Origin of the sequence: Pseudomonas anguilliseptica (assembly GCF_900105355.1) — a bacterium.
Lineage (GTDB): Bacteria > Pseudomonadota > Gammaproteobacteria > Pseudomonadales > Pseudomonadaceae > Aquipseudomonas > Aquipseudomonas anguilliseptica.
Map to the genome: position 1 here is coordinate 4,928,442 of NZ_FNSC01000001.1, position 57,671 is coordinate 4,986,112.

General features: G+C 59.1%; 52 protein-coding genes and 3 pseudogenes (2 of these 55 cut by a window edge). 14 read left to right on the forward strand and 41 right to left on the reverse strand.

Annotated elements, in window-relative coordinates:
* A protein-coding gene (locus BLW24_RS24025; protein ID WP_090387516.1) for a TrkH family potassium uptake protein crosses the window boundary here: on the forward strand, positions 1–1,133 show its 3' portion. 331 nt of this gene lie to the left of the window's left edge; only the last 1,133 of its 1,464 coding nucleotides appear in the window; its start codon lies off the left edge, out of view; the stop codon is at positions 1,131–1,133.
* A gap of 8 nt (positions 1,134–1,141) precedes the next feature.
* Here BLW24_RS24025 and BLW24_RS24030 read toward each other — a convergent pair whose 3' ends face one another.
* On the reverse strand, positions 1,142–2,143 hold the full coding sequence (locus tag BLW24_RS24030) for an AraC family transcriptional regulator (protein ID WP_090387517.1): 1,002 nt from the start codon (positions 2,141–2,143) through the stop codon (positions 1,142–1,144).
* Positions 2,144–2,300: 157 nt separating this feature from the next.
* Here BLW24_RS24030 and BLW24_RS24035 point away from each other — a divergent pair, with 157 nt between their 5' ends.
* The gene (locus tag BLW24_RS24035; RefSeq protein WP_090387518.1) at positions 2,301–2,618 is read left to right on the forward strand and encodes an Mpo1-like protein; all 318 of its coding nucleotides are present in this window, start codon (positions 2,301–2,303) and stop codon (positions 2,616–2,618) included.
* A 169-nt stretch (positions 2,619–2,787) separates the two neighbouring features.
* A complete protein-coding gene (locus BLW24_RS24040) occupies positions 2,788–4,176 on the forward strand; it encodes an adenylate/guanylate cyclase domain-containing protein (protein WP_090387519.1) in 1,389 nt (462 codons plus the stop codon).
* On the opposite strand, the gene BLW24_RS24045 is transcribed toward BLW24_RS24040, so the two are convergent.
* Together BLW24_RS24045 and BLW24_RS24050 are read right to left on the reverse strand one after the other, a co-directional pair.
* The gene (locus tag BLW24_RS24045; RefSeq protein WP_090387520.1) at positions 4,169–5,227 is read right to left on the reverse strand and encodes a glycosyltransferase family 4 protein; all 1,059 of its coding nucleotides are present in this window, start codon (positions 5,225–5,227) and stop codon (positions 4,169–4,171) included. The two genes, BLW24_RS24040 and BLW24_RS24045, sit on opposite strands and share 8 nt — an antisense overlap.
* The gene (locus BLW24_RS24050) at positions 5,224–6,042 is read right to left on the reverse strand and encodes a UDP-2,3-diacylglucosamine diphosphatase (RefSeq protein WP_090387521.1); all 819 of its coding nucleotides are present in this window, start codon (positions 6,040–6,042) and stop codon (positions 5,224–5,226) included. Before BLW24_RS24050 ends, BLW24_RS24045 begins: the two co-directional genes overlap by 4 nt.
* Before the next feature lie 125 nt (positions 6,043–6,167).
* Here BLW24_RS24050 and BLW24_RS24055 point away from each other — a divergent pair, with 125 nt between their 5' ends.
* The 3 genes from BLW24_RS24055 (at position 6,168) to BLW24_RS24065 (ending at position 8,209) form a co-directional block, all read left to right on the forward strand.
* Positions 6,168–6,917 (forward strand): AraC family transcriptional regulator, encoded by a 750-nt coding sequence (locus BLW24_RS24055; RefSeq protein ID WP_090387522.1) that lies wholly within the window; start codon positions 6,168–6,170, stop codon positions 6,915–6,917.
* A gap of 108 nt (positions 6,918–7,025) precedes the next feature.
* Positions 7,026–7,361: a tRNA-binding protein gene (locus tag BLW24_RS24060; protein ID WP_090387523.1), complete on the forward strand. Its 336-nt coding sequence runs from the start codon at positions 7,026–7,028 to the stop codon at positions 7,359–7,361.
* A complete protein-coding gene (locus BLW24_RS24065) occupies positions 7,358–8,209 on the forward strand; it encodes a DMT family transporter (protein ID WP_090387524.1) in 852 nt (283 codons plus the stop codon). Before BLW24_RS24060 ends, BLW24_RS24065 begins: the two co-directional genes overlap by 4 nt.
* Here the strand turns inward: BLW24_RS24065 and BLW24_RS24070 are convergent, their stop codons facing one another.
* From BLW24_RS24070 to recQ, 7 genes are all read right to left on the reverse strand, one after another.
* Positions 8,210–8,497 (reverse strand): Rdx family protein, encoded by a 288-nt coding sequence (locus BLW24_RS24070; protein WP_090387525.1) that lies wholly within the window; start codon positions 8,495–8,497, stop codon positions 8,210–8,212.
* A 113-nt stretch (positions 8,498–8,610) separates the two neighbouring features.
* On the reverse strand, positions 8,611–10,656 hold the full coding sequence (locus BLW24_RS24075; protein ID WP_090387526.1) for a motility hub landmark protein FimV: 2,046 nt from the start codon (positions 10,654–10,656) through the stop codon (positions 8,611–8,613).
* A gap of 261 nt (positions 10,657–10,917) precedes the next feature.
* Positions 10,918–12,321, reverse strand: coding sequence for a DHA2 family efflux MFS transporter permease subunit (locus tag BLW24_RS24080; protein ID WP_090387527.1), 1,404 nt, complete (start codon positions 12,319–12,321; stop codon positions 10,918–10,920).
* Complete coding sequence (locus BLW24_RS24085) at positions 12,321–12,755, reverse strand: MarR family transcriptional regulator (RefSeq protein ID WP_090248226.1); 435 nt, start codon at positions 12,753–12,755, stop codon at positions 12,321–12,323. Before BLW24_RS24085 ends, BLW24_RS24080 begins: the two co-directional genes overlap by 1 nt.
* Positions 12,756–12,847: 92 nt before the next feature.
* Positions 12,848–13,864 carry a DUF2804 domain-containing protein gene (locus tag BLW24_RS24090; RefSeq protein ID WP_090387528.1) on the reverse strand — a complete coding sequence of 339 codons (1,017 nt, stop codon included), beginning with the start codon at positions 13,862–13,864 and terminating at the stop codon, positions 12,848–12,850.
* A gap of 211 nt (positions 13,865–14,075) precedes the next feature.
* On the reverse strand, positions 14,076–15,239 hold the full coding sequence (locus tag BLW24_RS24095) for a GGDEF domain-containing protein (protein WP_090387529.1): 1,164 nt from the start codon (positions 15,237–15,239) through the stop codon (positions 14,076–14,078).
* Positions 15,240–15,326: 87 nt separating this feature from the next.
* On the reverse strand, positions 15,327–17,453 hold the full coding sequence (gene recQ / locus BLW24_RS24100; protein ID WP_090387530.1) for a DNA helicase RecQ: 2,127 nt from the start codon (positions 17,451–17,453) through the stop codon (positions 15,327–15,329).
* Between the two features lie 166 nt (positions 17,454–17,619).
* On the opposite strand from recQ, the gene BLW24_RS24105 reads away from it, so the two are divergent.
* The 4 genes from BLW24_RS24105 to lapD all read left to right on the forward strand — a co-directional run bounded on the left by BLW24_RS24105 (position 17,620) and on the right by lapD (position 21,358).
* On the forward strand, positions 17,620–18,207 hold the full coding sequence (locus BLW24_RS24105) for a UPF0149 family protein (protein WP_090387531.1): 588 nt from the start codon (positions 17,620–17,622) through the stop codon (positions 18,205–18,207).
* A gap of 9 nt (positions 18,208–18,216) precedes the next feature.
* Positions 18,217–18,615, forward strand: a complete 399-nt coding sequence (locus BLW24_RS24110) for a YbaN family protein (protein ID WP_090387532.1) — start codon at positions 18,217–18,219, stop codon at positions 18,613–18,615.
* 91 nt (positions 18,616–18,706) lie between these two features.
* Positions 18,707–19,399 (forward strand): cysteine protease LapG, encoded by a 693-nt coding sequence (gene lapG, locus BLW24_RS24115; protein ID WP_090387533.1) that lies wholly within the window; start codon positions 18,707–18,709, stop codon positions 19,397–19,399.
* 9 nt (positions 19,400–19,408) lie between these two features.
* Positions 19,409–21,358: a cyclic di-GMP receptor LapD gene (gene lapD / locus BLW24_RS24120; protein ID WP_090387534.1), complete on the forward strand. Its 1,950-nt coding sequence runs from the start codon at positions 19,409–19,411 to the stop codon at positions 21,356–21,358.
* A gap of 79 nt (positions 21,359–21,437) precedes the next feature.
* Here the strand turns inward: lapD and BLW24_RS24125 are convergent, their stop codons facing one another.
* From BLW24_RS24125 to flgB, 28 genes and pseudogenes are all read right to left on the reverse strand, one after another.
* Positions 21,438–22,844: a sigma-54-dependent transcriptional regulator gene (locus tag BLW24_RS24125; protein WP_090387535.1), complete on the reverse strand. Its 1,407-nt coding sequence runs from the start codon at positions 22,842–22,844 to the stop codon at positions 21,438–21,440.
* A gap of 6 nt (positions 22,845–22,850) precedes the next feature.
* Complete coding sequence (locus tag BLW24_RS24130; RefSeq protein ID WP_090387536.1) at positions 22,851–24,059, reverse strand: sensor histidine kinase; 1,209 nt, start codon at positions 24,057–24,059, stop codon at positions 22,851–22,853.
* A gap of 185 nt (positions 24,060–24,244) precedes the next feature.
* A complete protein-coding gene (locus BLW24_RS24135; protein ID WP_090387537.1) occupies positions 24,245–25,717 on the reverse strand; it encodes a sigma-54 dependent transcriptional regulator in 1,473 nt (490 codons plus the stop codon).
* Between the two features lie 239 nt (positions 25,718–25,956).
* The gene (locus BLW24_RS24140) at positions 25,957–26,253 is read right to left on the reverse strand and encodes a flagellar protein FliT (RefSeq protein WP_090387538.1); all 297 of its coding nucleotides are present in this window, start codon (positions 26,251–26,253) and stop codon (positions 25,957–25,959) included.
* Positions 26,254–26,280: 27 nt separating this feature from the next.
* Positions 26,281–26,661 carry a flagellar export chaperone FliS gene (gene fliS / locus BLW24_RS24145; protein WP_090387539.1) on the reverse strand — a complete coding sequence of 127 codons (381 nt, stop codon included), beginning with the start codon at positions 26,659–26,661 and terminating at the stop codon, positions 26,281–26,283.
* Between the two features lie 71 nt (positions 26,662–26,732).
* A pseudogene (fliS, locus tag BLW24_RS24150) lies at positions 26,733–27,125 on the reverse strand (flagellar export chaperone FliS).
* A complete protein-coding gene (gene fliD, locus BLW24_RS24155; RefSeq protein WP_090387540.1) occupies positions 27,125–28,588 on the reverse strand; it encodes a flagellar filament capping protein FliD in 1,464 nt (487 codons plus the stop codon). Before fliD ends, fliS (BLW24_RS24150) begins: the two are co-directional and overlap by 1 nt.
* Positions 28,589–28,662: 74 nt before the next feature.
* A complete protein-coding gene (locus tag BLW24_RS24160; RefSeq protein WP_090387541.1) occupies positions 28,663–29,043 on the reverse strand; it encodes a flagellar protein FlaG in 381 nt (126 codons plus the stop codon).
* A gap of 72 nt (positions 29,044–29,115) precedes the next feature.
* On the reverse strand, positions 29,116–30,720 hold the full coding sequence (locus BLW24_RS24165) for a flagellin N-terminal helical domain-containing protein (protein WP_090387542.1): 1,605 nt from the start codon (positions 30,718–30,720) through the stop codon (positions 29,116–29,118).
* 273 nt (positions 30,721–30,993) lie between these two features.
* Positions 30,994–31,773, reverse strand: a complete 780-nt coding sequence (locus tag BLW24_RS24170; RefSeq protein WP_090387543.1) for a cephalosporin hydroxylase family protein — start codon at positions 31,771–31,773, stop codon at positions 30,994–30,996.
* Positions 31,766–32,422: an acetyltransferase gene (locus tag BLW24_RS24175; RefSeq protein ID WP_244161249.1), complete on the reverse strand. Its 657-nt coding sequence runs from the start codon at positions 32,420–32,422 to the stop codon at positions 31,766–31,768. Before BLW24_RS24175 ends, BLW24_RS24170 begins: the two co-directional genes overlap by 8 nt.
* On the reverse strand, positions 32,419–33,534 hold the full coding sequence (locus BLW24_RS24180) for a DegT/DnrJ/EryC1/StrS family aminotransferase (protein WP_090387544.1): 1,116 nt from the start codon (positions 33,532–33,534) through the stop codon (positions 32,419–32,421). Before BLW24_RS24180 ends, BLW24_RS24175 begins: the two co-directional genes overlap by 4 nt.
* Complete coding sequence (locus BLW24_RS24185; RefSeq protein ID WP_090387545.1) at positions 33,531–34,754, reverse strand: class I SAM-dependent methyltransferase; 1,224 nt, start codon at positions 34,752–34,754, stop codon at positions 33,531–33,533. Before BLW24_RS24185 ends, BLW24_RS24180 begins: the two co-directional genes overlap by 4 nt.
* Complete coding sequence (locus BLW24_RS24190; protein WP_090387546.1) at positions 34,751–35,311, reverse strand: dTDP-4-dehydrorhamnose 3,5-epimerase family protein; 561 nt, start codon at positions 35,309–35,311, stop codon at positions 34,751–34,753. The genes BLW24_RS24185 and BLW24_RS24190 overlap by 4 nt, the downstream gene beginning before the upstream one ends.
* Positions 35,308–36,390 (reverse strand): CDP-glucose 4,6-dehydratase, encoded by a 1,083-nt coding sequence (gene rfbG, locus BLW24_RS24195; protein ID WP_090387547.1) that lies wholly within the window; start codon positions 36,388–36,390, stop codon positions 35,308–35,310. The genes BLW24_RS24190 and rfbG overlap by 4 nt, the downstream gene beginning before the upstream one ends.
* Positions 36,372–37,145 carry a glucose-1-phosphate cytidylyltransferase gene (gene rfbF, locus BLW24_RS24200; RefSeq protein ID WP_090387548.1) on the reverse strand — a complete coding sequence of 258 codons (774 nt, stop codon included), beginning with the start codon at positions 37,143–37,145 and terminating at the stop codon, positions 36,372–36,374. The genes rfbG and rfbF overlap by 19 nt, the downstream gene beginning before the upstream one ends.
* A complete protein-coding gene (locus BLW24_RS24205; RefSeq protein WP_090387549.1) occupies positions 37,145–39,967 on the reverse strand; it encodes an O-linked N-acetylglucosamine transferase family protein in 2,823 nt (940 codons plus the stop codon). Before BLW24_RS24205 ends, rfbF begins: the two co-directional genes overlap by 1 nt.
* An 80-nt stretch (positions 39,968–40,047) precedes the next feature.
* Positions 40,048–41,727: a flagellar hook-associated protein 3 gene (locus tag BLW24_RS24210; protein WP_090387550.1), complete on the reverse strand. Its 1,680-nt coding sequence runs from the start codon at positions 41,725–41,727 to the stop codon at positions 40,048–40,050.
* Between the two features lie 42 nt (positions 41,728–41,769).
* Positions 41,770–43,809 (reverse strand): flagellar hook-associated protein FlgK, encoded by a 2,040-nt coding sequence (gene flgK, locus BLW24_RS24215; RefSeq protein ID WP_090387551.1) that lies wholly within the window; start codon positions 43,807–43,809, stop codon positions 41,770–41,772.
* 6 nt (positions 43,810–43,815) lie between these two features.
* A complete protein-coding gene (gene flgJ, locus BLW24_RS24220) occupies positions 43,816–44,988 on the reverse strand; it encodes a flagellar assembly peptidoglycan hydrolase FlgJ (RefSeq protein WP_090387552.1) in 1,173 nt (390 codons plus the stop codon).
* Between the two features lie 13 nt (positions 44,989–45,001).
* Entirely contained in the window at positions 45,002–46,105 is a 1,104-nt protein-coding gene (locus tag BLW24_RS24225) for a flagellar basal body P-ring protein FlgI (protein WP_090387553.1), read from the reverse strand.
* Between the two features lie 11 nt (positions 46,106–46,116).
* On the reverse strand, positions 46,117–46,836 hold the full coding sequence (gene flgH / locus BLW24_RS24230; protein ID WP_090387554.1) for a flagellar basal body L-ring protein FlgH: 720 nt from the start codon (positions 46,834–46,836) through the stop codon (positions 46,117–46,119).
* Between the two features lie 121 nt (positions 46,837–46,957).
* Positions 46,958–47,743, reverse strand: coding sequence for a flagellar basal-body rod protein FlgG (flgG, locus tag BLW24_RS24235; protein ID WP_090387555.1), 786 nt, complete (start codon positions 47,741–47,743; stop codon positions 46,958–46,960).
* Between the two features lie 46 nt (positions 47,744–47,789).
* Positions 47,790–48,530 carry a flagellar basal body rod protein FlgF gene (locus BLW24_RS24240; RefSeq protein WP_090387556.1) on the reverse strand — a complete coding sequence of 247 codons (741 nt, stop codon included), beginning with the start codon at positions 48,528–48,530 and terminating at the stop codon, positions 47,790–47,792.
* Positions 48,531–48,738: 208 nt separating this feature from the next.
* Entirely contained in the window at positions 48,739–50,115 is a 1,377-nt protein-coding gene (gene flgE / locus BLW24_RS24245) for a flagellar hook protein FlgE (protein WP_090387557.1), read from the reverse strand.
* A 44-nt stretch (positions 50,116–50,159) separates the two neighbouring features.
* Positions 50,160–50,828 (reverse strand): flagellar hook assembly protein FlgD, encoded by a 669-nt coding sequence (flgD, locus tag BLW24_RS24250; protein ID WP_090387558.1) that lies wholly within the window; start codon positions 50,826–50,828, stop codon positions 50,160–50,162.
* 25 nt (positions 50,829–50,853) lie between these two features.
* Complete coding sequence (flgC, locus tag BLW24_RS24255) at positions 50,854–51,297, reverse strand: flagellar basal body rod protein FlgC (protein ID WP_090387559.1); 444 nt, start codon at positions 51,295–51,297, stop codon at positions 50,854–50,856.
* A 15-nt stretch (positions 51,298–51,312) separates the two neighbouring features.
* Positions 51,313–51,720, reverse strand: a complete 408-nt coding sequence (gene flgB, locus BLW24_RS24260) for a flagellar basal body rod protein FlgB (RefSeq protein WP_090387560.1) — start codon at positions 51,718–51,720, stop codon at positions 51,313–51,315.
* 353 nt (positions 51,721–52,073) lie between these two features.
* On the opposite strand from flgB, the gene BLW24_RS24270 reads away from it, so the two are divergent.
* On the forward strand, positions 52,074–52,292 hold the full coding sequence (locus BLW24_RS24270) for a bacterioferritin-associated ferredoxin (RefSeq protein ID WP_090387562.1): 219 nt from the start codon (positions 52,074–52,076) through the stop codon (positions 52,290–52,292).
* 197 nt (positions 52,293–52,489) lie between these two features.
* Positions 52,490–52,960 (forward strand): bacterioferritin, encoded by a 471-nt coding sequence (gene bfr, locus BLW24_RS24275; protein WP_090248283.1) that lies wholly within the window; start codon positions 52,490–52,492, stop codon positions 52,958–52,960.
* A gap of 71 nt (positions 52,961–53,031) precedes the next feature.
* Here bfr and grxD read toward each other — a convergent pair whose 3' ends face one another.
* Positions 53,032–53,358: a Grx4 family monothiol glutaredoxin gene (grxD, locus tag BLW24_RS24280; protein WP_090387563.1), complete on the reverse strand. Its 327-nt coding sequence runs from the start codon at positions 53,356–53,358 to the stop codon at positions 53,032–53,034.
* 120 nt (positions 53,359–53,478) lie between these two features.
* Positions 53,479–53,796 (reverse strand): annotated as a pseudogene (locus BLW24_RS24285) (molybdopterin dinucleotide binding domain-containing protein); the annotation flags it as partial.
* Between the two features lie 64 nt (positions 53,797–53,860).
* Here BLW24_RS24285 and BLW24_RS24290 point away from each other — a divergent pair.
* Positions 53,861–54,841 carry an IS5 family transposase gene (locus BLW24_RS24290; protein WP_090375326.1) on the forward strand — a complete coding sequence of 327 codons (981 nt, stop codon included), beginning with the start codon at positions 53,861–53,863 and terminating at the stop codon, positions 54,839–54,841.
* Between the two features lie 145 nt (positions 54,842–54,986).
* Here BLW24_RS24290 and BLW24_RS24295 read toward each other — a convergent pair.
* Positions 54,987–56,783: pseudogene (locus BLW24_RS24295) on the reverse strand (molybdopterin-dependent oxidoreductase); the annotation flags it as partial.
* A 309-nt stretch (positions 56,784–57,092) separates the two neighbouring features.
* Between BLW24_RS24295 and argF the strand changes: the two are divergent.
* Positions 57,093–57,671, forward strand: partial view of an ornithine carbamoyltransferase gene (gene argF, locus BLW24_RS24300; protein WP_090387564.1) — the 5' portion only. 342 nt of this gene lie beyond the right edge of the window; the window shows 579 of its 921 coding nt (coding positions 1–579); it begins with the start codon at positions 57,093–57,095; its stop codon lies beyond the right edge, outside the window.

Below are 57,671 nucleotides of genomic sequence, written 5' to 3' on the forward strand. Positions count from 1 at the left end.
TGTCAGGCATCACCGCCACCGGCGCCACGGTACTGACCGGGCTGGACAGCATGTCGCCGGGCATTCTGATCTGGCGTTCGCTGCTGCACTGGCTCGGCGGGATCGGTTTTATCGCCATGGCCGTGGCGATTCTGCCGATGCTGCGAATCGGTGGTATGCGCCTGTTCCAGACCGAATCCTCGGACCGCTCCGAAAAGATCATGCCGCGCTCGCACATGGTCGCCAAGTACATGATCGCGGCCTACTTGGGGATCAGCCTGCTCGGCTGCCTGGCCCTGTGGACGGCGGGCATGGGGGTATTCGACGCGATCAACCACACCATGTCGGCCATCGCCACTGGCGGGTTTTCCACCTCGGACCAATCGGTGGGCAAATGGACCGAGCCGGCGGTGCACTGGGTCACCATCGTGCTGATGATTCTCGGCAGCGTACCGTTCGTGCTGTATGCCTCAATGCTGCGTGGCAACTACAAGGCATTGATCAGAGACCAGCAGGTACGTGGCTTTCTCGGCATTTTGTTGAGCACCTGGCTGCTGCTCGGCACCTGGTATTACCTGAGTACCGAGCTGCATTGGCTCGAAGCTATTCGCCACGTGGCGTTCAACACCACCTCGATCATGACCACCACCGGCTTTGCCCTTGGTGATTACACGCTGTGGGGCGGCTTTGCCGGCATGCTGTTCTTCTACCTGGGGTTTATCGGCGGTTGCTCGGGCTCAACCGCAGGGGGGCTGAAGATTTTCCGTTTCCAGGTCGCCTACGTGCTGCTCAGGGCCAACCTGATGCAACTGATCCACCCGCGCGCGGTGATCAAGCAGCAGTACAACCGCCATCACCTGGATGAAGACATCGTCCGCTCGATCCTGACCTTCTCGTTCTTCTTCACCATCACCATCGCTGTGCTGGCCCTGGGTCTGACCCTATGCGGCCTGGACTGGATCACCGCACTCAGCGGCGCGGCCAGCACCGTTTCCGGCGTAGGCCCCGGCATGGGCCCGATCATCGGGCCGGCGGGCAACTTTTCCAGCCTGCCGGACACCGCCAAATGGCTGCTGACCTTCGGCATGCTGCTCGGCCGCCTGGAAATCCTCACCGTGCTGGTGCTGATGTTGCCGGCCTTCTGGCGACATTAAGTACGTTTTTACATCCGCGCCCGGTACTCGCCCGGCGTGGTGTCAAACCAGCGACGAAAGGCGCGAAAGAAGTTGCTCGGGTCGGAAAACCCCAGCAGATAGGAAATTTCCAGCAAAGTCAGATTGGCCTGCCCCAGATATTGGCCAGCCAGCTCACGGCGCGTGTCATCCAGCAGGTGCTGGTAGCTGGTGCCTTCATCCTGCAAACGCCGTTGCAAAGTACGCTCGGACAGCAGCAGTGCCTGCGCCACGGTTTCACGCTTGGGCTCGCCCTGGGGCAGCAACCGGCACAACACCTGGCGCACCTGATGAGTCACCCGCGTACCGGAAAAGCGGGCCAGGTAATCGCCGGCAAAACGGTCATGCAGCTGCGCCAATGCCTCATTGGCCGACGGTAATGGCGCATCCAGATCAGCCCGCTCGAACAGCAAGGCATAGTGCTCGGCGTTGAATTTCAGCGGGCACTGGAATACTTCGTCATAAGGCGCAAGGTCCTCCGGAGCCGGTCCCATCAGACTGACCAGCCGCGGGCGCAGCGGTTTGCCGGTCAGCCAGCGGCAGAAGGCCAGGGAGTGCGCCAGCGAGGCCTCGGCGCTTTGCCGCGCCGAGGGCAGCCGATCACCGTGGATCGCCAGAAGCATTTCATAGCCTTCCGGGGTGGGGTGAAAACTGAGATCGGCACCCTCGCCGATGATCCGCTGATAACGCACCAGCCGGGCAAAGCCTTCCTGCAGGTTACGACTGCTCATCACCGCATAGCCCACCACGTTGAACGATGATGGCCGCAGGATCTTCGCCATGTTCAGGCCAATGGCCGGATTGCCCGAGGCCTCCACGGCCAGATGCCAGAGCCGGGTCATGGCGTCCTGAGCAAAGCGCGCATCAGAGTCGTTCAAGGCGGCATAGTCGAGCCCCAGCTGGGCAAACAGGCTGCGGCAATCAACACCGCCCAGTTCCAGGGCCGCGACAATGCCCGAGGCCCAACTGGATGAAGTGGTACGTTCGCTCATGACGTGTTCTGTTCTTATTAGGGAGTCTGAAGGGCGACAGAAGGATACTAAACTGGCACCTAATGTCAGTGGCCCAGCGCGTCACTCGACCTAGACTGCAAGTAAGCCGCCATAGCCGCAAGTCTGGTGGTGGTCAAAAGAATAAGAGGAGGCCCCGATGAGCACTGAAACCCGCGAACGCTACAGCAGCTTCGCCGAGTTCTACCCCTATTACCTGCAGGAGCACAGCAACGCCACCTGCCGCCGCCTGCATTATGTCGGCAGTTTGCTGGTGCTTTGTGTACTGGGCTATGTCCTGGCCACTCAGCAGTGGCTGTGGCTGCTGGCGATACCGCTGATTGGTTATGGCTTTGCCTGGGTCGGCCACTTTGTTTTCGAGAAAAACCGTCCCGCCACCTTTGACTACCCGCTTTATTCGCTAATGGGCGACTGGGTGATGCTCAAGGATGCCTTTACCGGACGCATCAAGTTTTAAAGCCCTCCTCGAGCGACCGCTGGCTCAGGTGGCGCTGCCGTTCGGCTGCCGCGCTTGGCGGTTGTGGTGGGCTTGGTTATGATCCCTCGCTTATTTTGCGCAGCCAGTACGGTGCGCTCCCAGGCGCCCAGCAGAGGTGCCAGACGAGCAGCAGGGATAGTCCCATCGGATGAATGTCAAAAGCGCCCCCCGAATTCCCGCACTGCCGGCACCGCCGCTGCGTGAGTACTACTCCCGCGTCCTGGCCTATATCGCTATCGCTGCCAGTATTGCCGCCGGTACTTACACCCAGCATTTCGGTTACGACATTCTCTGGATGGTGCCCTACGCACTGCTCTACCCGCACCTGGCACACCATCTGAGCCTGCGTTTCAAACGCGAGCATCCGCAACGCACCACCCTCAGCCTGCTGTTTATTGACGCTCTGCATGCCGGGGGAGCACTGGCCCTGCTTGGTTTCTCGGTGGTTCCCAGCCTGATGTCATTGCTGATTCTGCTGTTCAGCTCCTTGGTCATCGGTGGCCTACGTCACCTCGCCCTTGCATCGTTGATTGCGCTGAGTGGCACGGTATTCTGTGCAGCGCTGCTCCAGGTCAAGCTGAACATCAACACCCCACCATTGGTGGCATTGGTCAGCATCTTTTTTACCACCCTGTACATCTGTATCACCGCTTACTTTGTGCACCAGCAGGGCCTGCGCCTGAGTCAGGTACGCAACGAGATCACCCGCGAGCAGGAAAAAGCCGCACGTCTGGCGCGCAATCTGGCCAAGTACCTGTCACCACAGGTGTGGGAATCGATCTTCACCGGCAAGAAAAGCGTGCGCCTGGAAACCCAGCGCAAGAAGCTCACGGTGTTTTTCTCAGACATCAAGGGCTTTACCGAGCTGGCCGAAGAACTAGAAGCCGAAGCCCTGACCGACCTGCTCAACACCTACCTCAATGAAATGTCGAAGATCTGCCTGAAATACGGCGGCACCATCGACAAATTTGTCGGTGACTGCGTGATGGTGTTCTTCGGCGACCCCAGCAGCAAGGGCGCCAAGAAGGATGCGGTCAATGCAGTGTCCATGGCCATCGCCATGCGCAAGCATATGAAGGTACTGCGCCAGCAATGGCGTGCCCAGGGCATCACCAAGCCGCTGGAAATCCGCATGGGGCTGAACACCGGTTATTGCACCGTGGGCAACTTCGGCGCCGATACGCGCATGGACTACACCATCATCGGCCGCGACGTGAACCTCGCCAGCCGCCTGGAAAGCGCTGCTGAATCCGGTGAGATCCTGATCTCTCACGAGACCTATTCGCTGATCAAGGACGTGATCATGTGCCGCGACAAGGGTCAGATCAACGTCAAGGGCTTTACCCGCCCCGTGCAGATCTACCAGGTGGTGGACTTCCGCCGCGATCTGGGCGCCACATCCAGTTACGTCGAACACGAACTACCCGGCTTCTCCATGTACCTGGACACCAACGGTATCCAGAACTTCGACAAGGAAAAGGTTATTCAGGCCCTCAGTCAGGCAGCCGATAAGCTGCGTGACAAGGTGATCATGTAAGCGCTTGATCACGCCCTACTGCGCGTAAGTCCGGCACAACCGGCATGCACAACTCACCATCGAGCAACGGCTGCTGCGCCAGAAATTCCAGCGCCGACGCTCGCCAGGATTGCCGCGCGGCCAACTCGGCGCAACGCCCGCGATCCAGGCTCAAGGCCGCCACACAGGCCGCACGCAAGTCCTCATGCATGACCCCGCTGATACCCCCCTGCAACACATCTAGCGGCCCGGCCACTGGAAATGCCGCCACTGGCGTACCGCAAGCCAGGGCCTCGAGCATCACCAAACCATAGGTATCGGTGCGCGAGGGGAAGACCAGCACACTGGCGTTCTGAAACGCCTTGGCCAGCGCCTGACCATGCTGATAGCCAAGAAAACCCACCTGCGGATAAGCCGCCTGCAGTACCTCGCGCTGCGGGCCATCGCCGACCACCAGTTTCTGCCCCGGCAAATCGAGGGCAAGAAACGCCTCGATATTCTTCTCCGGCGCAATCCGCCCGACATACAGAAACACCGGCTCAGCCAGGTTTGTCGGCGCCAGCGGCGGACAGAACAGCCGCGTATCGACCCCCTTACGCCACAGCACCAGGCGCTTGAAGTCCCAGCCGGCAAACTCCTCACGCATGCGCTCGGTGGTCACCAGCACCGCCTGGCTCGGTCGGTGAAATGCGCGCAGAAAGGCATAGCCCCAACGCAGTGGAATCCAGGGCCAGCGGGTGTACACATATTCGGGGAAACGCGTATGGATCGCGCTGGAAAACGCCAGGCCGCGCTTGCTCAGCCAGCGCCGTGCTGCCCAGCCCAATGGCCCTTCAGTAGCCAGGTGCACGCAATCCGGCTGAAATGCACGGATCGCCGGACCAACCCGCCAGAGGTTCCATACCAGGGGAATTTCCGGATAACTGGGGCATGGCCGCGCGCGAAAGTCCGCCGGCGACAACAACTTGACCTGATGGCCGAGGCCGCGCAGTTCGCTGATCAGCGCCTGGAGGCTGGTGACCACACCATTGACCTGCGGCGACCAGGCGTCGGAGACGATCAGAATCCTCACAGGGCCGGCTCGGCAGCCACAACGGGAGCTGCTTGCAGCTGGCGCGCCTGATCATCAGCCAGGCGATACAGTTCGATACTGCCATCCAGATGTTCGATCAAGGCGGTGCAAGACTCAACCCAGTCGCCGCAGTTCATGTACTCGACATCCCCCATCGGGCGAATCTCGGCGTGATGGATATGCCCGCAGACCACGCCGTTGAAGCCGCGCTTGGCACACTCGTGGACGATGGCTTCTTCAAAGTCGCTGATAAAGTTCACCGCCGTCTTGACCTTGTGCTTGAGGTACGCCGACAGCGACCAATAGCCATAGCCATAGCGGCTACGCCAGTAATTCAGCCAGCGATTGAGGGTCAGGGTGAACTCGTAGGCCGAATCGCCGAGAAAGGCCAGCCAGCGGTGATAGCGGGTAATCACGTCGAACTGGTCACCGTGAATTACCAGCAGCCGGCGACCATCGGCAGTGAAGTGCTCGGCCTCGTCGACCAACTGGATATTGCCGAGCATCAGACTGGAGTAGCGGCGCAGAAATTCATCATGGTTGCCGGTGACATAGATCACCTCGGTGCCGCGCTTGCTCATGGTCAGCAGGCGGCGGATCACGTTGCTGTGCGACTGCGGCCAGTACACCCCGCTGCGCAGCTTCCAGCCATCGATGATGTCACCGACCAGGTAAATCTTGTCGGTCTGGTAGCGCTTGAGAAACGCTGCCAGGTGTTCGGCCTGACAATCCCGGGTGCCCAGGTGCACATCGGAAATCCACAGGGTACGGACACGTTGCTTGCGGCTGGGCTTGGCGAGCTGAGCGCTGGTCATGGACGACCTCCGGCGGGGTTTGCTCGAGTCTGCGCAGACGGGATGAAAGGTGCATGACAGCGCCATGGCAATTCGGTGACAGCCTCTAAAGGGTATAAACTGGCTGACCGAACAAGGAGCCCACCATGTCCTCGCTGCTCTCGCTGCGCCACTACAGCCATGAACTGCTCAGCCACAGCCATGACCATGCGCAGCTGGTGTTTGGCCTGAGCGGCCTGCTGGAGTTCGAAGTGGCCGGCCAAGGCAGCCAGGTAAAACGTCAGACCCTGGCCGTGGTGCCTAGCGATGCGCAGCACGCCTGTGGCAGTAAGAACGGCAGTCACTGCCTGGTGCTCGACGTACCCTGTGAAGGCTGGCTGCAACAACAGCTGGGCCGGCATCTGGATGCCACCCGCCGTCTGCTGGAAAAACCTGCCGCGGTCAGCCTGAATCCCGCGCAGAGCCAGTTGGTCAGCTGGCTGGCCGCCAGCCCAATCAACGACCCGGTAATTGCCCAGCAAGGCGCCGCTCTGCTGTTGGCCAGCCTGGCCAATGGCGAACTGCCCGCTCATGTAACCAGTCGCCTGCCGCTAACGGCGCTGGATGCATACATTGATCAACATGCCGCACACCCGCTGCAGGTGGCCGACCTGGCACGCCTGGCCGGCCTCTCGGCTGCGCGTTTTCATGCACGCTTTCTCGCTGAAACCGGGCAAACGCCAATGGATTACGTACGCAGCCGCCGTCTGCAGTTGGCGCGCCAGCTGCTGCAAGGCAGCAACCTGGCGATTGGCGAGATCGCCGCACGGGTTGGCTACAGCTCACAAAGTGCCTTTAGCGCCGCCCTGTTGCGGCATCTCGGCGTTACACCCCGACAACTGCGCCGCACTGATTGATTCACCGACGCTTACCGACGAGAGCCTGGCGACAAAACCCGCGACGCCTAAGACAGACAAGGACGCAGATAGGCACCTAGACTGCCCGGCAGAATCGAGGAGTCGCCTATGCAAAGCATCGAATGGCAGGATTTCGAAAAAGTGGAGCTACGCGTAGGCACCATTCGTGCAGCCCGCCCCAATGAACAAGCCATAAAACCCGCCTACGTGCTGGAAGTGGATCTCGGCAAGCTGGGCATCAAGACCTCCAGCGCCCAGCTCACCGCCCACTACAGCTGCGAGCAGCTCGTCGGCCGCCAAGTGCTGTGCGTGTGCAATTTCGCCGCCAAGCGCATCGCCGGCGTGCGCTCAGAAATACTGGTGACCGGCGTGTATGACGCTGATAACAACGTAGTGCTGGCCGGCTTCGACAAAACGCTACCAAACGGTGCACGCCTGGCATGAATCAACGTAATGCACTGTGGGCGATCCATCTTGGCGCCCTGCTGTTTGGACTATCGGGCATCTTCGGCAAACTGGCGAATACCACGCCGCAGATGATCTCCGCCGGCCGCGCCATCTTCGCCGTGGCGGCCTTGTTGCTGTTCGCCAAGCTGATCAGCAACGCGCGTCTGGTCCGCCTTGGCCTGCGCCAGACCGGCCTGCTGGTCCTCGGCGGCTTGCTGCTTGGCGGTCACTGGTGGAGTTTTTTCGAGTCTGTGCATATCTCTGGCGTGGCCATCGCCACCCTCGGCTTTGCCAGCTTCCCGGCCTTTACCGTGCTGCTGGAGGGACTGCTGTTCAAAGAACGCACGCGGCCGGTCGAATACGCCATGGTGGCGCTCGTATGCCTGGGCCTGGTACTGGTCACCCCGGATTTCGACCTGAGCAGCCAAGCCACCAGCGGCCTGCTCTGGGCTGTGCTGTCCGGCCTGCTATTCGCCCTGTTGTCGCTGCTCAACCGCGCCAGCACCCGTGGTATTGAGCCCGTCCAGGCGGCGCTGTACCAGAATCTCACCGTGCTGCTGGTATTCCTGCCGCTGGCCTGGCCGACGCTGCCCAGCGTACAGGCTCAGGACTGGTTGTGGATGGCCATGCTTGGGATCTTCTGCACGGGCCTGGCACACAGCCTGTTCGTCGCCAGCCTGCGGGTACTCAAGGCACGCACTACGGCGGTAATTTTCGCCCTGGAGCCGATCTACGGAATTGCCTTCGCCTGGCTGCTGTTCAGCGAAGTGCCAACCCTGCGTATGCTCGCCGGCGGGCTGCTGATTATCAGCGCGATCTTTCTATCGGCGCGGATGGCCAAGTGATCAATAGCTGCGGTCGTTGTGACCCATATCCCGCGCCGGATCGATCTGATCACGCACGCGCTGCTTGAGCACCTTGGCCTCGGGAAAACCGCCATCGGCCTTGCGCTCCCAGATCTGCACACCATCACAGGTGATGCAAAACACCCCGCCCGTACCGGGTTCCAGACAAACCCTGGACAAATCATCGGTAAACGTCGACAGCAGCTCTTGCGCTAGCCAGGCAGCACGCAGCAGCCACTGGCACTGAGTGCAATAGGTGATGACTACTTCGGCTTTGGGGCTGGACATTGGCAGGCTCGCGCAAATGAAAGGTCGATGATAACGCGCAGCAGCCTAGCCTCAGTACAAGAAAAACGCCCGCGTACCAGAGGCAGGCGGGCGTTGAGTGACAGCATCTTGCATCAGGCGATTTTTGCCAGCAGCTGACGCGCTTCCTGCTTCTGCTGTTCATCGCCTTCGTTGATCACTTCATTGAGGATTTGGCAGGCACTGTCCAGACTGCCCTGTTCGATATAGGCCAGGGCCATATTCAGCTTGGACAGGTTTTCGCTGTTGCTGGCCAGTTCATCAAAATCGTCCAGCAGTTCCACATCGAGCACGTCACCGCCCCAGCCATCGCTGGAGGTTTCTTCCACCAGCATCGACTCGGCAAACGGACTGCGGGCATCACGGCTGCCGGACAGTTCGAAGATATCCGAAGTCTTGCGCTTGGCCGCAATACTGCTCTCGGCCTTGTCCGCCTCCTTTTTCGGCGCAGCTGGGGCAAAGGGGCTGACCAGATCCCAGTCGGCATCCAGCGACATGTCGTCCAGATTGAGCTGGCCATCATTGGCAGCATCCACCAACGGCTGCGCCTCAACCTCATCCAGCTCCAGCACCACATCGTCCAGCAGACTGGCCGGCGGCGCGCTGAACAGCTCGGCATGCCGCGCCTTCAACTCGTCGATCCGTGCCGGAGTAAAGCCGGATGCCCGTACCAAGGCCTCGTGGGCGATAAAGCCCTGGGTATCACCCAACAACGCCAGCACTTCCAGCAGACGAAAACCAATATCACTGCGCTGCGGCTGCGCCTCCCAGGCCTTGCGCAACGTACTGGCGGCTTCATTCAGGCGGCCATAGGCTATATACACGTTGGCACTTTGCAGGGCATCGTCACCCGCTGCCGGCCATACCGGCCCACCACGCGGCACCTCGCGCACATTGAGGGCCACTGCCGCTGCCGGTGCGACCGCTACAGCTGGCGCAACACTTGGTGCCTTGGGCATGACTGGCTTCAGTGCAGCTGCAACCGCAACAGGTGCTGGCTCAACGGGTTTTCTGCTACGCCAGAACAGGCCAGCCACACCGGCCAGTAACAGCGCCAGCATACCGGCAATAATCGCCAGCCAGTTGCTACCTGACTCCGCCGCAACCGGTGCGGTTACCGCAATCGGAGCAGGCACAGCCGCGGCACTTGCTGCGGCGCTCGCACGGCGCGCGGCCAACTCGGCCTGCAGGCCAGCAATCTGTTGATCCCGCGCCGCCATCTGCTCCTGCAACTGCTGCACCTGCAGGCCCAGCTGCGCCAGGCTCTGTTGCAATTGCAGCGTCTCACTGATTTGACTGGCCAGCTCCTGCTCGACGCGGGCCTGTTCCTGAAGCAGTTGCTCTGCCGGCAGCTGAGCACTAGGCACAGCCACAGTCTCGGGCGCAGCAGTTGCCGCGACTGCAGGCTCGACCACGGCAGACGGCACACTCACAACACTATCGGGCAACAGCAATTGCGCACCTGCACGCAGGCGATTGATATCGCCATTGATAAAGGCCTGCGGATTAAGCGCATGGATGTCATTCATCAGCGCCTGGGCCGCCACCTGTCCAGTATCGTCGGCCAGACGCGTGGCTATCTTCCACAGGCTGTCACCGCTGACCACGCTGTAGCGATTACCCTGCTGCGCAACCGGCATTACTACCGGGCGCACAGGCGCAGCAGTGGTTACACGGGGCGCGGGTGTGACAACAGCTGGCGCGCTGGATGCTGCAGGCGCAGCCAGGCTGCGGTAGGCGGCAGAGCTGGGCGGGTCGAGCAGCACGGTGTACTCGCGGTACAACTGGCCATTGGGGCGCACCACTTCGACGATAAAGTTCAGGTAGGGCTCGCGCACCGGCTGCGTCGACACCACGCGAATCACACTCTTGCCGCCCCGCAGCAACGGGGTAAAGCGCAGGTCATTGAAGAAATACAGGCGATCAACGCCGGAGCGGCTAAACACTTCGGCAGGCGCCAGGCGCACGCGCATGTCTTCAGCGGTCAGGTCGCCCACATCAAACAATTCGATTTCGGCATCCAACGGCTGACTGAGCGCCGAATGCAAAGTGATTTCGCCCAGGCCAAGTGCTGGAACAAGCCCAGAATACAGGGCCGAGCTGGATGCCAAGCCGATCAGTAACTGACGAACCTTTGCCATAAAAACGCTCCCGTTGAATCCGCTCCTGCACCCTCGCCACTTCACGTCCAAGGCGTGCGCTTCCAGCGCTTGCGAAAGTATAGAAGACGGCAAATACGGCCTTGGGACTACGTTCCGTGTTTAACCCGGCTGGTGCATGGCAATAATTACGGCGCACTGAATAGACAAATGCCAATCGCCGCTTGGCAAAAAGCCACCACAGGTGCAAGCATAGGCCCGCAGTCAATAAAATGACAACTCCGTCACACTACCGTTTAGCTGTCAGCGCCTTGTCGATTTGACGCCCCAGGCCGCCAGAACAGTGATAGCGAACACCCCGGCCACCAGCCAGAAACTTTGCTTGAAGGCGAGCATCTCCGCGAAGTGATCGCCGCCTTCAGCGCTGTGTCGCCACTCCAGAAAGAAGGTCAGCAGATTGACCCCAAATGCGCCGCCTAGCTGACGGACGAAGGTAATAGCCCCCGCGTCCTGAGCCAATTCTTCGGGGCTGAGGATATCCAGTGAACCGGTACTCAAGGCCGGCAGCAATACGCCCAGGCCAATGCGCCCAACGCAGGCCCAGAAACACAGCTGGACAAACGAGGCACCCTGCTCGACCCAGGCCAGCCCCGCTGCCGACAGCGCAAAGATCAACAGACCGGCACTCAGCAGCACGGCGGCAGACAGCCGATCACTGAGCCAGCCGCCGAGAAAGGACGCCATGCCCATCAAGATCCCCGCCGGTAACAGCAGCAACCCCGAACGTCCGGCGCTGAAGCCTTCAACGGTCTGCAGATACAGCGGAATCAGGTAGGTCGAACCATAGAGCCCCAGACCTAGCGTCAACGCGACCCAACTGGCGCTGCGAAACCCGGCATGCCGCCACAGTGCCAAGGGCAGCAGTGGCTGAGCAGCGCGCCGGCTGCGCAGGATAAAGGTCACGCCTGCCAACAGCGCCACGCAGCCTGGCAACCAGACCCGAGGCGCCGTCCAGGCAAAACGCTGCGCCTCGGCCAGAAAACCCAGCGCGGCAAATATCGCCACACACAGCCAGGCAAAGGCCTGAATATCCAGACGCGGCGTATTGCGCTCACGCTCGCTGGGCAGCAACCACTGCCCAGCGAGCATGGCCAGCAGACACATAGGTAGCGGCATCCAGAAGATCGACGGCCAGCCGAAATGGTCGACCAGATACCCGCCAATCCCCGGCCCCAGCGACGGCGCCAGCATCACCCCCAGGCCGTATATGCCCAACGCCACTCCGCGGCCACCATCGGCGAATACACGAAAGATCAGCACCATGGCCAGCGGCTGTACGGTTCCCGCACACAGCCCCTGCACGATGCGCAGGGCAATCAACTGCCAGGCGGCGTGCGCCACCAGCGCCACCAATGAACTGAGGATAAACAGCAGCAGGCCGAGTTGCGCCGTACGCCGCGCGCCGAAACGCGCCTGGGGCCAAGCGGCCAAGAGAAGACCGGCAGTCATGGCGGCGAGAAAGCCGGTGGACAGCCACTGCGCCAGCGGCCGGCCGATGGCGAAATCCGCCATGATTGCCGGCAAGGCGACATTGATACTGGTGGAGGCCAAGACCATGGCCATGCTGCCGACCATCAGCAGTGCCAGCAGCCACTGCGGGTAACGCGGACCGAAGTGTTGCTGCAGGCTCTGCAGGTCGTCACGCATCAGCGTTTTTCCAGGTTACTCAACACCTGGGCGTGGACCTTCTGGCAGCGACGCAATTCGTCTTCATCAATACCGGCAAAGACTTCCTGGCGCAGTTGTGCGGAGATCGCTTCGATCTTTTCAATCAGCGGACGGGCCTGTGGGCTGAGGGCAATCTTCTTCGCGCGGCGGTCTTCCGGTACCGCCTGACGGCTGACCAGCCCCTGGGCTTCCAGACTGTCGAGCAGACGCGCCAGAGTCGGCCCTTCAACGCCGACGCTCTGCGCCAATTCACGCTGGGTCGGTAATTCGGCAAAGCGCCCCAGGTGCAGCAGCACCAGCCAGCGGGCTTGCGACAGCCCCAGGCCAACTAGGCGGCGATCCAGTTCGGCGCGCCAGGCACGGGAAAGTTGGGCAACTTGCATGGCAAAGCGGTGTTGATCGGTATGCGACATGGACAACGGCTCTTAACTATAAAAAACTAATTATTAGCCAGCTAACCATAACCCTTTTAACGAGGCAAGCCTGTAGAAGGTCTACAACCGTTTCACCACTTTACATACTGGTCTTCGACAAAGCCCCAGAGGTTGTCGATCCGCACTTCGGGTCTACCAGTCGGGCGCAGCACGCCAGTGAACTGGCCGAATATCTGTTTGAAGTTACTCGCCAGCAGCCCCACATTCAGCCGTTCCTTATGCAGGCCACGCCCCTCGAAGCGCAGCTCCACCTGACCGTCATAGGAGTTGATCAACCAGGGCTGCAGTGGCTGATCGCGATCAAAGGCAAAGCGCACCGTATCGACCTTGAGCAACTTGCCATCCAGCCAGAAGCAGTTTTCGGTAAAACTGCTTTCATTGACCCCGCAGGACAGGTTCAGCCCGACCCGCTGCTCGCCCGCCTGACCGGATAGACATGCCCAGTTCCAGTGAGTTTCCGGGCGCATATAACCGGCCGACCAGTCGTGGTGAGCAAATGCGCCGATCTGCGCCAGGTCGAAATCCCCCAGCGCACTGCGCACCTGCCCCGTGCAACGCACCCCCGCTACCTTCTGCGCATAGACCCAGCCATTGACCGCTGTAGGCGTGTTGATGCACATCGGCTGAAAAGCCGGCTGCTCCTCAGAAAAGCAGGCGTCGATACGGGTGCCGTCATCCAGCTCCACCAGCAGGCGTTTTTCCCGAGGCGAGGCGTTGTTCTCTAGGCGCAGCAGATTGCCGCCACTGCGCACCTCGCACACGCCCTGATCCGGGGTCTGCGAGAACTGGCTGCCAAAGCCCAGCGGCAGCTTGAACTGGCGCTCGATCATGCGCCCGCTGGCCGGGTGGAACAGATAGACAAAACCTACGCCCAGCAGGCTGAGGTTGGCCAGCGCGCAGCCACCAATCAGCTCATCACTGATCAGACCGAAATACTGGAATTGGTGAAAGCGCCGCCACTTGGCCAGGGCACCCAACTTGCGCCCCATGGGCGAGCGGAAATCAAAATCGCGGTAATTGATCAGCCCCGGCGCGGCGGGAAAGATGCCGTAATGCGGCTGGCCGTTGGCCTGAATCAGTCGGTCCATGGGGCAATTCACTCAAGGAAACTGCCGGGGATGCTAGCACCGGGGTTCATCTGCCGACATTCACCACACGCGCCAAGCGCAGCGGCAAAATCGGCCACAACGGTGTAGGTTGGGTTGAGCTGCGCGAAGCCCAGCAGCGCTGTCCGGCCTGGCCTCGGCGTAACGCCCAGCATTGCCCGTTGGGCTTCGTCGCTGCACGCCTCAACCCAACCTACGCCACAACCTGATTGCGGCCAAACGCCTTGGCCTCATATAGCGCGCGATCCGCATGCTCGTAGAACTGCGCCAACGCCCCACCTGCAGCTGGCTGGATGCAGGAAATGCCAATCGACATGGTCAGCATACTCGCCGTATCCGAGCCGGCATGTTCGATATTCAGAGTTTGCAGGGTCTGGCGCAGTGCTTCGGCGTGGTGCCGTGCTTCGACTTCGCCGATGTCATAGAGCAGCACGGCAAACTCTTCGCCGCCCAGGCGCACAGCCATGTCCAGCGGGCGTCGCGCGGCGTCCTGCAGCAGACTACCAATGCGTTGCAACACGTTATCGCCGGCCTGGTGGCCGTAGTGATCGTTGTAAGCCTTGAAGTGATCAACATCGCAGAGCAGCAGCGCCAGGCTGCGATGCTCACGCTGCGCCTGACGCCACAGGCGCTCGAATTGGCGGTTGAAGCTGCGCCGATTGTGCAAGCCGGTCAGGCTGTCGTGATCAGCCAATACACGCATCAGCCGGCTGATCAGAAAATGCTCGCGCGACTTGAACTCCAGTAGGTAACAACCCACCGCGCCCATCAGATTACCGAACAGCAGAAACAGGGTGTTATTGATCAACCGAGGCACCGGCAAGCTGGCAACCAGCAGCTCGACGCAGACGTAGACCAACAGCACCAGCAAAGAGCAACACAACGCTTCAATCAGCCGTAGCCCCGCGAGAAAGTATGCGGCCATGCAGACCAGCAACAGCCCCTCATAGGGGTAGCTAGGATCAACCCGATGGGCAATGCCCACCACAAAAGACGCAGCTGCTCCCAGCGCCAACAGGCAGACCAGACTCAACGGTTGCAGTAGATAAATATGCTTGCGCTGAATCAGCAGCCCGCCGAATAGGCACAGCAACAATAAAACAGCGAGACGGATGGCCAACATCCACCACACCTCGGGCGCCTTGAACAGGACGAAATCGAACGCGGCAAAGGCCAGCCACACCAGAATGCCCACGACCAAGGCAATGCGTTTGAGGTCGAAAGTGTCGTCACGCACATAGTTGCGATACTCCTGCTCCAACGGCCGGGAGAAACGCAATAGACGAAAGCCCAAGGCGAGCTGATCCGCGTAGGGGCTGGGGCGAACATCGTCTAGCCAGGCATGGGAAAGCGGCACCGGAACCTCTGCAGCTGGGTGGCTGAAAACACCTTAGTCGCTCGTACTCAGTGCCACAAGATGAACCGGCAGACAGAGGCAAGCCACTCAGGCCTCGAATTCCGCCTGCAAGGCCGCTCGCACGCAGTGCAGGATGCCCAGCTCAACCCGTCCGGCAAACTGCTCGCTGACCGCCGCTACCGGCGGCAGCTCACCCTCACCATCGAGGAAGGCATCCTGAATCTCACCCAGCAATGCCTCGGGCACATCCAGCGCCTGCTCCAGGGACAACTGCTGACGACCAATGGCTTCGGCCAGCAGGCCATAGACATTCTTTTCACTGCAGCTGAACTGGCTGGCGATCTGTGCTGGGGTCATGCCGGCGCGGGCCAGGCTGACCAGCTCATGGCGCAAATCGACCACCGCACGCGGCGCTTCATCATCCGCCCCAAGCACGGCCAGGAAGGCCTCGCCATACCGCTCCAGCTTGCGCGCACCAACGCCACTGACCCGTGCCATCTCGGCCAGGGTGCTGGGCTTGCTGCGCAGCATCTCCAGCAAGGTGGCATCCGGAAAAATCACATACGGCGGCACGCCATGTTCTTCTGCCAGTTTGCGCCGCAATGCACGTAGGGCTTCCCACTGGCCACGCTCTTCGCCACGCACCAGCTGGCTGGCGGCGCTGCTGAAGGCCTTGGCACTTTGCTGCGGTTTCAGATCTCGGCGCAGCTGTAGGCTGACCTCGCCCTTGAGCAAGGGCCGGCAACTGTCAGAAAGGCGCAGACCACCAAAGCCTTCGAGATCGACATCAGCCAGCCCCCGCGCCACCAACTGGCGGAACAACGAACGCCACTCACCTTCAGCCAGCGCCTTGCCGATACCGAACACCGCCAGATGCTGATGCCCTACACCGCGGATCTTGTCGTTGTCGCGACCAAGCAGCACGTCTACCAGATGGCCGACGCCATAACGCTGGCCGGTCCGATAGATCGCCGACAGTGCCTGGCGCGCCGGCTCGGTGGCATCCCAGGTCTGCACACCATCGATGCAGTTGTCGCAATGGCCGCAGGGCTGCGGCAGGTCTTCGTCGAAGTAGGCCAGCAACGCCTGGCGTCGGCAGCGGGTTTCCTCACACAGCGCCAGCATGGCATCGAGCTTGTGCTGCTCGACGCGCTTGTGCCGCTCATCACCCTCGGAGTTGTTGAGCATCTGCTTGAGGAAAATCACATCCTGCAGGCCGTAGGCCATCCAGGCATCCGCCGGCAGGCCATCACGGCCGGCGCGACCGGTCTCCTGGTAGTAGGCTTCTAGGGATTTCGGCAGGTCGAGATGGGCGACAAAGCGTACGTTGGGCTTGTCGATGCCCATACCAAAGGCAATGGTCGCCACCATGATCAACCCTTCCTCGTTGAGAAAGCGCTTCTGGTGGTAGGCGCGTAGCTCATTGGTCAGGCCAGCGTGATAGGGCAACGCGGGGAAGCCTTGCTCGGACAGGAAGGCGGCCACCTCCTCGACCTTCTTGCGCGACAGGCAGTAGACGATGCCGGCATCACCCTTGCGCGCCGCGAGGAAATTCAGCAACTGCTTGCGCGGCTGCTCCTTGGGCACGATGCGGTAGAAGATGTTCGGCCGATCGAAGCTCGACAGAAAGCGCTCGGCATTTTGCAGATGCAGACGCTGGACGATTTCCTCACGGGTGCGCATGTCTGCCGTGGCAGTCAGGGCGATGCGCGGCACATTGGGGAACAACTCGGCCAACTGCCCCAGCTGCAGATACTCAGGGCGGAAATCATGCCCCCACTGCGACACGCAATGCGCTTCGTCGATGGCAAACAGGGCAATCTCGAGGCTCTGCAGAAAGCTCAACATGCGCGGCTGCACCAGCCGCTCGGGGGCCAAGTAGAGCATCTTGATTTCGCCGCGTTTGATCCGCTCGGCGATCTCGCGTTGCTCATCGGCGCTCAAGGTGGAATTCAGTGCCACCGCAGCCACACCCAGCTCATCCAGGGTGGCGACCTGATCGTCCATCAGCGCGATCAACGGCGACACCACCACCGCCAGGCCTTCACGCAGCAGGGCCGGCACCTGAAAGCACAACGATTTGCCGCCACCAGTGGGCATCAATACCAGGGCATCACCGCCACTGGCCACGCGCTCAATAATTGCACCCTGACGGCCACGAAAGCTGTCGTAGCCGAATACGTCTTTGAGGATGCGCTGCGCGTGTTCGAGCATGAAAGGTCTCCGAAACAAGCCGCGCATTATACGCAAGTGCCGCGTGGGCACGCGCCGGCATGCTGGAGTTTGATCCGAATTTCACCGGCCATGGCCTGCGGCTATGGCCGCTGTGACCGCTCTAGACTAGAATTCAGCCTCGTTTACTCCCTCAAGGTAGCCCCCGATGTCCTTCGCCGAGCAACTCTCCCGCCTGCAAGCCTTCCTCGATGCCGATGAGCTGCATGAGGATGCACTGGACTACATCGCCGCCCACGGCTACCTGACCGCCCTGTCGATCTGCCCGGAAAAGGTGCCAGAACGCGAGTGGATCGACGCGCTGTTCTCCGAAGCGCCGCATTACCGCAGTGATGCCGAGCGTGAAGAGATCGAAGCGACCCTGATCCAGCTGCAAAGTCATATCGCCCGCCAACTGGCCAGCGATGATGATCCGGAAGTGCCGTGCGAGCTCGACCTGAGCGAAGAGCCGGACGATTCCGACCTGCGCGGCTGGTGCATCGGCTTTATGGAAGGGGTGTTCCTGCGTGAAGCCGTGTGGTTCGACGACGCTGAAGATGAAGTCAGCGAACTGCTGCTGCCGATCATGGTCGGTTCCGGCCTGTTCGACGAACAGCCTGAGTTTGCCGAGATCGCCCGTGATCGCGACCTGGTTGACAGCATGGTCGAGCAGATCCCCGAGTTGCTGACTGCACTTTTCCTGCTGTGCAATGCGCCGGAAGAAAAGCCGGCCCTTCTGAAGCCTCGCCACCACTAAGCACGCGCCATGGCGCGTGAGATTCAGGAGCAGCGCAACCCTGCCCTTCGCTATGTTCTGCTGGCCATCGGCTGGCTGAGCGTGGCGCTGGGAGTGGTTGGCATTTTTCTCCCAGTCCTGCCTACCACGCCTTTTCTGCTGCTGGCGGCTGCCTGTTTTATGCGCAGCTCGAAGCGTTTCTACCTGTGGCTGGTCAATCACCGCCAGCTTGGCCCGTGGATCGTCGACTACCTCGAAGGTCAGGGTATTCCGCTCAAGGGCAAGGTCTACGCCATCGGCCTGATGTGGCTGAGCATCGGCCTGTCGTGCTACCTGGTGCCACTGTTCTGGGCCAGGGCCTTTATGCTGACCAGCGCGGTACTGGTCAGCCTGTATATCCTCAGCCAGAAAACTCGGAACAAAGTCTAAGCACCACGCCAGCCGACATTCGGTATATTCAGCGCGGCAAAAATCAACAGCAACACCTAGACTTTCCCAATCTTCGGTCGAGGCGCGGTACATGCCACCCCGTAAGCTCACTCATGGATGGTTCAAGCGCCTCAACCGAGCGTTGCTGGGCGGCTGCATCCTGCTGATCGGCCTGGCCAGCGCCCTGGCCAACTGGGACTTCGGCGTGATCCTGAAAAATGCCGAAAACCGCTACGGCAACCTCGGCGCCGCCAAACAGCGCATCCAGGCCTGGGAAGCACAAATCAAGGCCAGTGGCAGCAGCAGCGAAAGAGACAAGCTCACCGAGGTCAATCGCTTCTTCAACCGGCAGATCCGCTTCACCGATGATATCCGCCTGTGGAAACAGAACGATTACTGGGCCACGCCCATCGAGATGCTGGTCAAGGGCTCTGGCGACTGTGAAGACTATTCCATCGCCAAATACTTCACCCTGCGCCGCCTCGGCATTCCCAGCGACAAGCTGCGCATCACTTACGTCAAGGCACTCAACTACAACCAGGCGCACATGGTGCTGACCTACTACGCCAGCCCCGGCGCCGAGCCATTGGTGCTGGACAACCTGATCAATGAAATAAAACCCGCCTCGCAGCGCAAAGACCTGCTGCCAGTCTACGCATTCAACGCCGAAGGGCTCTATCTCGCAGGTTCCAATAGCAAAAAGAGCGATTCCAAGAAGCTCTCGCGCTGGCAGGACATCTTGAAAAAAATGCGCACGGAGGGCTTCGCCATCGGCGAAGGCTAGGAGGAACCTATGTCTCTACTCAAGCAGCTATTTCTCGCCATCTGCCTGTTCCTGGTCGTGGCCTTTACTGGGAGTTTTATCGCCGGAGTGGAAAGCTCCCGCGAGCAACTGCTCAGCCAGCTGCGCTCCCACGCCCAGGACGCCGCAACCGCACTGGGCCTGTCGATGACGCCACACGTGGATGATCCGGCAATGATCGAACTGATGGTCAGCTCGATTTTCGACAGCGGCTACTTCACCAGCATCCGTGTGGTGCGCATCCCCAATGACGAAGTGATAGTCGAACGGCGCAGCGACGATGCCAGCGCCGAAACCGTCCCGGTCTGGTTCAGCGAGCTGGTCGACCTGCAGCCCCAGGGCGGCGATGCGCTGATCATGCGCGGCTGGGAACAGGCCGCGCGGGTCGAGGTACTCAGCCACCCGCAATTCGCCCTGGCCAAACTCTGGGACAGCGCCATTGGCAGCCTGATCTGGCTACTGCTCTGCGGCCTGGTCAGCGCCATACTCGGCGGCTGGCTGCTGCGCACCCAACTGCGCCCATTGGACAACATGGTGCAACAGGCCCAGGCCATCACCCGCCGCGAATTCCTCACCCTGCCCAAGGTGCCGCGCACCCCGGAGCTTAAACGCGTCGTAACCGCCATGAACCAGATGGTGGAAAAGCTGAAAACCCTGTTCGCCGAAGAAGCCGCGCGCAGCGAAAAACTGCGTGAAGAGGCCTATCAGGACAGCATCACCGGCCTGGCCAACCGCCGCCTGTTCGATATCCGTCTGGCCCACCAACTGGTGGTCAGTGAGCAGAATGCCGAAGGTTATCTGCTGCTGTTGCGGGTCAACGACCTCGGCGGGCTCAACCAGCGCCTCGGCGGCCAGCAGACCGACGCCCTGATTGCCGCCATCGGCGAACTGCTCAAACGCCTGCTCAACCAGACCAACCGCTCGGACTGGCTGGCCTCACGCAGCCGCGGCGGCGAATTCAGCCTGCTGGCCCCGGGAATCGGCAGTGAAGAAGCCGATCTGCTCGCCGGCGAGCTGCACACTGGCCTGGAAAGCCTACGCCAGACCGGCGCCAGCGACTGCACGCCGGTGGCCCATATGGGCATTGCCGCCTTCCGGCCAGGCGAGGAACCCGGCCAGGTCATTGGCCGCGCCGACCAGGCCCTGGCGCAAGCGCAGAACGACCCGAGTCGCGACTGGGTACGTTTGGATGATTACAACGCACAACCGACTCAGGGCTTGCACGAATGGCGCACCTGGATCGACGACGCGCTGAACAAGCGCAAGCTGCAGCTGTATTTCCAACCCGTCACGCAGTGTGCTGATCGCAATCGGCTGCTGCACCACAAGGTACTGGCGCGTCTGCTTGACCCACAAGGCGAAGCGATTGCCGCCGGCCGCTTCCTGCCCTGGATCGAACGCCTGGGCTGGACCGCGCGCTTTGACCTAGCCATGCTCGAACACAGCCTGGCGCACCTCAGCCAGCATGCGGCGCCACTGGCCCTCAGCCTCTCGGCCGCGACCCTGCGCGATAGCGAAACCCTCAATCGCATGTTCGACATCCTCCGCCAGCACCCACAGCAGGCCAGCCTGCTGACTCTGGAAGTGGACGAACGCCATCTGCCGCCGGCGGCCGAGCTGGAAGCGCTTAGCCAGGGCGTCCGTGAAACCGGCTTCAGCCTGGGTCTGCAGCACTTCGGCGGGCGTTTCAGCCTGATCGGCAACCTGACCCACCTGGGTCTCGCCTACCTGAAACTCGACGGCACCTATATCCGCGCTATCGACCAGGAAAGCGACAAACGCATGTTTATCGAGGCGGTGTTCCGCGCCACCAACAGCATCGACCTGCCATTGATTGCCGAGATGGTGGAAACCGAGGGCGAGCTGGCAGTGCTCAAGGAGCTGGGGCTGTACGGCGCAATGGGCCGCCTACTGGGGGCGCCGGAACCGTGGAAAGACTGATCCACTAATGCAAACGGGGTAGTCCGATTTACGGCCTACCCCGATCAAGTACAGCGCTTAGAGCCCGGCAAACAGCGGCTCAGCTGGCAAACAGATAACCTTCCACATCCATGCCTGCATCACGCATCTGCGCCAGTTTGTAGCGCAAGGTGCGTGGGCTGATGCCCAGGCGCTCGGCGGCTTCCTTGCGACGGCCACGCTCGGCACGCAGGGTATCGATAATCATCTGAAACTCATGCCGACGCAGATCATCGCCCAAGGCGCCAGCTTCTGCCTGTGAGGCGTCCTGCTGTGCAGGTGCACTATTGACCACCACTGCCAACAAGGGTTGTGCGGGCGGCGTAACGGCCGCACCAATAGGTGCCAACAGACAGAGATCCTGCGGCTGAATCAGGCCGCCCTGCTGCAGAATCAGCGCACGCTGAATGGCGTTATCCAGTTCGCGCACATTGCCTGGCCAGCTATGGCTCATCAGGCTCATCTGCGCCGGCGGGGAAAGCCGAATCGGCGCGTGGTTCATTTTCTTCACGTACTTAGCCAGTAAGCGCTCGGCCAGCGGCACGATGTCCGCCGGACGCTCACGCAGTGGCCGCCAAGCCAGCGGAAAAACCGACAGGCGATAGTAGAGGTCCTCCCGGAAACGCCCCTCCGCCACTTCAGCGGCCAGATCGCGGTTACTGGTGGCCAGCACACGGATATCCAGGGTAATTGGCTTGCGCGCGCCCACCCGCTCCACCTCACGCTCCTGCAGCACGCGCAACAGCTTGGCCTGCAAGCCCAGTGGCATTTCAGAAATTTCGTCGAGCAGAATGGTGCCACCTTCGGCCAGTTCGAACTTGCCCGGCGCGCTGGCGATTGCCCCGGTAAATGCACCTTTCTCGTGGCCAAACAGTGTGGCTTCGAGCATGTTGTCCGGAATCGCCGCGCAGTTGATCGCAATGAAGGGTTTGCTGCCACGTGGCGACTGCTGATGGATAAAACGCGCCAGCACCTCTTTACCGGTGCCGGACTCGCCGGTGATCAATACCGTAGAATCACTCTGCGCCACCCTTGTGGCCAGGGCCAGCAGCTGCACGCTGGCCGGTTCCTCAGCAACCGGACCGTCCTGCTCGCTGACAGAAACCCGGCCCAGCGCATGCCGATCAACCAGCGTCAGTAAAGCTTTCGGCTCGAATGGCTTGACCAGGTAATCCGCTGCCCCCTGACGCATGGCATCCACTGCCCGCTCCACCGCGCCGAAAGCCGTCATCAGCAGCACCGGCAATTGTGGCTGGCTCTGGCGAATCTGCGCCAACAACTGGTGACCATCCATGCCGGGCATATTTACATCACTGACCACCAGGCCAAACGGCTCTTCGGCAATCGCCAGCAGCGCCGATTCGGCACAATCCACCGCTCGGTAGTCATGCCCACCCAACGCCAGGGTATCGGCCAGTGCCTCGCGCAATGCACGGTCATCTTCGACCAATAGAATTTTGCTCGCCATGGATGGTTACTCCTGAATCAAGGGGTGCGTAGCACCAAGCAGCGGCAAGGTGAGAATGGCGCACGTGCCACGTCCCGGCCGCGAACGCAGCTGCACATCGCCCTGATGGGCGCGCGCCACTGCCTTGACCACGGCCAGGCCAAGCCCGGTACCGGTGGTTTTGGTGGTAAAGAAGGGTTCGCCAAGCCGTGCCAGCGTCGCGCTATCGATGCCAGGGCCGTTGTCGCTGATGCACAGACGCAGCGTTTCACCGCGCTGATAGAGATGAATCTTCAAGCGCGCCTCACGGCCGCCGGCCTGAATCGCGTTTTCGATCAGATTGAGCACGGTGCCCACCAGGGTGTCGCGGTTGCACAGCAACTCGCCCGCGCGGCTGTCGCATTGCCAGCGCACCTGCATATCCAGCACATGGGGCTCGGCGGCGCAGCGTAGCGCGTCAAACAGCGCCTTGGGTGCCAGACGATCCGGCAGCGGCAGCTCACCCCGGGCGAAGATCAGCATGTCGCGCACCTGATGCTCCAGCTCGTGCAGACGCTCTTTCAAGCGACCGGCAAAGCGCTGCTGCTGCTCAACCGGCAGCACCTGTTCAGTCAGATGACTGGCGTAGAGCAAAGCGGCAGAGAGCGGCGTACGAATCTGGTGAGCCAGAGAAGCGACCATACGACCGAGGGCAGACAAACGCTCGTGGCGAGACAATTGATCCTGCAAGCGTCGGGTTTCTGTCAGATCAGTCAGCAGCACCAGCTGGCCAGGTTCGGCGTGCAGTGAACGGGTGGCAATCGACAAGCGCCGGCCATCTTTCAGCGAGATTTCGTGGCCGTCATCCTCACGCGGGGAAAAGTTGCGCGCGATCACCTGGCGCCAGAGCATGCCCACCAGCGGCTGGCCAAGCAGATTACGCGCCACCGGATTGGCCTCACGCACCACACCCTGCCCGTCGATCACGATCACCCCACCGGGCAGCAGATCCAGCAGACTCTGCAGGCGGTGAGCCAGACGCTCTTTCTCGGCCAGCTCCTGCATGCGCTGAGCACTGACCAGCGCCAACTGGCCCTTGAGCTCAGTTACCCGCGCCTCCAGCATGCTGTAGCTGGTGCTGAGCTGAGTCGACATCTGGTTGAACAAGGCAAAAGCCTGTTCGAGCCCGGCACGGCTGGCCTGCTCCACAAGAGCGGGCGTTTCGGATTCTTCAGGGCGTTGGGCGTTAGCGTTCATGGTTCTCTCTCGCGCAGCGAGCCGTCATAAGACAGTCAGTTACAAGAGAGATAGCAATACCCGTGCCTGAAAAAATATCCTTTTAAATCAACGCCATAAAAAACAAAGCCGAAGGTTTCGTCAAACCTTCGGCTTTATTGGAGGGGCAAGCGCCAAGTCACTGACGATTGCCTGACACAGAAAGGTCAGTCGTCCAGTCCCTCATCATCACGCCGGCTCATACCGTACTTGCGCATTTTCTCAACCAGGGTGGTGCGGCGAATGCGCAACCGCTCGGCGGCACGCGCGACAACACCACTTGCATCATCCAGGGCTTGCTGAATCAGACCCCGCTCAAGGTTACCCAGATAGTCCTTCAGGTCCAAGCCTTCCGGCGGCAGCATGGCCATCGAATCCACACCCGGCAGGCCGGCCAGAATCGTGGCGCGCTCATCCAGCTCATCACGCAGACTCGCCACCATGCTCTCGTCTTCATCATCAACATGGCGAAATTTCTTCGGCAGCTCGCCCACACCAATCACGCCATAGGGATGCATGATCGCCATGCGCTCGACCAGGTTCGCCAGCTCGCGCACGTTACCCGCCCAGTCATGCCGGCACAGCGACATGATGGCCACCGAGTTGAAGCGGATAGAACCCCGCTTCTCGAACTCCATGCGCGAGATCAGCTCATTCATCAGCAGTGGAATATCCTCGATGCGCTCACGCAACGGGGCCATCTCGATCGGGAAGACGTTGAGGCGGTAATACAGATCCTCACGGAAGCTGCCGTCCTCAATCATTTTTTCGAGGTTTTTGTGGGTAGCCGCAATGATTCGTACATCGGCGCTCTGGGTCTTGTTACTGCCCACGCGCTCGAAGGTGCGCTCCTGTAATACGCGTAGCAGCTTTACCTGCATCGGCAGTGGCATGTCGCCGATTTCATCGAGAAACAGAGTGCCGCCATTGGCCAGCTCAAAACGCCCAGCCCGGCTGGTGATCGCACCGGTAAATGCACCCTTCTCGTGGCCGAACAGTTCGCTCTCAAGCAACTCGGCAGGAATCGCGCCGCAGTTGACCGGCACGAACGGCGCCTCACGACGCTTGGAGTGGTAATGCAGATTGCGCGCGACCACTTCCTTGCCCGTACCCGATCCACCAAGGATCAGTACGCTGGCCTCGGTATCAGCCACCTGCTGCATCATCTGCCGCACTTGCTGAATGGCTCGACTGGTGCCGATCAGACTACGGAACAGATTGGTCTCACGCTGACGGCCACGTTCGCGGGCCTGATCGTACATCTCGCGGTAAACCTGGGCACGATGCAGAGAATCGAGCAGCTTGTTGTAGCTCATCGGCATTTCCAGCGTCGCCAGCACACCACGGCGCTGTTCTTCCGGCCACTCGGCCGCAACCTGATCGTTGATCAGCAGCGTCGGCAGAAACTCATCCCAGACGGCCAGCTGTTTAAGCATTTCCAGCACGCCACCTTTGGCTTTCACTTCGCCAAGCAACACGCTGAGCACTTCACGGCTGGACGCCAACTCTGCAACGTATTGACGCCAATTCTGGCTATCGCAGGCCAGATGATCTTCACCGAGAAAATTCAAAATTACCGTCAGGTCACGACGGCGCTCGCTGTTATCGTCAATCAGGAGAATTTTGGTTTCACGCCACATAATTTATTTACTGATCCTGGAGTGAAAAACGCGCCCCGCCCAAACACCACTCGAACTAGCGCCGGCAATTGGCCACTAGTTAAGTCAATTTTTTGTTAATAGTCAATTTTATGGCGTGCTTTTTATTATGTCCGCCAAGCAGACTAAGCAGCTGTTTAATAAAGAAGGGAAAGATCGTGGCAAAGCACAGGCCAACACCAGAAGGTCGACACTGGATAGCATCGACCGAAAACAACTAATCAACCGAACAGCTGATAAACCTTGGCGCCTTGTTGCGACTGATTGAGCTGAACGAGCTCATGAGCCAAGCGCTGCTGCTCGGCTTGGCAAACGTTAACCAGCTCGCGATAAAGATCCAGCAACTCCTGCATACGCGCACGCAGGGTTTCTTCATCACTGGCGGACTCGACCATGGCCTCGTCAACAGCCTGGCGGCACTGTAGATCCAGCTCGCCAATCGCAGCCCAATCTTGACTGGCCAAGGCAGTGCGCAACGCGCTACCGGTTTCTTCTAGACGCTGCACGGATGAACTCATAAACAATTCCTCAGGCGGGAAACAGCATCACTCAGCGATGGCATCCCAGCCAGCTTTTACATTGCGTAGCAGGCCTGCAACCTCATCCAGCGGCGCTAATTCATTCTGTACATTGGCATCAATCAAACGCGAGGTCATGTACTCATACAGGCTATCAAGATTGGCAGCTACTTCACCGCCTTGCTCCAGGTTAAGGCCTTCACGCAAGCCGCCAATAATGCCAATGGCTTTGCTGATCAGCTCGCCCTTGAGGGCGATTTGATTGCGCTCCATAGCCCCACGCGCTTGGGCCAAACGGGTGAGCCCACCCTCCATCAACATCTGGATCAGCCGATGCGGGCTGGCTTCAATAGCCTGGGCCTGGGTGTTGACGGTTTGATACTGCTTGAGGGCCGCCATCGCGTTCATCGCTGTTCTCACTATGCTGTTTGCCGGATACCTTGGGTATCGGCGCTACAGAGCAAAGCTTTAGCAACGAATCAGTGTCCTGCAGCCGGCTCAACCTCTGGGCCAATCGCATCCCAGGCACTTTTTATCTGCTCAAGCAGTGCCTGCACTTCATCCAGAGTACGCGGGGTGCTGTCGAGAGCCACGCCTGCTAAGCGGCGAGTCATATAGTCGTAGAGCGAGTCCAGATTCTCGGCAATTTCACCGCCCTACTGCTTGTCCAGACTAGCCTGCAATACACCGAGGATAGTGATAATGCTGCCAACGGCCATACCACGAATCTCGGGATCACCCTCAACTTGTGCATGCTTGGCCAGCATTACCCGCTGCACAGCGCCTTCAAGCAACAACTGCACGGTGCGATAAGGCGAAACCTCGTGGCTGGTATTGACCTGCTTGTAGGTATCAATCGGCTTCTTGCTCATTACTTATCCTTTTTCACGAAGCCCGGCAGACTGGCAAGCTGGCCGGCCAGACTCTCACTGGTTTTCTTCAGACGACCGACCAGGGAATCCATCGCGTTGTACTGGGCGTAAAGGCGCGCCTGCAAGCTTTCAACTCTTATAGCCAATGCCTTGCGCTGCTCATCGACACCGAGCTTGGTAGTTTGTAATGCATCAGCACGCTGCTTAAGCACACCGGTGTCACCTACATATGACCCAACTGATTTGGATAGACGCCCCATCAGCCCATCGCTTCCAGCAAGATAGTCACCGACCTGATCAAAATTGCTTTCGAGGGCCTTGGTCAACTTGGCATCATCAATCTTGAGCTGACCGGTTTTCCAATCAGATGCAATGCCCAAACCTGCCAACGCACGAATGCCGCCCTCCCCCGTCATTTTCACCATCTCGTTGCGCAATCCCGACAGCACATTGCGAACCGACGAGTCGCCCAGCAGGGGGCCAGTCACTGGCGCGCCACCATCAACCGGAACGACCGCTGTCAGCTGAGACGTTGTAGCGATAAGAGCGTTATATGCATCAACAAACTTTTGCAGATTGGTCTTCACCCCCGCCTTATCAACACCGACAGTGAGGGTGACAGTTTTACCGGCAGCCAGATCCGCAGGTGCTTGAGCAGCAACCAGATCAATAGTTACCCCTTCAAGGGCATCCTCAACGCGGTTGGTATCACGCACCAGCTGCAAGCCATCAATACTCAGCTTGGCCGATTGAGCCTTGGTAATAACCCCACCAGCACCGGTGGTAGAACTGGGAGGTAGAAAAGCGTCGGAATTACCCGGATCAACGACCGGGGCAAAGTTTTGAGAAGTCAGCAGATTACTACCGCTGGTGACCCCATCCTCACTCGCGACAACCTGGATATCGTTGCCAGCACCACTCTTGGTAGAGCTCAGCACCAAACGCGAACCGGAGGCATCCGAAATAATAGTGGCGCTGACACCGCTGTCCTTGCCAGCCTCATTGATTGCGTCGCGCATGCCTGCAAGCGTGTTGTTACTCGCAGTAATGTTGACATTGAAGCTTGAACTTCCCGCTGAAATGGCCAGCGTGCCGCTATTGAACGTGGCAGTGCTGCCACCCGCCACCGATTGCAAAGCGACTTTGCTGCTAGTGGCTAACTGCTCAACCTGAAGATTGTAAGTACCTGCCGGAGCCGTGGCAGCAGCAGTTACCTTGAACACACTGGAGTTAGACGAGCTTGCCGTGCGCGATTCGAACAACGACACCTTGTTCAACGAGTCGACGGCCGTCTTGAAGGTATTCAGTGCTCCAGTAAGAGAGCCGATTGCCGAGATGCGCGTGGTGGTGGTTTTCTCGAGACGGTCAAGCTGGTTGGTTTTCGGTGCCCTTTCGGCATCAACCAAAGCTGCGACAATGCTGTCGATATTGATTCCTGAGCCAATGCCCGTAACCCCGGCCATGCTTCACCTCGCCAAAATAATGACTATTAACACTACGCCAGTGTTAATAGGCAAAAGCCGCGCCAACCTTCTGGTCAGGTTTCGGCTTTGAATAACAGACTACGCACCTCCGAAAGGTTTTCTGCCAATTGCAGTGCCTCTTCAGAAGGTATTTGTCGAATCACATCACCCGACCCCGCATCTGTCACCTTAACCACTACACGCCCACTACCCTCTTCAAGGGAAAAATTCAGGCTACGACGAACCGTTTGGACAAAGTCCTGAATCGTCGCAACAGCCGCCTCAACCTCTTCACGAGAAGCCGGAGAGTCATTACCTACCTGCGCAGTGCTATTGGCAGCGTCTTCAGATGCTTGACGTTCAGCCTTAACAACCGCTGCCGGCAAGCTCTGCGCACGCTCCGTTTTAGCCACTGGAGCAGTAACGGGCGAACTTTGAATAGAACCAATGTCCATAACTTTCTCCTCAGAATGAGGGAACGGGGAGAAGAGCTAAGCCCTTCTCCCCGTAGTCTAGCCCTTTTACCCTTAGCCAAGCAGGCTGAGTACAGCCTGTGGCAACTGGTTAGCCTGGGCCAGGATTGCGGTACCGGCTTGCTGCAGGATCTGGTTTTTAGTCAGCTCCGAAGTCTCGGCAGCGTAGTCAGTGTCGCGAATCCGGCTACGAGCAGCGGAAGCGTTCTCACCAATGTTCTGCAGGTTCGCAATGGTGTTCTCGAAGCGGTTCTGCACCGCACCGAGCTGGGCTCGCTGACTATCGATGTTGGAGATTGCCCCGCTGACGATACCCAGAGCGTTCTGCGCACCGACGGCAGTACTCACATCAATTTCGGCAACCGAATCCAAGTTACTGAACACGCTGGCTGGCTGCACACCACCATCGATGGTGCTGAAGTTTTTCACTTCAAACGCATCCGGCGACTCGAAGCGCAGTTGCCCCACAACCGCAGCACCCAGATCGCTCGCAGCACCACCACCAGCACCACCAATAGCGACGGTAGCGCCAATATTGTCAGAGTTATCCGATGCCGACTGGTTATCACCTTCAAAACCGAGGGTTTGGATGTTACCCGCTACCTCAGTACCACTCGTACCGCCAGTGAAATTGGTGATTACGATGTTGTCGCCACGTTCGCTGGTCAGTTCCAGGGTACCATCAGCATTGGCACGAGCAGTAACACCGGTCTTGCCCGCTTCCTTGTTGACCGCATCGGCAACCGCCGAGAGATCGTTCCAGTCGGTGATGTTGGCCGAGATCGCTACCTTATCGTCGACATTGGCGTCGTTGGAACCATACAGGTTAAAGCTGAGGGTTTCAGCATTGGTAGTGGTACCACCAGTGATGTCAATTTTCGCTACGGTGCGAGCCTGGGCAGTGATGCCTGTTGCATCGGATACACCGTTCACGCCATTGGCCACATCACGCGCCGAACCGTTCACTGCAAGGGCTACGGACGCAGTACCCAGCTTGCCTGCCAGGGTCAAACCAGCAGTAGTAGCAGGTGAGGAGGAATAACCAATAGTAGTGGTAGTCAAGGCAGCAAAATCACTACCGGCGACCGCAACTTTACCACCCTGGCTAGCATTGGCTGCACCCGCTTCAGCACTGCTGAAACGGTTGGCACCGATACGGGCCGCACCTGCAGCACCGATAGAAACGCTGATGGTTTCAAAGGCGTTGGCACCGACCTGGAAGCTCTGCGAGCCGAAAGTACCGTCAAGAATCTTGCGAGCACCGAAGCTGGTGGTCTCAGCGATACGATTCAGCTCTTGCTGCAACTGGGACACTTCACCCTGAAGGGCTGCACGTTCAGTTGCACCGTTGGAACCGTTGGCCGATTGCAGCGCCAAGTCGCGCATACGCTGCAGGATCCCGGTGGACTGCTGCAGAGCGCCTTCAGCCGTCTGCGCCAGAGAGATACCGTCGTTGGCGTTACGAGTGGCTACGCTCAGGCCATTGATCTGACTGGTCAGGCGGTTGGAAATTTGCAGACCAGCAGCGTCATCTTTGGCGCTGTTGATACGGAAGCCAGTGGACAGGCGCTGCAGGGATGTGTCCAGGCCTTTGGATGAAGTATTCAGGTTACGCTGAGTATTGAGTGACGCTACGTTTGTGTTGACTGTAAGGGCCATGGTGTTTGCCTCCAAAGGACCGTGCTACTGAGATTGTCTGAGCCTGCGAGCTTCGGGCCTGCTTTGCTCAGACGCCCCATAAAGTTCGCATTCGATCTTTATATCGGCGCTACCAGCAGCAACTTTAGGCAGCTTTAGCAAGAAAATTCTCAGATTTTTTTCTACTTACCGATCAGTCAGTTAGGCTGCCAAACAGCAGCCAATACGACGTATTGATGGAAAACTTGACGCTTACAGCAACATTCACGCGCACACGCGGCGGACCTTAGAAGCTCAAGCCAGACGTTTCAGAAACCCATCCGGTGCCACAGTAATCAATAGCTTGTCCTGCATCGCCTGATCTATGACGAAAGCCTGACCAGCGTCTGTCTTGAGGAAAGCATGCACGGCAGTCTTGGGGTTGTCGCCTGGCCCCCAGGGGCGATCCGGAAAGAAGTCGGCCGGCATGTCTTCGACCACCGTATCGAAGACCACGCAGTAGCTGCCTGGGCTGACCAGCGGACTGTACAACTCCAACTCACGCAGCACATGCGCGTGGGTATGGTTGGAGTCGAGAATCACCAGTACCCGCTGGGCACTGGCCGCCTCACACCGCACCTGGGCCATCACCTCGTCACCGATTGATGAGCCTTCGATTAGGCTGATCCGTGAGAACAGCGGATGCTCCTCAATAGCAGCTCGGTTATGCGGACGAATTTCGATATCCACCCCAACCACTCGCCGTGGCGCAGCAGTGCGCCCTTCGCACAGATCGAGCAGAGCCAACAGCGACGCATTGAGGATCAGCGAGCCACCATGGGCGATACCGGTTTCGATGATCAGATCCGGCTTCACCGTCCACACCAGCTCCTGCAGAGCGACTATGTCCTGCGGATACTGGATGATGGGGCGACCAAGCCAGGTGAAGTTGTAGGAATACTTGTGCTGGCAGCTGTGCACCAGCCAGTCAATCGACTTGGCCTGCAATGCGCTATCGGCGCCAGCACCCTGAGCATTCTGTGCGCAATCATCGCGAAAAGTTTGATGTTGCGCCGCATAGTCCTGCTTAGCCATCCAATGACTCCTTTTCAATCGGTTCATAACGAAGAATGCGGGCAGGATTGCCCACCACCACTGCGCCTGCCGGGACATCCCGAGTAACCACGGCTCCGGCACCAATAGTCGCCCAGGCACCGATGCGCAACCGCGGTAAAACTACCGCGCTGGCACCAACGAACACACCATCGCCAACCTCCACCTTGCCACACAGATTGGCCCCTGGTGCGATGAAAACAGAATCACCCAGACGGCATTCATGATTGATGATGCTGCCGGCGCTGACACTGCAATTGCGCCCCAGACGCACATCGGCCTGTAAGACGGCGTACTGCTGCAGATAACTGCCCAACCCCAGTTCGACCATCCCCAGCTCAAGCTGCGGGTGAATAAACTGCCCAAGCTCGGCACCGGCCGCCAGCAACGCTCGGGTGGTCTGGTGACGGGTGCGAGTATCGCGGGTAATCAGATTGACCAGAAGGTGCTCGCCGATCAGCTCAGCCAACCGTTCGAAACCGCCAAACACCGGGAGACCGTGGAAATCCATACCGTGTTTTGCGGGATCATTGTCCAGCAGCCCCGCTACCGGTTGACCGGCACCGATAACCGCGCGCGCCTGGCCCACCAGTTCCGGGTTATTGGCACCGAGTAGCAACAGCGGTTTCACAGCTGCAACCCCTGCAATATGGCATCGACCACCCGCTGCTGGTCGACAGCCACGAGATCGTGATAGCTCGGCAGGTTGAAGGCTCGCAGGGCGAGGTCGTGCGCCCGCGGCGTACTGACCGGCGTCAGGTTGGCGAACACAGGGGTATCACTGAGCGGCTGGAAGAAGACTCGCGCATCGATGCCAGCCTGGCCCATATGCATCAGCACCCGATCACGCTGCCCGGCCAACTCCGATGGCAACACCAGAGTCGGCATCCAGTAACTGTTGCGGCAGTCCGCCGCTTCGGGGTTCATCCTGGTCCCCGGAATCGAGGCTAGCAAGCGCTCCTGGTAGAGGGCGAAGATTTCCCGCTTGCGCGCCACCAGCTCCTCGATACGTTCCAGTTGCGCGCAGCCCAGGGCCGCCTGCAAGTTGGAGATCTTGTACTTATGGCCCAACTCGGACGGCCAGAACTGGCGCATGTCGCCGGCTGCACGACCGTGGTTATTGAGCTGCTGAACGCGCTTGAGCAGAGTTTCATCGCGGGTCGCGAGCATGCCACCCTCACCAGTGGTCATGGCCTTGGTGCCATGGAAGGAGAACACCGAGAAGGTCGAGCAGCTGCCGGCTTTCTGCCCGCGCCACTCTGAGCCCAACGCCTCGGCAGCGTCCTCGATCAGTGCCAGACCATGGCGCGCGGCCAGGGCCTGCAATTGTTCCAACGCAGCCAGATTGCCATACAGGTGCACGGCAATGATCGCCCGGGTGCGTGGCGTAATCGCACGCTCAACCGCCGCTGGATCCAGGCACCATGAGTCCTCCAGCACATCGACCAGCACCGGGGTGGCCCCGACATAGAACACCGGCGCTGCCGAAGCGATCCAGTTTATGTCGGCGAGAATCACCTCATCGCCCGACCCGATGTCCAAAGCACGCAGCCCCAGATGCAAGGCACCGGTACAACTCGAGGTGGCATGCGCATAGGGCACATTCAGATAGGCAGCGAACTCACGCTCAAAACGGTTGATGTAGTCATAACAATGCTCGCCCCAGCCATTACGGGCGGCATCCAGCACATACTCAACTTCACGGTCGCCGATACTCGGCTTGGTATAGTGAATTTTGCTCATAGCACTTGCAGCTCCGGCACTGCCACCACAAAGTGTCCGCCCCACTCATAGATTCCGGCCTGCTGCTGAATCACCTCGTCACGCAGATTCCACGGCAGGACCAATAAATAATCAGGCTTATCGACGGCAATGCGCGCCGGAGCAACCACCGGGATGCGACTGCCGGGGAGAAACTTGCCCTGCTTGTGCGGGTTGGCATCGGCTACCCAGGTCAGCAGATCGCTACGTACGCCGGCATAGTTGAGCAAGGTATTGCCCTTGGCTGCCGCACCGTAAGCAGCAACTGTCTTGCCTTCGGCTTTGGCCTTGAGCAGGAAGCGCAGCAGCTCATGTTTGATGCGCTCGGCGGCAGGGGTCAGGGTCGAATAGAAGGCGGAGGTTCTAATGCCGGCCTGCTCTTCGCGCGCCAGCAACTCGGCCACGGCTGCAGAGGCGTCACGCTCACCGCCAACTCGCTGCGCATAGACCCGCAGCGAGCCGCCATGGGCTGGCAACTCCTCGACATCGAAAATATGCAGACCATTGCGCGCACACAGGCTCTGTACGGCCGTAAGCGACAGGTAGGAGTAATGCTCGTGGTACAGGGTGTCGAACTGCTGCTCGGCCATCAACCGCAGCAGATGGGGAAACTCGAAGGTGGCCACACCGCTCGGCTGCAACAACGTGGCAAAGCCCTTGAGGAAATCATTGATATCCGGCACATGAGCCAGCACGTTGTTGGCCGCCATCAGGTCGGCACGCCAGCCCTCTGCTGCCAGGGCTGCAGCCGTAGCCTCGCCAAAGAACAGCTCACGAATCTGCAAGCCCTTCTCCCGCGCCGCACGCGCGGTGCTGGCAGTCGGTTCGACGCCCAGGCAGGGAATGCCGCGCTGCGCCACGTACTGCAGCAGGTAACCGTCATTAGCGGCGATTTCCACCACCCGGCTCTGGGCATTCAGGCCAAAACGCTCGACCATCTGCGTGACGTAACGCTGGGCGTGCTCCAGCCAGCTGCTGGAGTAGGAGCTGAAATAGGCATAGTCGGCATCGAACAGACTATCGGCAGAACGGTAATCCTCGGTCTGTACCAGCCAGCAGCTGTCGCACACCAGCACCCGCAGCGGCACCCATTGCTCGGCCTGATCAAGCTGATCGGCGCGCAGGTAGGCATTGGAAGGCGGCGCAGTACCCAGGTCTATCAGCGGCACATGCAGGCCGGCACCACAACCTCGGCACTTCATAACTCGACTCCCTGAAAATCAGTGGCCAACGGCGGATGCGCCGCGTCTCGGGCAGAAAGATTGCTGACTGGCAATGGCCAGGTGATCGCCAGACGCTCATCACAGGGGAATAAACCACCCTCATGTTCGGGGCTGTAATCCGCACTGTGCAGGTAGAGCAACTCGGCATCGTCACTCAGCGCCTGAAAACCATGGGCAAACCCCGGTGGCAGCAACAAGCTTCGGCCATCACCGGCCTCCAGGCGTTCGGCATGCCAGTGCAGAAAGGTCGCAGAATCGCGGCGGAGATCCACCGCGACATCCCACACTGCACCACGCAGGCAGGTAATCAGCTTGGTTTCGGCATGCGGCGGATACTGGAAGTGCAGGCCACGCACGCTGCCACGCTGTGCGGTACGCGAATGGTTGATCTGGCGAATCTGCAATGGCTGCCCGAATGCAGCCAGACTGCCCTGACAGAACAACCGAGCAAAACGGCCACGTTCGTCTTCATGCACCTTGTGCTGCAGGCTGAATAGACCCGCCAGCGGCAGCACCCGCAGACTCAGCTCACTCATGCGCCCCCCCTGTAGCCAGCCAGCTGAGCCAGGGTCAAGGCGCGCATATCCTCACCACGCTGCCAGGCTTGGTGCCAGTTCAGGGTCTGCTGCAGGCAGTTATCCAGCGACCAGCGCGGCGTCCAGCCCAACAGTTGGCGGGCACGACTGCTGTCCAGGCGCAACAATCCCGCCTCATGCAATTCACTGGGCTCGATCAGCAGGCCAGGCGCTTGCGGCCAGCGCTGCGCCAAACGCTCGACCACCTCACCGACCGTGCACATGTCGTTATCGCTCGGGCCGAAATTCCAGGCTCCGGCAAACGCGCAACCCTGCTCGAACAACCCCTGGGCCAACTGCAGGTAACCGGTCAGCGGCTCCAGGGCATGCTGCCAGGGGCGCACGGCCTGCGGGTAACGCAAGGTGACCGGTTCACCACGCGTCCAGGCCGCCAGAATATCGGGCACCAGACGCTCGGGGGCAAAGTCGCCGCCGCCTAATACATTGCCGGCGCGGGCCGTGGCCATGGCCAAGCCGTGCTCGGCATAACGCGCAGCGGGGAAATAAGAAGAGGCGAATGACTGCGCCAGCAGCTCGCAGCAGGCCTTGCTGCTGCTGTAAGGATCATGTCCACCGAGTGCTTCGTTCTCGCGATATGGCCATGCCCATTCGTTGTTGGCGTAAACCTTGTCGGTGGTGACCACCACGCATGCCTTGACCCCGCCCGTCTGGCGCATTGCCTCGAGCAGGTGCAACGTGCCCATGACATTGCTGGCGTAGGTGCCCAGCGGGTCCCGATAACCCTCACGCACCAGCGGCTGAGCGGCCAGGTGCAGCACAATTTCCGGTTTGACCTGGTCCATCACCTGCTGCAACGCGGGCAGATCGCGCAAGTCACCGATATGACTGTCGATACCCTCCCCGATTCGCGCCAGCTCAAACAGGCTGGGCGAGGTGGAGGGGTGCAGCGAAAAGCCACTGACCTGAGCGCCCCAGCTCTGCAGCCACAGCGTCAACCAGCCACCCTTGAAGCCGGTATGCCCGGTGAGCAGTACCCGCTTGCGGCGCCAGAACGCAGGACTCAGCTCCACTGCTTCCAAGGGGCCTCCCCGCTCAACCACAGTTGTTCGAGGTAGTTCTTGTCGCGCAGGGTATCCATCGGGTGCCAGAAGCCCTGATGCTGGAAGGCCATCAATTGGCCTTCAGTAGCCAACTGGGTCAGCGGCTCGGCCTCCCAGGCAGTAGTTTCCTCGGCGATATAGGACAACACCTTGGGTGACAGCACAAAAAAACCGCCGTTGATCCAGCCACCGTCGCCACGGGGTTTCTCGATAAAACCTTTGACCTGATCGCCCTCACGCTCAAGGGCGCCGTAGCGGCCCGGCGGCTGTACTGCGGTGACCGTGGCATATTTGCCGTGGGCCTTGTGGAAGGCTACCAAGGCGCTGATATCCAGATCGGAGACGCCATCACCATAGGTGAAACAGAACTCCTCTTCTGCATCCAGGTAGCGCCCAGCGCTCTTCAGACGGCCACCGGTCATGGTGTCTTCGCCGGTGTCGACCAGGGTCACACGCCAGGGCTCGCTGTAGTTCTGGTGCACTTCCATTTTGTTGTTGCGCATGTCGAAGGTGACATCTGAGGTGTGCAGAAAGTAGTTGGCAAAGAAATCCTTGATTGCATAGCCCTTGTAGCCCAGGCAGATAACGAAGTCGTGGATACCATGGGCCGAATACTGCTTCATGATGTGCCAGAGAATCGGCTTGCCACCGATCTCGATCATGGGCTTGGGCTTGAGGTGAGACTCCTCACTAATACGTGTACCCAGACCACCGGCCAGAATCACCGCCTTCATTACTGCTCTCCTTCTTCGCAATAGCGCTGCCACATTTCTCGGTACGTCAGCTCCATTCGGCGGGTGAAATCAGGGCCATTACACAGAGGAGAGGCCTGCATTTCTTCACGCAAACCCGCACGAAGCTTAGCCAGCGCCGGCACATCACTGGCCAGCGTCACCAATTTATCCACGTATTGCGTTTCGTCATTGGCGATCCACTCGTCTCGCCCTACACCATGCAGGATGGTTGCGCCCACGCGCCCCATCGACGGCCGATCACGCAAGGACACGAAAGGCAAGCCCATCCAGAGACTTTCAAATAACGTAGTGCCTGAGTTGTGCGGAAAGCAATCCAGAGCAATGTCTATTTTTTTCAGCACCGCCGATACTGGCGAGGTAAAACCGATTACCAACCGGTGCGCAGGAATATCATTTTTGGCAAACTCGCTCCGATAGTAGTCACACAGGCTTGTATCCTGAAAAGAATGGCTATCGAGGATCAACTTGGAATTGGGAACTCGCTTTAACAACTCAGACCAAGCCCTGATAACTTTATAATTAACGCGAATGGGCCGCGTAAGGCTACCAAAGGTTATATAACCATTCTTTAGAGCTGGCAGATCAGACAACTCCGGCATGGCCACGCTGGGTTCATAGACTATCGCCGGGGCCGGCATGCGCCATAAGTTCTCGGCAAAAGAGGACTCACAACCAGGCGGCAACATCTGCTCGTCAGCGAGGAAATAATCCATCTGCTCAAGCCCTGAACCAAAAGCAAAGCCGACCCACCAGCTCACCTGAACCGGTGCAGGTTTCATTGCAAAGGCTTCCAGACGGTTATTCCCGGTATGCCCAGCCAAGTCAACCAAGATATCAATCTGATCCGCATAGATCTGCTCGGCGATTGCTTCAGACGTCAGCCCGGTACAAAGCCGCCAATGATCGGCATACTTAACAAAGCGCTCAGTTACGTGATCTTCACGCTTAACCAGGGAGTAGGCAAAAATCTCGAAATTTTCATGATCATGGTTACGCATCAGCGGCTCAATAAAATACGAGCAGACGTGATGGCAAAAATCTGGAGAAACATAACCTATACGCAACTTCCTCCCAGCTGAACGCTCGTTCTTATGGGAGAAATACTTGCGCTTCGGGAAATAACCATCAACCACTTCCCGATAAACAGAAAACACTTCCGGGCCAGTCCAGTCCGGATGGTAATTAACCGTAAACAGTATATTGGTGCGCGCCAATGGGTTATCCAGAACCTGACGCAGCTGCTCGACTGCAGTATTGAAGTCGCCGAACTGTGACTCGATCCCGGCCAAGTTGACAAACACCTGCTTAAACTCAGGAGCAATTTCCAGCGCCTTCACATAAGCCTTGTAGGCTTCACGCAAGCGTTTACGCGCCCCCAAGATATTGCCAAGGTTATTCCAGAGCACTGCCTCGTTCTGATTGATATCCAAGGCAACACGCATCACCTTCTCGGCCTCATCAAGCAACGAGGCATCCAGATAGGTATTGGCCAAGTTATTCCACGACAGCGATTGCTTCGGAGAAATCGCGATGGCCCGCATAAAGCAGCCTTCCGCCTCATGCTGGCGTCCGACCGAGTGGTAGACCGCGCCGAGCATATTCCAGCCGAGCTGATAATCAGACTTAAGCTGTAAGCCCTGTAACAAATAGCCCAGGGCGGTTTGTGGATTCTGTTGATGCTGATACGACAGGCCCAACCAACAGAGCGCCTCGTGATGCTCTGGTTTCAGGCTCAGGGCCTTTTCCAGATAAGCCCTCGCCTCCTCCAGATTGGCCTCTGCGGTCACTGTCGACATACCCAGGTGACACCAGGCATCTGGATTTTCTGGGCACTTCTGCGTCCATTCCCGCATGGCCAGCAAGTCATCAGGCAAACGGTGATTCTTACGCAGAAGGGTACTCAGGCGCTGCCAAGCCAAATCGCACTGCGGGTTGTTGCGAATCAGCTCTCGCAGTATCGACTCGGCCTTTTCCAGCCGATTGGTTCTGGAGCAACAGGCCGATAACACCAGGTGAGCCAGCCATTGGCCAGGATCAAACGCCAGTGCCAGGCTGGCCAGCGCTTCGGCCTCAGTCACATTGTGATCCAGCTCAAGATCGGCCAGTGCGGCAAGCACCTCTGGATCTTTGGGGAAGTTACGCCTGGCCGCGACAACTAACGGATAGGCATCTGCGCGCTGCTCAAGGTGATAACGCGCCAACGCTTCAGCACGCTGATCCTGCGCCGTGGGCGTCAAAATCTCACCGGCTAGCGAGATAACGCGTTCCCAGTCCTCGGCCTGCGATGCCTGTTCAAGGCACTGTTTGAGTATCTGCTGGGTATTGGTTTGCAGGCAGCACTTCTTATATTTCAAACCACTGCCACACGAACAAGGTTCATTGCGCCCTGGTTGATAAGCGGCGACCTGACCGAGGACATGCAGGCGCTCCTGCAACTGTTCGACCAGAACAAGTGACTGGGCGGCCTCGCCATGCTCGGGCTCCAGCTCCAGCACCTGCTTGAATGCCGCAGCAGCGGCTACCCAATCCTGAATTTGCAGGTATGCCTTGCCTAGCTTCAACGCATGCTGGGCATTACCTGGATCCAACTCAAGCAATCGGTCAAATGTCTTGCATGCCACGGCTGCGTCATGACTGGCAAGCGCCGCATCGCCAAGCAAAGACAAGGCCTCGGGGTCGTCCGGCAACTCTTTGAGAACCCCCCGGCAGCTGTTGCGTGTGCGGGTGTAATCACCCTCTTCGAAGCCCAAACGAGCCTGTCGGCGAAAGAACTCAATGAGCCACGTAGAGTCAACCGTCATAATTTCTCGCCATTTATCCAGAGACTTTTTGTATACCGCAAAGCAGCACGCAATTAATAAGCCAGAGCATCACAAAAATATCAGCGCAGCTGATTAAACAGGTTCAGCCCGGCAATCTTCACATAACTCTGCTGCGCAGCCTCCAGAACAATGGTCTGAAATGACAACCGCGACAAGGCTTCGGCGTAGTCCAATTCACGCAGGTCGGCCTGTACTGCCTTGTTGACCAAGGTGACATCCTCGTTGTCGATCTCGGTGGTGTCGATCAGGTTCAGGCGTGCGCCAATCTCGGTCTGCACCTCCAGCACCTGACCAATGCCGTTGTCCAGGTTGGTCAGGGCAATCGCCACCTCATCACGCACTCCCAGGTTGCCTGCGGGTGATGTCGGCGACGACTCCAGCGCCTGGCGCAAACGGCTGATGGTATTGAGGATGCTGCGCTGTTCCTGAAACTGCGGCTGCACCCCGAACTCATCACCGCCCGCCGCCGCCGCGGGTGCGGACATACTGAAGTCGGCACCGAAGACGCTGAATGTGGCCGGATACGGCCCCACCACAGCCCCCGTGGTCAGTACCGGACTTCCTGGCCCGACAGGCTGGGCATAGACTTCATAGTTGGTGGCGTCGGTAAAACGCAGAACAATCCCGGAGATTGGGAACTGGCTGTCGAATGTCGCCTGGTTGCTGATGCCACCCGGAGCAATAACGGCTGCCGAGTTGTTGGTCGATGAACGATTGGCGGCAAAGTCCGTCGGAGCCGATTGCAACGTAAAACTGTGGGTGTTGATGCCCGGCGTACCTGGGGTCGCGGTATTGGCCAGCAAGTTATCCAGATCCAGCTCGTTGTCGCCGGGCTGCAACACCACATCCAGCTGGAAACGCATGCCGCGAAAGTTGATGGTATTGCCGCCAGTGGCCAGCGGGTCGATCAAGCCGCCCCCAGGCACTTCGGAGGTCACGTCGGCCCCGGCGCTGTCGTAAATGCGGAATTCCTTGCCGCTGACAAAGGCCAGGGAGTAAGGCTCGCCCGCGCGAAAATTGCTGTTGAAGGTCTGGTTGTCCTGCACCAGGCCGGGCGACATAAAGACCCGCTGATTGGCAGCCGGCAATGCAGGAATGGTGGTGGCGGGTAACGGTGGCGTCGGTAACGCAGGGTTATTGACACCAAGCGCATTGATAATCCGATTGGCATTACTTACGTCTTCAAATAACCGCTTGCCGTTGTCGTTGATCGCCACGTTGCTCGAACCGGCTACCTGCAAACTGCGTTGGCCCTCATCGCCCTGATAGGAAAAGGTGCCATCGGGGTTGCGCAGAAAGGGCTCGGTCTTGCCGAGAAAACCACTGAACAGATATTCGCCACGGGCGTTGCGACTGTTCATCAGGTTGAGCAGTTCGCCCTCGCGCTCACTGAGCTCCTTGGCAATCGACTTACGGTCTTCAGCAGATAACGCACCGCCCCCAGCCTGTACCGCCAGCTCGCGAATACGCTGCAACACGTTGACCACCGAAGTAATGGTGGTTTCTTCCTGGGTCAGGCTGTTCTTGGCGGCAGTGAGGTTTTCCTTGTATTGCCCCAGCACGGCTTGCTGCTGCTCGAGTTGCAGCAGACGTACCGAAGCCACCGGATCATCGGCCGGAGTAAGAATACGGTTACCACTGCTGATCTGCTCCTGGGTGCGGATCACATTGGAATAGTTGCGCCCAAGGCCACTGACACCATTGTTGAACGCCTGGATCGAAGAGATGCGCATAACCATAAAACTAACCTCGAAGTTCTAAACAGCACCCAATTGGGCGTGTCAGAACGTATTAATCAGTGTATCGAACAGGTTACGCGCAACTTGAATGATCTGCGCCGAGGCCTGGTAGTACTGCTCGAACTGAATCAATTTGGCCGCCTCCTCATCGAGATTGACCGCCGAAACCGAATCGCGGTTGTCGGTGGCCTGCTTGAGAATAGCCCCAGTGGCATCACCATCGACACGCGCCTGACTGGTCAGGGTACCGACCCGCTCGACCAGATCGCCATACGCATCGCTAAAGCTGGAGCCCGTGGTAGCCGGGGCCAACGGGTTGATGCCAATCGTCGCGCGATTCTGCAGATCAATCAGCTTCAAGGCGTTACGGTTATCAGACACCCCGTTGGTGTTAAAGGAAACCGAAAAATTATCGCCGGCTTGCGGCCGACCGCTGATGGTCACTTCGTAATCGAAGGGCACTGGTACCACAGGTGGGCCGGCTGTCGCCGGCACAGTGATGGTCAGGGTATTGTTCTGCCCCGGCACGATTACTCCGGTATCAATGACGTTGCCATTGATATCCACCACGTCATAGCCCTGAGTTGCCCCACCACCGGCCCCCATGACGATGCGCAGCGGCGGCGCATTGCGCAGACTGGTTTCCAGATCGGCTTGAGCTACCGGGTCATAGATATCGATGGCAGTGATCAGGGTTGGCTGACTGATCACACCGGTACCGATATTCGCCGGACTGGTCTGTGATTTCAGTGGCGCTGCAAACGCCAGCTCTTCAGGCTTTTTCATGTCGGCGCGAATAGACTCGCCGGCCGTGCGGGTTGGCATGATGCGAAAGCGATCACCAGCAGCAAAGGTACCGCTGGCCACATTTACCGAGAAGCCGTCCACTTCGGCGGCGGGTAGCACAGTGATATCGAACGGCCCGGAACTGGTGCCATCGCTGATGCGCCGCACGGTGTAGTTGGTCGCACTGGTGAACTCCACCTCGTAATCGCTGGTGGTCAACTGCGTGGTGTCCTCAATCAGCACATTGAGGTTGGCCAAGGGATCACTGTTGCCAATCCGCGCCAGGCTGCGCTGCCCAATCAGAATGGGGTCATTGAGTTCACGAAACAGACCATTGCCGAACTGGCCATTGAGATCCAGGCCCTGACCCAGCTGACGGTTGACTTGATCGGTTACGGACAAGGCCAGACGCCCGACCGAATTCATCGTGGTGTCCAGCACATCTTCGCGGTAGCGGATCAGCCCCCCCATCTCGCCCCCGCTAATCAGCGAAGTGATGCCCTGACGGGCACTTCCGCTGACAAACTGCACCTCGCTGCGCAGCGGGTCGGACAACCCCGGAGTCACTTCCAGGCGCGCCGCCGTGCTACCCACCACCAGCGGTTGGCCGGAGCCGATAAACAGGTTGTAGCTACTGTCATCCTGCGCCACCACCGTCACGCCAATAAAGGTCGACAGCTTGCGCACCGCTTCCTCGCGGGCGTCGAGCAGATCATTGGGCTGCTGCCCATTGGATGCGGCAATGGCGATGGCATCGTTATAACCGGCAATCGAGGTGGCCAACTGATTGACCTGATCGGTCACTGCGGAGAGCTGCTTGTTGATAAAGGCGTTCTGCTCGTACAGGCGGTCGTACACCGTATTGAAGCGCTTGGCCAAGCCCTCGGCTTCGGACAGCACCAGCTGCCGTGCCGGGATATTGGCCGGATCCTCGGCCGCGGTTTGCAGCGCGGCAAATACCTTCTGCAGGCCAGGGTTGACCCCGGTGGTGCTACCGGCTAGCAACGAGTCGAGCTGATTGATCTGCCCCAGGTAGGACTGCACATCGCTGTTCAACGCCGTGCTGCTACGCACCTGGGTGTTGAGAAACTCGTTATAGATGCGTCGCACATCAACCAGCGTGGTGCCCGAGCCGATATAGCCCGCGCCACTGAACTGCGGAATACGCGTGGCCTGCACCGTCTCCTGGCGCGAGAAGCCCGGTGTATTGACGTTGGTGATGTTGTGGCCAGTGACTGCCAGCGAAGTCTTGTTCGCCGCGAGTCCGGACAGGCCAATATTGAGTAGGTCAGCCATCTTTCATCATCCGTTGGTGGACGGCGTACTGACGGCCGCAACCGTCTGATAGGTCTGCATCTGCCGCGCTACCTGGGCAATCTTGCGAGCATACTGCGGGTCGGTGGCGTAACCGGCTTTCTGCAACTCTCGGGCGAACTGCTCAGGCTTGTCGGTATTGGCCAGGGCCTTCTCGTAGCGGCCATTGCCCTGCAGGAAACTCACGTAGTCTTCAAAGCTGTGGGCAAAGGACTCATAAGCGCGGAACGAGGCCGCTTCTTTGACTGCCTTGCCACCCTTGAACTCAGTGGTGAGCACCCGCGCCGAGTCACCTTCCCAGGCCTTGTGAGTCTTGATGCCGAACAGGTTGTGGCTACTGCTGCCGTCCTGCTGACGAATGATCGATTTGCCCCAACCGGTTTCCAGCGCGGCCTGAGCCACCAGGTAACGCGGATCGACGCCAATCTTCTCGGCAGCCTTCTCCGCCATTGGCAACATGGCAACAATAAACTCATCCTTAGAACCGAACGCGGCTTTGCCTGGCGCCAGTGGCGGCTGGGCAATACGCCGACCGGTGATCGCATCCATGCCGCTCAGACCCAGCGCGGTATCGGCGGGGGCGGCAAAGGCCTTGGCGGGAATCCAGTCGTTCTGTGCCAGAGGCTGGCCATCGGCGGCAGCAGCCGATGGCACGATGCCCGCCAGCAGACGATCAGTCAGCTTGCCCGGCAGAGCCAAACGTCGCTGGTTGATCAATAACGTATCGTCACGCGTGCTGTCGACCTTGGCCAGTGGCTTGCTCGGCGCATTCGGCACCGGCTCATTCACCTGGGCAAACGGATTGGGACGACTGTCCGCACTCTTGATCTTCGACATCTGCCGCACCAGCACATCGGCCAGGCCGATGCCGTTCTGGTGGTTGGACAGGGTCACGGACAACTGCTGGTCGTGCATGTCCTGATAGGTCTTGCTCTCGTTGCTGTTCATGAAGTTGCCTTCACCGAACACTTCGTTGGCCGAGCGCATGGCCTTGAGCATTTCATTGAGAAACAGCGACTCGAACTCCTGAGCCACCTTCTTGATGTTCTTTTCGCTGTCGCCGCCGACCTTGAACTGGTTGAGGCGATTGAGATCGTTATAGGCACCACTGTCGACAGTGCTGGTGCCGCCGAGCAAACCGGCTGAAAGGCGAGAGTCCATGGCGTGTGCTCCCTTAAATCACGATCAGATCAGCCTGCAGAGCGCCGGCTTGCTTAAGCGCCTCCAGGATGGCCATAAGGTCGGAAGGCGAAGCGCCTACCTGATTCACCGCGCGGACGATTTCATCCAGCGTGGTCCCCGGGCCGAACTTGAACATCGGCTTGGCTTCTTCATCAGCATTCACCCGCGAGCGCGGCACCACGGCGGTCTGACCGCCAGACAGTGCTTCCGGCTGGCTGACAATCGGGTCTTCGGTAATGGTTACGGTCAGGCTGCCGTGGGTCACTGCGGCAGGCTGCACGCGCACGTTCTGACCAATCACGATGGTGCCGGTGCGCGAGTTGATGATGACCTTGGCCACAGCCTGACCGATTTCGACTTCGAGATTTTCCAGAATCGACAGGTAGTCCACCCGCTGCCCAGGATCGAGCGGCGCGCTAACCCGAATCGAGCCGCCATCGACGGCCTGGGCCACGCCAGGGCCAAGCAGCTCGTTGATATGGTCGACGATATTCTTGGCGGTGGTGAAATCCGGACGATTAAGGTTGAGGGTCAGGGTATTGCCCTGATCGAAACCGCTTGGCACCGGTCGTTCAACCGTCGCGCCGCCAGGAATGCGCCCAGCCGACGGTACGTTGACAGTAATCCGCGAACCGTCGCCGCCTTCGGCGTCAAAACCACCGACCACCAGATTGCCCTGGGCAATTGCGTAGACATTGCCGTCGATACCCTTGAGCGGCGTCATCAGCAGGCTGCCACCGCGCAGACTCTTGGCATTACCGATGGAGGACACGGTGATGTCGATGGTCTGCCCGGGCTTGGCGAACGCCGGGAGGTCAGCATGGATCGACACTGCGGCAACGTTCTTCAACTGCACGTTGCCACCCTGCGGCACCTTGATGCCGAACTGCGCCATCATGTTGTTGAAGGTTTGCACGGTGAACGGCGTCTGCGTGGTCTGGTCACCACTGCCGTTAAGACCAACCACCAGGCCGTAACCGATCAACTGGTTGGTGCGCACGCCCTGAATGCTGGCCAGGTCTTTGAGCCGCTCGGCCTGAGCCAGCGACGCCATCAGCAAGGCGGCTACAACCACTAGGTATTTGGGAAGCGTCATAGTGGCCATCCTCAGAACGGCCACATTGGGCTAAGAAAGAAACGACTCATCCAGCCCGGCTGACTGGCATCGGCAAAGGCGCCGGTACCCGAGTAGGTGATGCGTGCATCGGCAATCCGAGTCGAAGACACGGTATTGTCGGTGGCAATATCATCCGCCCGCACCAGCCCGGCAATCCGCACCAGCTCATCGCCGGTGTTAAGGGTCATCCACTTCTCCCCGCGCACCAGCAGAATGCCGTTGGGCATCACTTCAGCCACCGAAACGGTGATCGAACCGGTCAGGCTATTACTCTGCCCGGCCTGACCAGAACCATCCGCCGAACGCGTGGCATCGAAGCTAGCATCCAGGCCCAGAGTGTCATTGGTCATGCCCAAGGCACTAAGGCCTGCCAGTGGGTTTTTCGGTGCCACCGTCATACCAAACAGATTGGGCACGCCGAGGTTGGCCGAGCTGTCTTTGCTGATCTGACTGTTGGTGTTCTTGCTGGCCTGGGTGCGCTCATTCAGAGTGATGGTGATGATGTCACCCACCCGATAAGCCTTGCGATCACCGAACAGACTATTCTCGAAACCGGCCTGATAGATCGAACCATTGTTCTGCGCCGCCGGCAGCGGAGTACGCGGCATCACCGGAGCGTAATAGGGATCATCCGGCTTAGGCGCGGGAGCCATGCAGCCGCTCAAAGCCAGGGGGCCAAGCAGTGCACTTATGATTATCAGCCGGTTCATATCTACTACCTCATGCGTTGTCTGGGGTGGTGCGTAACCTGAGTCACCAGCACCCGTTCAAGCGATTCCTTGCTGTATCCAAAGCCAGGCCAACCGCAGCGCGACTAACCGGCCTTACCTATCAAAGATTCTGCGAAAGAAAACCGAGCATCTGGTCAGCAGTGGAAATGACTTTGGAGTTCATTTCATAGGCGCGCTGGGTGGTGATCATGTTCACCAGCTCCTCGACCACGCTGACGTTGGAGTTTTCCAGAGTGTTCTGCAGCATCACGCCCAGGCCATTCAAACCAGGCGTACCGACCTGCGGTGCACCGCTGGCGGCGGTCTCGAGGAACAGGTTGTTGCCGATCGCTTCCAGGCCCGCCGGGTTGATAAAGTCGGCGGTTTGCAGGTTGCCCACGATCTGCGGCTGCGGGTTGCCGGCGGTGGTCACCGATGCAGTGCCATCCTCGCCCACGATAAAGGTGCGTACCTCGTTAGGCAGCACGATGGCCGGCTCCAGGGCATAGCCATTGGACGTCACCACCTGGCCATCGGAGTTGAGGTGAAAACTGCCATCACGGGTATAGGAAACCGTACCGTCAGGCAGCAGCACCTGGAAGAAACCGCGACCGTTGATCGCCATGTCCAGCGGCTGCTCGGTGGTCTGCAGGCTGCCCTGGGTATGAATCTTCTGCGTACCGACAATCCGCACCCCGGTACCCAATTGCAGGCCGGTAGGCAGCTGGCTGTCCTGACTGGACTGGCCACCAGGTTGGCGACGGATCTGATACAGCAAGTCCTCGAACTCGGCGCGATCACGCTTGAAGCCGGTGGTCGAGACGTTGGCCAGGTTGTTGGAAATGGTGGTCAGGTTCATGTCCTGAGCGGACAGACCGGTCTTGCTGACCCACAGTGAAGGAAGCATATCGATTCTCCTCGGGCGTCGTTTTAACGACGCCGCGTGCTGATAATTAGGTCATCTGCAAGACGCGAGCCATCGCCGCCGAGTTGTCCTCGGCAGTACGCATCATCTTCACTTGCAGTTCGAATTGGCGGGACAGGGAGAGAATCGCGGTCATCTCTTCCACGGCATTGACGTTGCTCGATTCGAGAAAGCCCGAGGTGACCTCCATATTGGCATCCGCCAACACCGGGCCCTGCCCCTTGAAGCGGATCATCCCGTCGACGCCCTTCTCCATCTGCTTGGGATCGGGGTTGACCAGCTTCAAACGGTCAACCTCGGCCAGCACATTGGGGTCTTCGCCCAGGGCGCGAATGCTAATGGTGCCGTCCTTGCCGATCTCGATCTTCTGCTCTGGCGGCACGGCAATCGGCCCCGCGTTGCCCATCACCGGCAAGCCATTGCCGGTACGCAGCACACCCAGGGCGTCAACGTTCAGGCTGGCGGTGCGCACGTAGGCTTCAGTGCCATCGGGTGCCTGTACTGCCAGCCAGCCCTTGCCGCCAACCGCCACATCCAGATCGCGACCGGTTTCCTGCAGCGAGCCAGGCGTGAAATCGGTACCCGGGCGCTCACTCATCGCATAGACCCGCGACGGATAACTGTCACCAAAGATCGGCATGGAGCGCGCCTGCTCGAAATCGCGACGAAAGCCGCTGGTCGAGATATTCGCCAAGTTGTTGGCGTGGGCACGCTGGGCCAGGGTGTTGTTGTGGGCACCAGTCATGGAAACGTACAGCATCTTATCCATGGTAATTCTCCGAGTTGGGCTTGCCGCCCGCTGCTCTATGCAGACTATGAAGCAATAGCTATGCCACACTCGAAAAATAACCATAAGCAACTGATATTTATGAATTTTTAAAAAACAAAAGGCTCCCGAAGGAGCCTCTGTACAACCTGAACGGCGTAGTCTTGCCGCCTGCGGCAGACGGCTTGCCTGCCGCAGACAACGCCACTTATCAACGCAGGTTGATAATGGTCTGGGTCACCGCACTCTCGGTCTCGATGGTCTTGGCGTTGGCCTGATAGTTGCGCTGCGCCACGATCAGGTTAACCAACTGATCCGACAGTTCGACATTGGAGTCCTCCAGCGCCCCCGACTGCAGCGCACCCAGGGTGCCACTACGCGGTGTACCGACCACCGGCTCACCCGACTGGAACGACTGCACCCAGGCGGTCTTGCCAACCGACGTCAGCCCCTGCACGTTGGCGAAGTTGGCCAGTACCACCTGCCCTTGCACCCGCGATTGACCGTTGGTGTAACGGGCAAAGATTACCCCGGTGTCGTCAATCTCCAGCCCTGACAGCTGGCCGGTGGTGTAGCCGTCCTGGCTGACGCTACTAACAGCAAAGGCACTGGCAAACTGCGTGGAACCGCGCACGTCGAAGGTAAAGCCGGCGGTGGCGCTGTCGGCCCCATTGGGCACCAGGTTGCCGGTGACCGGGTCACGCTCGGCCGGAATCCAGTCAGCCTGGGCATAGGGAATCACGCCATTCACCGTACCCACCGGGATGGCCGGCGCATCCAGGGCGGCGTTGGGCGGGATGCCTGCCAGCGGGGTAAATGCCGGCGTCGCCAGCTGCCCCGCCGCGTCATATTTCAAGTCATAACTGAAAGGTCGCGTGCTGGTGGGGTCACGCGGGTTTACCCCGTCGATCAGCACATGCATGGTCCAGCTGTTGTTGGCCGGCGCCGCATCCTTGACGAAATACTGCGTCATGACATGGGAGTTACCCTGACTGTCATAGATATTCAGCGAGGTCGAGGAGTTATAGGACAGCGGGTCGGTAGGATCGAAGGTCGGAGCGGCCATGGTGCCGGCATTGGTCGGCCGCACATTGGTCGAGTTGACGTTGAACGTCTGCAGGATGCTCTCGGTTGCACGCGGCTCCTGGCTGGCAGTCTGGATCTGCAGGTCATCGACCACGCCGTTCTGCAGGTTGCCGCTGGCATCAACCGCATAGCCCTGCAGCCGGTAGCCGAAGTTGTTGACCATAAAGCCTTCACGGTCAGTGCCGAAGTAACCGGCACGGGTGTAGCTGACCTCGCCATTGTTGCTGGTGACGAAGAAGCCATTACCGTTGATGGCCAGGTCCAGGGCGTTTTGCGTGTAATTGATATTGCCCTGATTGAACAGCTGCGACACATCCGCCAACAGCACGCCACTGCCCTGCGGGTTCGAGCCGGAACCCAGCACGGAGGCGGCATAAACATCGGCAAACTCGGCACGCGACTGCTTGAAACCGGCAGTCCCGGCGTTGGCGATGTTGTTACCGGTCACGTTAAGGTCACTGGTCGCCGCACGTAGACCGCTAAGACCGATATTGAAACCCATGGAAGACTCCTTTGCCGGAAAGCCGGCGGCTAAAAACCTGCTAGTTACTGACCGATTACCTGGACTTGCGACATTGGCACGCTGCCAAGCCCAGCCAGGTTCAACATCAACTCCTTGCCACCCAGGGTCACGCTGTCGACGTTGGCCGGCAGCATGGTGTAGAGGCCCTTGGTGCCATCGGCGTAGGTGGCCTGCGCCTCGAACTTGTAAGTGCCGGGCGGCAACAGATTGCCGTTGGAATCCTTGCCATCCCAGATAAAGCTGACATTGCCGGCCGCCTGCTCACCCAGATTGACGCGCCCTACCGCAGCGCCAGCCTTGTCATAGATATTGACGTAGACGTTGCTGCTGCTGACCGGCAATACCAGGCTGGCCTTGAAGCTCTCGCTGGTATCAACCACCGCCTTGTCGCTCGGGACAATTACCTTGCGCCCGACCAACGAGGACGCCTGCAGCGCCTGGGACGACTGATAGCCGGTCAGCAGCGAACCCATGCTGGCGTTCAGCTTCTCGATCCCTTCTACCTGGCTGAACTGCGCCAGCTGGGCGATAAACTCACCATTGCCTTGCGGCTCCAGCGGGTTCTGGTTATTCAACTGGGCCACCAGCAAGTTGAGGAACTCATTCTTGCCCAGGTCCTTGTTTGTCTTGGTCTCGTTCTTGATCTGGTATTGATCCAGTGCCGAACCACTGACATCGCCAACAGTACTCATGGGATTACACTCCTTTTCCGTTGGCTTACTGACCCAGGGTCAATACGCGCTGCATCATCTGCTTGGCTGTGTTCATCATTTCCGTGTTGGTCTGAAAAGCCCGACTAGCAGAAATCATGTCGGCCATTTCTTCCACCACATTGACATTGGGGTAATACACGTAGCCGCCCGCATCAGCTGCTGGATGGTTAGGCTCATAACGCGGCATCAGGCTGCTTTGATCCTCGACCACACCGAGCACCTGCACGCCCACACCAGCGTTGTCCTGATCGGCAAACAGCGAACCACGATCACCGTCCTGCGCCGACTGGTACACGGTGACAAACACCGGATGACGCGCGCGATAGGTCTGATCAATGCTCGAGGAAACCGTCTCGGCGTTGGCAATGTTGCTGGAGATAGTGTTCAGACGAGTGCTCTGCGCGCTCATCCCCATTCCGGCGATATTGAAAACACTGGCAAGTGACATGGCATCAGGCTCCTGTTATTCGCCGCGCAGGGCGTTGACCAGCCCTTTGAATTTGCTGTTGAGAAAGGTAAAGCTGGCCTGGAACTGCACCGAGTTCTCGGCGTAATTGGACTGTTCGATCTGCAGGTCGACGGTGTTCTGATCAATCGAGGGATGGAACGGGGTGCGATACGCCAAGCTGGCATCCCCGACGATCACGCCATCCGCAGGAATATGCTGGCTGTCAGTCCGATTCAGGCTCACCTGGCCGCGCTGGTTCTTCGCGTTTTGCTCAGCCAGCACAGTGGCGAACTGCAGATCGCGCGCCTTGTAGTGCGGCGTGTCGGCGTTGGCGATGTTGTTAGCCAACACCTCGGCACGCTGAGCGCGAAAGCCCAGTGCCTGTTCATGGATGCCGAGTGCCCGATCGAAACTGATGCTCATGGCCAGAAACCTTTGCCGGTTGGTGTTGCTACTTTCCGTGCAAGACCATATGCAACGCCTGTACCAAAATATTTTCGCCTTATTTATCAATAGCTTGATTGATAAATATCACGATAGGAGCGGCAAAGCGGCAAGCGCTTTCCGTCTTTGGGCAAGCAAGCGGCAAGCGGGTCTGGCCTAATTGCCGCTCACACGGAAGACCACAACTGCAAGCTATATGATCACCACGGCGCCAGCTCCTGCCCGCAACCGCCCGTCTGGCAATCCGCAATCATCCACACACAGCTTTGACAAGCATTCTCATTAACATTAGTATCCATCGCACGAACCACTGCCCTGCCACGAGCCTTAATATGTACGTGTGTCTCTGTGAAGGTGTTACTGACGGCCAGATCCGCGAAGCCATCTACGAAGGCTGCTGCAGCTATCGTGATGTGCGCGCCACCCTCGGCGTTGCCAGCCAATGCGGCAAATGCGCCTGTCTGGCCAAGCAAGTGGTACGGGACACCCTGAGTGAAGTGCAGAGCAGCCAAGCGGCCATGGCCTACCCAGCAAACTTTGTTGCCGCCTAATATTTAGCGATATAAAAGAACCGGACCTAGTGTCCGGTTTTTTTATGCCTGAAATTCAATACCTTAACGCCCAAGCGTAGAACTTAAGCATTCGTATTCATATTAGTTTTAACTTTAAATTCAAACACTTAGGTTTGACAGCCGAAAACCATCGGCCCAGAATTTGACGCTACCTCCCCTACAAGGCAGACGCAGACATGAAAGGCGACAAGAAGGTCATCCAGCATCTGAACAAGATCCTCGGTAACGAGCTGGTCGCGATCAACCAGTACTTCCTGCACGCACGCATGTACGAAGACTGGGGCCTGAAGAAACTCGGCGAGCACGAGTACCACGAGTCCATCGACGAGATGAAGCATGCGGACAAGCTGATCAAGCGCATCCTGTTCCTCGAAGGCCTGCCTAACCTGCAAGACCTCGGCAAGATCCTGATCGGTGAAAACACCAAGGAAATGCTGGAGTGCGACCTGAAGATCGAACACAAGGCGCACATTGATCTGAAAGCGGCGATTGCCTATTGCGAAAGCATCGGCGACTACGCCAGCCGCGAACTACTGGAAGAAATCCTCTGCTCCGAGGAAGACCACATCGACTGGCTGGAAACCCAACTCAGCCTGATCGAAGCCGTGGGCCTGCAGAATTATCTGCAATCGCAGATGGACGAATAAGCCAAACACTTTCGCCATAAACAACAAACCCCGCACTTGGCGGGGTTTGTTGTTTATGCAGCCTGCTTAACTTAGGCGTCGGCTTTCTGCACGGCATCTTTGATCAGGGTCTGCAGCTCACCCTTGTCAAACATTTCCGCGAGGATGTCGCTGCCGCCGACCAGCTCACCGCCGACCCACAGCTGTGGGAAGGTTGGCCAGTTGGCGTATTTAGGCAGGTTGGCGCGGATTTCCGGGTTTTGCAGGATGTCGACGTAGGCGAATTTCTCGCCACAGGCCATCACAACCTGCGCAGCCTTGGAGGAAAAGCCGCACTGCGGAGCGTTCGGCGAGCCTTTCATGTACAGCAGAACGGTATTCTTAGCGATCTGCTCTTTGATGGTTTCGATGATATCCATTGGGCACCTCAGGACTTAACTTCCCGACTCACGGGTCGGCACGGTGGCGGCATTGTAGCGAAAAGCCGAGCGCAATGCTCGGCCTTCCCAGGCACTTTCCTCAAGCCAGATAAGACCTGCTCAAGCAGCCTCAACCTGTACCGGCACCCCGTTCAACGCCGCATTGCCGGACAGGACATCAAGTTGCCGCTCATCAGTCAGATCATTGGCACTGGCACCTGGCTGTTCACTGGCGATGCTCATCTGCACACCGGGCCGCGCATGCCCCCAGCCATGCGGCAGGCTGACCACGCCGGCCATCATGTCTTCACTGGCGGCCACTTCCACTTCAATCACCCCGACCCGCGAACGCACGCGCACCAACTGGCCATCGGTCAGTCCGCGCTGGCTCAGATCCGCCGGGTGCATCAGCAGCTGATGGCGCGGCTTGCCTTTAAGGATGGTCTGAAAAAGACTTCCTGATTTTGGCAAAATATCCGCACTCCACCCGCCGAGTTTTCCGATGAAGCAGATGACCTTCGCCGACGCCGAGTACGCCGGCAAGCGCAAGCAGACCCGCAAAGAATTGTTCCTGATCGAGATGGATCGGGTAGTGCCATGGAAAGGGTTGATCGCTTTGATCGAGCCGCATTATCCAAAGGGTGAAGGCGGCCGACCGTCCTATCCGCTGATGGCGATGCTGCGAGTGCATCTGATGCAAAACTGGTTCGGTTACAGCGATCCGGCGATGGAAGAGGCGCTGTACGAGACCACCATCCTACGCCAGTTTGCCGGGCTGACTCTGGAGCGCATTCCTGACGAAACCACCATCCTCAACTTCCGCCGCTTGCTGGAAAAACACGAACTGGCTGCCGGCATCCTGGCCGTGATCAATGGCTACCTGGGTGACCGTGGTTTGTCGCTGCGCCAAGGCACCATCGTCGATGCCACGCTGATCAACGCGCCGAGTTCAACCAAGAACAAGAACGGTAAGCGTGACCCTGAGATGCACTCAACCAAGAAAGGCAATCAGTATTACTTCGGCATGAAGGCGCACATCGGGGTGGATGACGAGTCTGGCTTGGTGCACAGCGTGGTGGGTACTGCCGCCAACGTGGCGGATGTCACCCAGGTCGATAAGCTGCTGCACGGCGAGGAAAACATGGTGGGGGCCGATGCCGGATATACCGGTGTCGAGAAGCGCCCCGAGCATGAGGGCCGTCAAGTGATCTGGCAGGTTGCAGCACGGCGTAGCACTTACAAGAAACTCGGTAAGCGCAGCGCGCTGTACAAAGCCAAGCGCAAAATCGAGAAGGCCAAGGCCCAAGTGCGAGCCAAGGTCGAGCATCCGTTTCGGGTGATCAAGCGTCAGTTCGGTTATGTGAAGACGCGCTTCCGTGGCCTGGTCAAAAACACGGCGCAACTGGTGACTTTATTCGCGCTGTCAAATCTGTGGATGGCGCGCCGACATTTACTGACGAATGCAGGAGAGGTGCGCCCGTAATGCTGGAAATGGCTGCCGCGAGGTGCTCGCGGCGGCTAAAAACACAGAAATGAGCCGGTAATCTGATCGTTTTTGATCGATTTATCACTTTCGAAATCAGCAGAGGCTGACGTCAGCCAGAAATGCATGGCTACTTCAGAGGATCCTTAACCAGGCGGTGGTAGTTGTGCATCCAGGAGTTATTGCTGCGCACATGACGTCGACCGATCAGCAGCAGCTCATCCGCCTTGGCCGTCGGCTGTTCAGCAAAGCGCTGCAGGTCGTCCATGATCACCGCTGGCGCCGCCTGAATTTGCTTGTTGGCAGTTTTCAGGCGACCCGCCAGGTTCGGCTTGAGCGCACCTAGGTCGAGACCATGCGGGTGCTCACGCAGCGTAGCCAATGACAGCTTATGCTCCGACTTGTCGCCGTAGCTGCCAAAGCGCAGGCCCATGTCGATCATCTGCTCAGGCGCCATGGTCGGTTTGAGTTCCACGCCAGTCTTGACAGCAAAGGCCTTGGCCAGGCCGACGAAAATTTCCCAGTCATGCAGCGTGCCGGCAGGCTTGGCCAGCACCGCTTCATTGAAGCGAGTGACATTACGCACCGCGAACATATTAAAGGTGGTGTCGTAGTGGTCGTGTTCCAGCGGCCCGGTCGGCGGCAGGATCAGGTCAGCATAGCGGGTGGTTTCGTTGATGTAGAAGTCGATGCTGAGCATAAACTCCAGACCATACAACGCCTGTTCCAGCTGCCGACCGTTGGGGGTGGACAGCACCGGGTTGCCCGCCACCGTGACCAGCGCGCGCACCTGCCCTTCGCCCTCGCTGAGCATTTCCTCGGCCAGGGCCGACACCGGCAACTCGCCGCCGTATTCCGGCAAGCCGGACACCCGACTCTGCCAACGATTGAAATGCCCGCCAGACGTCGAGGCCACCAGGTCCACGGCCGGCTCGGTGCAGAGCACGCCGCCCACTCGATCAAGATTGCCGGTGACCAGATTGATCAACTGCACCAGCCACTGACACAACGTGCCGAAGGCCTGGGTAGAAACACCCATCCGGCCATAACAAACAGCCGACTCGGCAGCGGCAAAGTCTCGCGCCAACTGGCGAATCGTCTGCGCTGGCACGCCGCAGCGGGTGCTCATAGCTTCGGCGGTAAAGCCGGCAATCGCCTGACGCACGTCATCTAACCCATCGACGGTCAGATGACTGACGCGGCCAAGGTTTTCTTCAAACAGGGTATTGAGCAGGCCGAACAGCAGCGCAGCATCCTGGCCGGGACGGACAAATACATGCTGGTCGGCAATCGCAGCGGTTTCACTGCGCCGCGGGTCAACCACCACCTGCTTGCCGCCGCGTTTCTGGATAGCCTTCAGGCGCTTTTCCACGTCCGGTACGGTCATGATGCTGCCGTTGGAAGCCAGCGGGTTGCCGCCGAGAATCAACATAAAGTCGGTGTGGTCGATATCCGGAATCGGAATCAGCAGGCCATGGCCGTACATCAGGTGGCTGGTCAAGTGATGCGGCAGCTGATCGACCGAGGTGGCGGAATAACGGTTGCGGGTTTTCAGTTGGCCAAGGAAGTAGTTGCTGTGGGTCATCAGGCCGTAGTTGTGCACGCTCGGATTACCCTGATACACCGCCACGGCGTTCTGCCCATGCCGCGCCTGGATCGTGCTCAGGCGCTCGGCCACCAGTTCAAAGGCTTCATCCCACTCGATGGACTGCCACTCATTGCCCACCCGGCGCATGGGCTGACGCAGGCGGTCAGGATCGCTCTGGATATCCTGCAGTGCCACGGCTTTGGGGCAAATATGGCCACGGCTGAAGCTGTCCTGCGCATCGCCCTTGATTGAGCGGATCTGCGTGGAGCCGTCGTCCTGCAGTTCGGTCTCAATGGTCAGGCCACAGATGGCTTCGCAGAGATGGCATGCACGGTGGTGGAGGGTCTTGGTCATGGCCGGGCCTCTTGTTTTAACGCGATGCACTGAGCACCGTAAAAACATGACTATGGCGGCTGGTGCAGACCTGCGCCAGCAGGGTTCGCTACGTGAATTGCGCGGCATCAGGTCAGCAGATGAATGGTTCTCGCACCAATACCACGCGCCTGAAAGCAGCAGGCAATTTGCGCCTGATCGGCGTTTGCTTATAAGATCGCGACTTCCCCGTTTCGTCGCATAGTGCGGCCCCCCAGCCGCAGGTTCTGCCGTTTCTTCTATTTAATTAGGCCATTGAACCTGCGCCCAGCTGTCAAAAGGTAGTTAACGATGAGCGCAAGACACTTTCTCTCGCTGATGGATTGCACACCGGACGAACTGGTGAGCCTGATCCGCCGCGGCATGGAGCTGAAGGACTTGCGCAACCGCGGCGTACTCTTCGAGCCGCTGAAGAATCGCGTACTGGGCATGATCTTCGAGAAGGCCTCGACCCGCACCCGCCTGTCGTTCGAAGCCGGCATGATCCAGCTTGGCGGCCAGGCCATCTTCCTCTCGCCACGTGACACTCAGCTGGGCCGTGGCGAGCCGATTGGCGACGCGGCCATCGTCATGTCGCGCATGCTTGATGCGGTGATGATCCGCACCTTCGCCCACAGCACCCTGACCGAATTTGCCGCCAACTCACGGGTCGCGGTGATCAACGGCCTGTCCGATGACCTGCACCCCTGCCAACTGCTGGCCGACATGCAGACCTATCAGGAGCATCGCGGCAGCATCAAGGGCAAGACCGTGGCCTGGATCGGCGACGGCAACAATATGTGCAACTCCTATATAGAAGCGGCCATGCAGTTCGACTTCCAACTGCGCGTCGCCTGCCCTGAGGGCTATGAGCCAAACGCCAAATTCCTC

Bases quoted from the DNA above. Each gene is read 5' to 3' on its own strand.
- fliS (WP_090387539.1), bottom strand. From the start codon at position 26,661: ATGAACGCGATGGCGGCCCTCAAGCAGTATCAAACCGTCAACACCCAG.
- BLW24_RS24030 (WP_090387517.1), bottom strand. From the start codon at position 2,143: ATGAGCGAACGTACCACTTCATCCAGTTGGGCCTCGGGCATTGTCGCG.
- grxD (WP_090387563.1), bottom strand. From the start codon at position 53,358: ATGGATATCATCGAAACCATCAAAGAGCAGATCGCTAAGAATACCGTT.
- BLW24_RS24205 (WP_090387549.1), bottom strand. From the start codon at position 39,967: ATGACGGTTGACTCTACGTGGCTCATTGAGTTCTTTCGCCGACAGGCT.
- BLW24_RS24110 (WP_090387532.1), top strand. From the start codon at position 18,217: ATGGCGCGTGAGATTCAGGAGCAGCGCAACCCTGCCCTTCGCTATGTT.
- recQ (WP_090387530.1), bottom strand. From the start codon at position 17,453: ATGCTCGAACACGCGCAGCGCATCCTCAAAGACGTATTCGGCTACGAC.
- BLW24_RS24180 (WP_090387544.1), bottom strand. From the start codon at position 33,534: ATGAGCAAAATTCACTATACCAAGCCGAGTATCGGCGACCGTGAAGTT.
- BLW24_RS24165 (WP_090387542.1), bottom strand. From the start codon at position 30,720: ATGGCCCTTACAGTCAACACAAACGTAGCGTCACTCAATACTCAGCGT.
- BLW24_RS24105 (WP_090387531.1), top strand. From the start codon at position 17,620: ATGTCCTTCGCCGAGCAACTCTCCCGCCTGCAAGCCTTCCTCGATGCC.
- BLW24_RS24035 (WP_090387518.1), top strand. From the start codon at position 2,301: ATGAGCACTGAAACCCGCGAACGCTACAGCAGCTTCGCCGAGTTCTAC.
- BLW24_RS24065 (WP_090387524.1), top strand. From the start codon at position 7,358: ATGAATCAACGTAATGCACTGTGGGCGATCCATCTTGGCGCCCTGCTG.
- flgK (WP_090387551.1), bottom strand. From the start codon at position 43,809: ATGGCTGACCTACTCAATATTGGCCTGTCCGGACTCGCGGCGAACAAG.
- lapG (WP_090387533.1), top strand. From the start codon at position 18,707: ATGCCACCCCGTAAGCTCACTCATGGATGGTTCAAGCGCCTCAACCGA.
- BLW24_RS24140 (WP_090387538.1), bottom strand. From the start codon at position 26,253: ATGAGTTCATCCGTGCAGCGTCTAGAAGAAACCGGTAGCGCGTTGCGC.
- BLW24_RS24075 (WP_090387526.1), bottom strand. From the start codon at position 10,656: ATGGCAAAGGTTCGTCAGTTACTGATCGGCTTGGCATCCAGCTCGGCC.
- BLW24_RS24170 (WP_090387543.1), bottom strand. From the start codon at position 31,773: ATGGCTAAGCAGGACTATGCGGCGCAACATCAAACTTTTCGCGATGAT.
- BLW24_RS24210 (WP_090387550.1), bottom strand. From the start codon at position 41,727: ATGGTTATGCGCATCTCTTCGATCCAGGCGTTCAACAATGGTGTCAGT.
- BLW24_RS24290 (WP_090375326.1), top strand. From the start codon at position 53,861: ATGAAGCAGATGACCTTCGCCGACGCCGAGTACGCCGGCAAGCGCAAG.
- BLW24_RS24130 (WP_090387536.1), bottom strand. From the start codon at position 24,059: ATGAACGCTAACGCCCAACGCCCTGAAGAATCCGAAACGCCCGCTCTT.
- flgE (WP_090387557.1), bottom strand. From the start codon at position 50,115: ATGGGTTTCAATATCGGTCTTAGCGGTCTACGTGCGGCGACCAGTGAC.
- BLW24_RS24190 (WP_090387546.1), bottom strand. From the start codon at position 35,311: ATGAGTGAGCTGAGTCTGCGGGTGCTGCCGCTGGCGGGTCTATTCAGC.
- BLW24_RS24055 (WP_090387522.1), top strand. From the start codon at position 6,168: ATGTCCTCGCTGCTCTCGCTGCGCCACTACAGCCATGAACTGCTCAGC.
- flgB (WP_090387560.1), bottom strand. From the start codon at position 51,720: ATGAGCATCAGTTTCGATCGGGCACTCGGCATCCATGAACAGGCACTG.
- lapD (WP_090387534.1), top strand. From the start codon at position 19,409: ATGTCTCTACTCAAGCAGCTATTTCTCGCCATCTGCCTGTTCCTGGTC.
- BLW24_RS24185 (WP_090387545.1), bottom strand. From the start codon at position 34,754: ATGAAGTGCCGAGGTTGTGGTGCCGGCCTGCATGTGCCGCTGATAGAC.
- BLW24_RS24270 (WP_090387562.1), top strand. From the start codon at position 52,074: ATGTACGTGTGTCTCTGTGAAGGTGTTACTGACGGCCAGATCCGCGAA.
- flgJ (WP_090387552.1), bottom strand. From the start codon at position 44,988: ATGGACTCTCGCCTTTCAGCCGGTTTGCTCGGCGGCACCAGCACTGTC.
- fliD (WP_090387540.1), bottom strand. From the start codon at position 28,588: ATGGCCGGGGTTACGGGCATTGGCTCAGGAATCAATATCGACAGCATT.
- BLW24_RS24070 (WP_090387525.1), bottom strand. From the start codon at position 8,497: ATGTCCAGCCCCAAAGCCGAAGTAGTCATCACCTATTGCACTCAGTGC.
- flgG (WP_090387555.1), bottom strand. From the start codon at position 47,743: ATGCTTCCTTCACTGTGGGTCAGCAAGACCGGTCTGTCCGCTCAGGAC.
- BLW24_RS24040 (WP_090387519.1), top strand. From the start codon at position 2,788: ATGAATGTCAAAAGCGCCCCCCGAATTCCCGCACTGCCGGCACCGCCG.
- BLW24_RS24160 (WP_090387541.1), bottom strand. From the start codon at position 29,043: ATGGACATTGGTTCTATTCAAAGTTCGCCCGTTACTGCTCCAGTGGCT.
- flgD (WP_090387558.1), bottom strand. From the start codon at position 50,828: ATGAGTACTGTTGGCGATGTCAGTGGTTCGGCACTGGATCAATACCAG.
- BLW24_RS24060 (WP_090387523.1), top strand. From the start codon at position 7,026: ATGCAAAGCATCGAATGGCAGGATTTCGAAAAAGTGGAGCTACGCGTA.
- BLW24_RS24085 (WP_090248226.1), bottom strand. From the start codon at position 12,755: ATGTCGCATACCGATCAACACCGCTTTGCCATGCAAGTTGCCCAACTT.
- rfbF (WP_090387548.1), bottom strand. From the start codon at position 37,145: ATGAAGGCGGTGATTCTGGCCGGTGGTCTGGGTACACGTATTAGTGAG.
- BLW24_RS24240 (WP_090387556.1), bottom strand. From the start codon at position 48,530: ATGGATAAGATGCTGTACGTTTCCATGACTGGTGCCCACAACAACACC.
- BLW24_RS24080 (WP_090387527.1), bottom strand. From the start codon at position 12,321: ATGCGTGACGACCTGCAGAGCCTGCAGCAACACTTCGGTCCGCGTTAC.
- flgH (WP_090387554.1), bottom strand. From the start codon at position 46,836: ATGAACCGGCTGATAATCATAAGTGCACTGCTTGGCCCCCTGGCTTTG.
- flgC (WP_090387559.1), bottom strand. From the start codon at position 51,297: ATGTCACTTGCCAGTGTTTTCAATATCGCCGGAATGGGGATGAGCGCG.
- BLW24_RS24050 (WP_090387521.1), bottom strand. From the start codon at position 6,042: ATGACCAGCGCTCAGCTCGCCAAGCCCAGCCGCAAGCAACGTGTCCGT.
- BLW24_RS24135 (WP_090387537.1), bottom strand. From the start codon at position 25,717: ATGTGGCGTGAAACCAAAATTCTCCTGATTGACGATAACAGCGAGCGC.
- BLW24_RS24125 (WP_090387535.1), bottom strand. From the start codon at position 22,844: ATGGCGAGCAAAATTCTATTGGTCGAAGATGACCGTGCATTGCGCGAG.
- bfr (WP_090248283.1), top strand. From the start codon at position 52,490: ATGAAAGGCGACAAGAAGGTCATCCAGCATCTGAACAAGATCCTCGGT.
- BLW24_RS24225 (WP_090387553.1), bottom strand. From the start codon at position 46,105: ATGACGCTTCCCAAATACCTAGTGGTTGTAGCCGCCTTGCTGATGGCG.
- BLW24_RS24090 (WP_090387528.1), bottom strand. From the start codon at position 13,864: ATGGACCGACTGATTCAGGCCAACGGCCAGCCGCATTACGGCATCTTT.